This is a genomic window from Psychrobacter sp. 5A.1, assembly GCF_030407455.1.
Taxonomy (GTDB): Bacteria; Pseudomonadota; Gammaproteobacteria; order Pseudomonadales; family Moraxellaceae; genus Psychrobacter.
In genome coordinates, this window is record NZ_JASDDJ010000016.1 from 1 (window position 1) to 57,671 (window position 57,671).

Below are 57,671 nucleotides of genomic sequence, written 5' to 3' on the forward strand. Positions count from 1 at the left end.
TTGACGATGTTTGGCAAAATTTAGCTGTTTTTAGCCCATTTAGAGGACACTCGTTTGAATTGAGGACATGCCCTAGTTTGGTTATTATTGATATGTCTTATATATGATAAAAAAGCAGCGTACGATCGTTGCTTTTTTGTTGGTAAAGACATATTCACCATTTTTATATTTTATTGACAGTACCGTAGAGATTAACCTTTGTGTTAATTGCTAAGTACTGTTATAATACGGCGCTTTATAAACTAAGCTTATTCCTCATTATTTTTTATAAAATTTGATAGGATTCGGGCTTACCTTATAAATCTCCTTGCTATTAACATAGGGTTAATAGCTACTAATCCGTAAGGAGTCATAATGCGACATTACGAACTGGTGTTACTTGTACACCCAGACCAAAGCGACCAAGTGGTCGGCATGGTTGAGCGCTATATCAAGTTAGTTCAAGACAACAACGGTGTTATCCATCGTTTAGAAGATTGGGGCCGCCGTCAATTGGCATATCCAATCAACAAGATTCACAAAGCTCATTACGTTCTTTTCAACATTGAAACTGACGGTGAAACTTTAGCTGAACTTGAAGAATTATTCCGTTATAACGACGCGATCATTCGTAGTCTAGTTATGCGCCGTGACGACGCTGTCACTGAAGAGTCGCAGTTAGCCAAGAATGCCGATGAAAAACGCGCACGCAAAGCAACTACTCGTCGTCCAGACAGTCGTGAAAACGATAACGACGACAACGACAACAGTGAAGACTAATTAAAGGAGAATACTCATGGCACGTTTCTATCGCCGTCGCAAATTCTGCCGTTTCACTGCTGAAGGCATCACTCACATCGATTATAAAGATGTTGAATTGCTAAAACAGTATATCAGTGATAATGGTAAAATCGTACCAAGCCGCATTACCGGTACATCTACTAAATATCAGCGTCAACTAGCTACTGCTATCAAGCAAGCTCGTTATTTATCGCTACTTCCATACACTGATAACCATCAGGGTTAACCGTTAATTAACTAGGAATGACTCATGCAAATTATTTTGTTACAGCGTATCGTCAACCTTGGTAAACTCGGTGAAACCGTCGATGTGAAACCAGGTTACGGACGTAACTTTCTTATCCCTTTGGGTAAAGCACTACCTGCTACTAAAGCTAACATTGAAAAGTTCGAAGCACGTCGTGCTGAACTTGAAGCTGAAGAAGCAAAAGAAGTAGCTGTTGCTCAAGAACGTGCTGATGCACTAACTGACGTTAATGTCATCATGCGTGCTAAATCAGGCGACGAAGGCAAGCTATTCGGCTCTATCGGTACTCGTGATATTGCTGAAGCATTGACTAACTCAGGTCTAGAAGTAGACCGTGCTGAAATCAAGCTTCCTGAAGGCACTTTACGTCAAGTTGGCGAATATAATGTTGATATTCAGCTACATCATGACGTTACTGCTAGCATCTTAGTTACTATTCTTTCTGAAGAAGGTAACAACGAAGAAGTAGACGAAGCAGCTGACGAAGACTATTCTGAAGAGTAATTTTCTAGGTAGTTAGACGCAGTCTATAAAAATCCAGTAACCTTGTGTTGCTGGATTTTTTTATGCGTGTCATTTTTGGACATAGGGTTTATATATAGTCAAAGACGTCTAAAACAGATACAAGGCCGCCGACTGCACATTGTACAAGTAGTACATTTAAGGAGGGTAACGCAGTAGTAGTTTAGTAGTTCTCTGACTATATCTATGCATGTACACTCAGCACAGCATTGTTTCAATATATCGGAATATTCTACCTACCTAATAAGCGTGGGATGACCAAAAAATCTATTGCTATGATAGCGATATTCATCATGAAATATTATAGCAACTAATTGCAACAACTACATTAAAAAGGCCATACCAAACAACAAGATACTGTCTATATAATCATATTCGTTATCACTAGCATGGGTGATAATCTACTGCTATCTCATGTACTGATAGGGCGCAAGAATATGAAAGACCATAACGATATCCATACTGACGACAAACTGATCTGTATCCAAGGTAATGATTACTACGCAGAAGGTGAAGTATATAAGGTAGGGAGAATTGTCAACGATAAATACTTTCAACTGCTAACCATTGGCAACGATGATCATTGGTATGCCACACTGGACGATCAAGGTATTTACGTCAGCTTTGATACTTCAACAGCGACAAATAATAAAGCTTTTTTTGATAAGATTGCTTAACTGTAAATCTTCGAAACACCTATCCTAAAAATAATTATTACTCAGATCGGTAAATACGGCTTATATAAGAACTGGTCATTACAGATGGCCAGTTCTTTTGGTTAAAAGCGTTAGAAAATGCTGGCTATCAAGATATTTCCACATGCGTTTTTTGCGTACTCCCACAATCAAAAATTTCTCAATTTTTTATCAATAGCGAAAAATATTTAGCAACGGTATTTCCTAATAGTGCCTATTTACTATAGAATACGCCCCTTTAAAAATTCGTATCGTTATTGATGCCTGTTCGCGTGAATAATTCATTAAGATATAAACCATATTGAGACAGTGATGATTGTATTTTGGCTTGTGCTGACCATTCTTTTTATTATTTTCGCGACCGCAAAATTAAAGTGGCATCCTTTTTTAGTGTTGATTTTGTCCGCTTTCTTGGTCGCGCTATTTTATCAAGTACCGCTTAACACGATCGCTAAGACAATCTCTGATGGCTTTGGTGGTATCTTAGGCTACATCGGTCTTGTGATTGTATTTGGTACTATTATTGGCTTGATCCTTGAAAAAACTGGTGCGGCTATCGTGATGGCAGAGTCGGTCATTAAGGTATTGGGACCACGCTTCCCTACTTTGACCATGTCTATCGTCGGTGCAGTCGTTTCGATACCTGTATTTTGTGACTCTGGTTATATTATTTTAAACTCCCTAAAAGAGTCTTTAGCTGAGCGCTTACATGTATCAAGTGTGGCGATGAGTATTGCCTTAGCCACGGGCTTGTACGCAACGCATACTTTCGTGCCACCGACACCAGGTCCGATTGCAGCGGCAGGCAACTTAGGATTAGAGTCTAATCTAGGTTTGGTCATCATGGTCGGTGTGGTCGTGACTGCGGTTGCTGTATTGGCTGGCTGGTGGTGGTCTAATCGCTTTCTCAACGTTGCGCCTGACAATATCAATGCGGCAGATGCACCAGTAGCAATGCCTGAAGGGATGAAAACCCGCGATGATTATAGCCATCTGCCTTCAGCCACAATGGCATTTTTACCTATTATCGTGCCTATCGTATTGATTTGCCTATCTTCTGTTGCCAACTTCCCAAGCGCACCGTTTGGTAATAGCACGTTGACAGATATCTTGGTATTCATTGGTAATCCCCTAACGGCATTGCTCATTGGTCTGTTTTTGTCATTTTTACTTATCAATACCGAGCAAAAAACACAGCAGATCAGTGACAGTATCTCTCAAGGTCTGGTCGTAGCCGCTCCTATCTTATTGATCACTGGTGCTGGTGGTGCATTTGGCGCCATGCTAAAAGTGACGCCAATCGGAGACTATTTAGGTACGACATTGTCTGCGTTGGGCCTTGGTATCTTTATGCCATTCATCGTCTCTGCTGCACTAAAGACTGCGCAAGGCTCGACCACCGTAGCTCTAGTCACTACCTCTGCGATGGTTGCACCGTTATTGGATCAAATTGGTCTAGACAGCGAGCTGGGTCGCGTATTTTGTGTGATGGCCATTGGTGCAGGTGCTATGACTATCTCACATGCCAATGACAGCTTCTTTTGGATTGTCAGTCAGTTTAGCCGTATGAGTGTGTCACAGGCATACAAAGCCCATTCAATGGCGACTGGTATTCAAGGCGTGACCAGCATTGTGTTTATCTGGCTATTAACCTTAGTATTCATTTAACAGTGTTCATTTAACACATTCGTTGAAATATCAAAAAAGACATTCAAAAATACCCAGAGAGACCTTCATGAAGATTTTAATCGCCCCCGACTCGTTCAAAGAAAGCTTAGAAGCACTGGATGTTTGCCACGCCATTCAGTCTGGTTTTAGTCAGGTGTTTCCAAATGCTGACTATACGTTATTGCCGATGGCAGATGGCGGTGAAGGCACCTCAGCGGTATTGTCTTATGTATTAGGCGGGCGCTGGAAAGAAGTCAGCGTCCATGACCCATTGATGAGACCTATTACTGCAAAGTATCTATTATTACCTGATGCGACAGCGGTTATCGAAATCGCTCAAGCTTGTGGGTTACATCTACTGACCGTCGCAGAGCGTAATCCTGTCATCGCTAGCAGTTACGGTGTCGGTGAGCTGATTGCCAATGCTTTAGATGAAGGCGCCAAGCGTATTATTATCGGTCTGGGTGGTAGTGCCACCAATGATGCAGGTCTTGGTATGTTAACGGCATTGGGTATGACATTTCATGATATTAATGACAGTCCATTAGCACAAGGCGGTGGTGAGCTTGCCAAGTTACACAAGCTCAATGACACAAGCTTCCATGCAAAAGTGGTAGATACCGTGTTTGAAGTGGCGTGTGATGTGACCAATCCACTATGTGGGCAATTAGGGGCCAGTGCTATATTTGGACCACAAAAAGGTGCCTGCCCGCAACAAGTTAACGATTTGGATAAAGCCTTAAGCCATTTTGCAGCTGTTCGCGGCAGCAGCCATCAGGACTGTCAAGAAGTCGCAGGTGCTGGAGCAGCCGGTGGTCTTGGCTATGCATTAATGAGCTTTTGTGGCGCGCAGCTGAAATCGGGTTTTGATACGGTCGCTGAAGTGACCAAGTTGTCACAGCATATTGCCGATGCGGATTTGGTTATCACTGGCGAAGGCAAGCTCGATGCGCAAACAGCCATGGGTAAAGTCGCTGGTGGTATCAGTCATATCGCTAAAGCCAATAATACGCCTGTCATCGCCATCTGCGGCAGTGTTGACGGATTAAAACCTGCTCAGAGCAGCCAATTCGAGGTCGTCATGCCCAGTATCCAAAAAGTAGATACCATCGAAAACGTACTCAGTCAGGCTTATGGCAATATTGAAACCACGGCAGTAAATATTGCTGCGGCTATGCACTTGGGCATTAGTATGAGATAAATGTTTTTATAATTTCAAAACAGAATAGAGCCAAGCCATTTAGTCTATTTTTTGGCTCCACTCTGTATACATATCACAATATTTCTGGACACCAGTGTCACAGATACGCTTTAACCCTGCTAGCCCGCCTTCTCTATCACCATAGACACCACCACTTAGAATATAAATTTTTGCTAATTCGTTTTGTGCGTCTTGATATCCTAACTGGCTATAGCTTTCAAACCAATACGCGGCTTTGCTATAGTCTAGTTTTACATCCTCACCTTTATAATACATATAACCAAGGTTAAACTGAGCCTCTGCCATGCCCTGCTTAGCCGATTCTTCAAACCATTCAACCGCTTTTATATTATTTTTAGGGACCCCTTGCCCCTGTTGATACAGCACACCTAAATTAAATTGAGCACCAACAACTCCTTGTTCAGCAGATTTTTGATACCATTTAAACGCTGTTGTATTATTTTTAGGGACACCTTTGGCATTGGCATAAGCAATGCCCAAATTAAACTGTGCTAACTTGTTATTTTGTTCAGCTGCCTGTTGCCAATACTTAAGGGCATTAATATCATTTTGAACGACACCTTCACCTGTAGAATAAAGATTACCAAGATTGTATTGGGCTCTGCTATAGCCTTGTTTAGCAGACTTGCTATAGTAGGCAAAGGCTTTTTCATGGCTTTGTGGTACGGCTATACCTTTATCGTACATAACACCGATATTATATTGTGCTTCAGCTAACCCTTGATTGGCAGATTTATTCAACCACTCAAAAGCCCTAATATTATCTTGCTCAACATCTACGCCTGCTGCATACATGAGACCTAAATTATACTGGGCAATGGCATTCCCTTGCTGTGCAAGTGACTCGATAGTAGTGAAATCTCTTATCAATACTGAATCTTCTGCAATAGCAGGTATTGTGAGTCCAGCTATCATATAAATTATTATCATATTAAAGCAGGTCTTTTTTAATAGCTGTATATTCATCATTAGTCCATAGATATAGAGTAAATTGAAAACATGTATAAATACTGCTTCTAACTTAGCTAAACTGTATTATAAATAGAATGTAAGGCTAATACGTATGTGTCAACTTTATAACCATTTTTGCACTTCATGAATAACGGTTTGCATTCTGTTAGGCAGTACAGACTGACTGCGGACAGCAAGGTATAAAGTTTCACTAACAGGTACTGGTAGGTAGTGACTTTTGATAGCTTGAGGATTTGGGTATGCCGCAACCGCATGCGCTGGTAAAACGGTAAACCCAAGTCCCCTGCTCACTGGCTCCAAAATCAAGCTAATCTGGTTTGAAAATCCTTTTTTATCAAAATCATTAATGTGCTGGAACTCAGTATAATTGGCGCTTAGCAGCATACTTGCATGATGTGATCCATCCGGATGATCTATAAACCCAAGCGCCTTAAGCTGCTCCCAGCTCGGCTCTACTGTAGCCGCAGGTGTTATTAGTATCAACGCTTCTTGAGCCACTGGCTTACAACTGACTGTCTCATCACCTGAGATATCCGTCATAAAACCAATATCAATCTCAAGCTTGGCAAGCGCCCGCTCTATATCAGCATTAGGTGCAAAGCGATAATCAATCACTAGATTCGGATGCTGCTGCTGTAGTGTCAACAGCTGCGGATACAGCTTAAGCCCCACACTACCCGGTGACATCAGTCGCACCAATCCTTCATAAGCAGGGTCTTCCCCAATGCGCTGCTCTAAGCGTGCCAATCGCTGTAAGATATCTTCTGCTTCCTGATAGAGCTGTTGACCAGCATCAGTCAATGAAAACTGCTTACCTTGACGAATAAGCAAATCAATATCTAACTGATTCTCTAGCTTACTGATGTGTTGACTGACACCTGACTGGGTCATGTGTAAGCGCTCGGCTGTGTGCGTAAAGTGACCGACGTCAACAAGCGTACAAAAGGTGCGTAACCATGTGATATTTATCATTACGTTTCATAATTATTTATATAATATTTGATAATTTTACATAATGACGGTGCATTTGTATACTGGCTCCACGTTAAAGAAAACGCACATCAAACAGGAGCACAAGCTATGAACAATGTTTATCCAAGAAGCTTTTCGCACATCGGTCTTTCAGTCCCTGACCTAGATGCAGCCGTGAAATTCTATACTGAAGTAATGGGTTGGTATACCATCATGGAGCCTACTGAGATTGTCGAAGATGACAGCCCTATTGGTGAAATGTGTACTGAAGTATTCGGTTCAGGTTGGGGCAGCTTCCGTATCGCTCACCTATCGACTGGTGACCGTATCGGTGTTGAGATTTTTGAATTTAAGAATCAAGAGAACCCTGAAAACAATTTTGAATACTGGAAAACAGGTATCTTCCACTTCTGCGTTCAAGATCCAAATGTTGAAGAACTGGCTGAGCGTATGGTAGCAGCAGGCGGTAAAAAACGTATGGCAAAACCACGCTACTACTACCCTGGCGAAAAGCCATATCGCATGATTTATATGGAAGACCCGTTCGGCAACATCGTTGAGATTTATAGCCACAGCTACGAGCTTATTTATAGCGAAGGCGCATACTAAACTCAGTGTAAATACAGCTTAATACAGCCTTGGCTTGTATCTGACTGATAAACAAATAGCGACCTCAGAATATGAGATCGCTATTTTTATTTGTCTGCTTTCTACATGAGCAACCTATTATATAAGATATGAGCCATGCTACTATTTAGGTAGCTATACATAGCATCTACCAAACGAAACAACCCATTATCAAGGATGATAAATGACAAACTCTGACGTTGCCTTAGACATGGACGACTTTCTCGTTATTAGAAAAGACGATAGAAAAAGTGGTGTGGTCACTCTCACCTTAAACCGACCAAAGCAATTCAATGCCTTATCCGTTGAGCTACTCTCTGCGCTACAAGCGGAACTGGACAGTATCGCTCAAGATGACAATATCCGTGTAGTCATCATTGCAGCAAATGGTAAAGCGTTTTGTGCCGGTCACAATCTAAAAGAGATGCGCGCAAATTCAGCTGAAGCCTTTCAGCGCGCCCTATTCCAACAATGCAGTCACATGATGCTCACTATTAATCGTATGCCGCAAGTCGTCATTGCAAAGGTGCAGGGCATTGCGACAGCAGCAGGATGTCAGCTAGTCGCAGCTTGTGATTTAGCCGTTGCCGCTGATGAAGCAAAATTTGCCACTTCAGGGATAAACGTTGGGCTTTTTTGCTCCACGCCTGCCGTTGCAGTCAGTCGTAATCTACCTCGTAAGCAAGCATTTGAGATGCTAATCACTGGTGAGTTTATCGATGCGCACACTGCCTTACAATATGGGTTAATCAATCGAGTTGCGCCAGCAGATCAATTAGATCAGACACTACAGTCTTTGATAACAGCGATCACTGCCAAGTCTCCGGTAGCGGTAAGAACTGGTAAAGACATGTTTTATAAGCAGCTAGATATGAGCGTCGAAGATGCTTATGACTATGCCAGTGAAGTTATGACGGGCAATATGATGGCAGACGATGTGGGTGAAGGGATTGATGCATTTATTGAGAAGCGCCAAGCAGTATGGAAAGGGTGCTAATCCCTATAATACTAATCATTGTATTACTTAGCTAACGTCATACAGAATATGCTTGGTTTATAAAGCGAGCATACTCCTTTTCGATAATTAAACTTGTTTATTGCCAAGCATAAAAAAGGCCATGATATCGCTATCATAGCCTTTTTGATTTCTATTTAATACCGGTACTACAGATACTACGAGCAGTCTTTATTCAGCAGCGATGGCAATCATCTCAACCAATAGCTCAGGACGTGCCAATGCTGATTCGCCACAAGCACGTGCTGGTGGCTGAATGCCTTCAAAAAATTTGTCATAGACTTCATTCATAGCAGCAAAGTCTGCCATGTCTTTGATCCAAACCGTTACTGATAGTAGCTTGGATTTATCACTACCAACTTCTTCTAGCAAGGTCTGGATTTTTTCCAAGCAAGTCAAGGTTTGTGCTTTGATATCGTCTTCTGCATTACCTACCTGACCACATAAATAGATAGTCTGGTTATGAATTACAGTTTTGCTCATACGTTGAGTGCTGTGTAGCTTCTTTATCATATTATATACCTTCAATTTATTAATTTAAGTCTGTGCTAAATCTAACAGATATGCGCTTATTTTGAAAAACGCTGAGCACTAAATGGTGCAAGATTTACTAATGATGGCTTTTCGTGAATCATTTCTTCAACCAGACGCCCTGTCATAGGCCCTAATGTAAAACCCTGATGGCTATGACCAAATGCGAACCATAATTTTTCATGCTTGTCTGCAGGACCAATAACTGGCTTCATATCAGGCATACAAGGACGTGATCCTGCCCAAGCTTCAGATTCTACTGCATCTTCTAATGGTAAGATTTTGCGAGCCAGCTTCAGAACCGTTTTTAATTGACCAAAGTTCTTTGGCGCATCCATGGTGGTCATTTCAGCACCAGTCGTAATACGGATGCCTTGCTGCATTGGACCCATCACAAAGCCTTTGTCCATATCAAACATGCTGTGATTAATGGTGTTTTTTTCCGTTACCTTGAAATGCTGATGATAGCCACGCATTGGGAATAACGGCAAGTTATAGCCCAGTGGTTTGATCAAGTCATTCGACCATGGACCCGCTGCAATGACCAACTTATCACTATAGTAAGTATCATTATCAGTGATGATTTTCCAGCCTTCGCCATCTTTTACGATTTCTTTTACATCGCTCTCTTTGATCGTACCACCCATCTCTTGGAAGTTTTTCGCATAGGCTTTGACTAGCGAGCTTGGGTTCGATACTTGCCAAGAGTTTTTCCAATGAATCGCACCAACGAAACCTTCAAAATTGGCACTAGGTTCCATGGCTTTTAGTTCTGCAACGTTCAACACATTATGCTCAACGCCTTGGTTGCGAGCATCAATGGCTGCTGCTTGCGCTTCTTTAAACGTCTCTTCAGAACGATGCAGCTGTAACCAGCCGTCACGCGTGATTAGCTCGTCAGCACCCGATGCTTCAATCATTGTTTGATGTTCACTGGTGCAATGCTCAATCAGTGTCTGCCACTCTGCTTCGATTTGCTTAACAGTCGCAGGTACAGAGTATTTCCAGTACTGTAACAGCGCTTGATGGTAACGCAGAATCGCTGGGATACGATAGCGAATATCCGTACCTTGGTTGGGCAATACTCTGATCATCTCCGTCAGCTGACGAGGAAAAGGATGGGTATGAATGGCTTCGCGCTGAATCAATCCTGCATTGCCATATGAGGTCTCTGACCCTGGCAGCTTCTTGTCTAGCATCAATACTTGTGAATTGTTTTTTTGTAAATGCCACGCAACTGACGTGCCAACCATACCTGCACCGATAACGATAACTTCGTAGCGCATAACCTATCCTTTTCTTAGGGTGTTAATACAGAGTATCAAATATAAGGGTCTAACAGAATTAGGTGGTAATAGTAACGCATTAGGACAAATTTTAAACCCTTATCTGATAAATATTTTTGCGTCACATACTTTTGGTTATAGGGTTTTTGAAAAGGTATTTTTGATAGGAATAATTTAATAAATTAACAAAGGCTTTGCCTTTAAATTATGCTTTCTAAACTGAATATAGGTAATTCTAGTTGTTTATTTAAAAATGCTATTGAAGTAATAAACATATCTTACAAGAAGGTGATATGTTGAGTAGCTTCCAAAATTTTATTTGTAGTCAACTTCTCTTTCAAATAATAACTGTAACCATTCATTGAGACCATCAATATCAAAGGCCTTTGCACCATAGCCAAGATTTAATAAATCCTCAGGCAAATATTCATCGAACTTCTCAATTATCTTGTTGGGTACATTTTCGGCAAGTTCAGTAGCACTAGGCATAGCATTTGATGCTAAAAAGCTCAAAAATCTAATAGTTTGAACTGAATCAACTTTGTTAATACATATCACGCCAGCATACCTCTCAATAGAGAAATTATGTTGTGTCAGCAGGGCTGCCAAGGTGTTGACAATTTTATCACCACGCCACATAAAGATATAAGTATTACCGTCTTGGTCTATAAGAGGTCGATGACGTAATTGACACCTGTCAAAAGTCTCAATGCTTTCTTTGAATAGTTCACGCGCTGTTTTATCAGCGAAATCTACTTTTTTATCGCCAACTGAAATACGATAATCGCCATGACTTAATATGTCATACATCTCTTGGCGCACTCGGTCATGTATCGACAAACCGCCGCTGTCAAAAGCTGGAGGCACACCGCCACCTTTAGCAGCAATGACATAGACGACTTTTTTATCCATATCTATGTCTGCTACTTGCCAGCGTCTACCCCCAAAAATAATATACTGTTTAGGTATTAGCATAGTTGTAACAGGTAGCGTGCCCAGTGTTTTACTACCTGCCACGAGACGATATTCCTCTGGCGTTTTAAACACCGCATAAAAGGTATAGTGATCAACGATACGCTCGCCTACTATTCCTAACACCAATTGTTGATTGCCAAGCTGGGTAATAAGTTGCATCGCGCCCATTTGTGATAATAATAATTTAAAATGAGCTGGTGTTATCTTTTGAAAAGGCCCTTGTCGACATAGCAAGGTATAAATCTGGTCAGCGCGAATACCGCCCCATTGACCGATGGTTGCTAGCACTTGATGCAATAGCGTTGAGAAATGATAGAGGGAAGTATCAGCAGGCTCAAACCATCTACTAGCGATAAGCAATCGTATCATGGCCATTGACTGCACCAGCTCTAAGCGTAGCCTATCCACCAAGCTGGTATCTACATCGATTTGTTGCTCGGTAATAAGCATGCGCAGTACCGACGAACCTCCACGCCTACCCGAGCGCCCAAGTCGTTGTCGCAAGCTTGAAACCGAATGCGGTGCGGTCACTTGTACGACAGAATCGACTTTACCAATATCAATACCTAGCTCCAAAGTCATAGTACAGACGGCGGTAGTTGGTAAATCGTCCTTTTGCAAACGTTGCTCTAAACCTTCTCTCCATTCTTTAGCTAATGAGCCGTGATGAGGAAAAAACTCATTAGGGACAACATTGTGCTCACACTTCTCACTTAGCATCGTGGCTATGAGTTCGGTACGTGCACGGCTATTGGCAAAGATGAGATGATTACCACCACGACAGAAGCGATATAAATCCGCGCATATTTGCATTAGGGCATCATAGGGAACATCTAGGCTAGTATCTTCAGTATCAACACTCTCAATATTAATACCTGCAAAACCTTTTTGTTCAGCATCATGACTATCAGAATCGGCCTCAATGTCATCGCTTTGGCGTGTCGACATCATCTGATTAGGCTGTATATACCCTTTTAGCTGTACTTTGACACTTGCGGTCGATTCAACGTCCTCAATAATGACGCAAGGTAAAGCGTTATTGGGACGTAGCGATAAAGGGACGGTTTCTAAATTGCCCAAAGTGGCGCTAAGCGCGACTCGCGGAATAGGCGCATCTAGCCGTCCAGCCACATGCTCAAGACGGGCAAGAGTGACAATAGATGCTGCCCACGCTCGCTGCCCAAGAAGGCATGAAATTCATCAATGACAATATATTTTAGCTCACCAAAAGCTTGTTTTACCCAGCCTGCATCTCGTACTAGTAAAGATTCAAGCGACTCAGGAGTGATTAGAATAATTCCTGATGGCGACTTTTTCTGTTGCTTCTTTTTACTCTGTAAACTATCACCATGCCAAGGAGTCACTTGCATATCGAGTAGCTCCGCTAGACTTTGCAAGCGTCGATACTGGTCATTAATTAATGCTTTTAGCGGGCTGATATAAAGAATACCAACGCCCTTGTCTTGATAAGCGATAGCGCTACAAGCAGGCAAAAAGAAAGCTTCTGTTTTACCCGCAGCAGTTGCCGCACTGATAAGCACATCTGTTTGTCCTGATAAAATAGGTGCGATAGCTTTGGCTTGTACTTCGCGTAATCCGTGCCAGCCTTGGTTAAAAATCCAGCGTTGCACACGTTTATCAAGCTCGGTATGGGCATCTCTCAAAGTAATTTTCCGTCCTAAAGTGATATATCAAACTTATAAGCTAAAGTCTGCAAGTCCATCATCTTCATCCATGTCACTAAGGTCGCTCATATCGATGTCCATATCGGACGGCGTCTCAGGGTCGATAGCTACCGAATGAATGAGATGATCCCATGAGATCGTAGGGTTTTGGTCGATGACAGCTAGCATATCTAAAAATGCCTTGATGGTATTACGTGGCGTTCTAAAATAAGCATCACCAATCGTTTGGCTACAGTGTTGCAAAAAAGCTTGTAGTGACTCATCAGGCACTAAATATGCAGACTCATCACCGCCCGCATAAACGTGACGTAGGTTTTTCAGCAAGATATAAAGCTCCTCTGGCGTTAGACTAGCTAAATGTAATGCGGGAGATGAGTAATCAATAACCCCTGCCTTCTTGGCAAAGCTGTTGTCCGCTAAACGAGTTTGCAAGGCATCATAGCTATATAAACCCTTGCGCGGGTCGAGTAAGAACTCAGGAGTACCCCCTAATAAGAACCCTAAGTTCTCAGCCGTACCTTGCAAACAGTCATTTAATATACGCAGAATTTGCTCATAGTTACCTTGACGCGCTTGCGTACTATTGAGCTTATATAGATTGACCATCTCGTCCAAATTAACGAGTAATCCTTGATAACCAGCTTGGCGAACGAATAAACTCATGATTTTTAGGGAATCATAAAAGGAAGCATCAGAGATAATCGTGCGCACGCCTAAGTCTCTTTTGGCATCAGTTTTAGTAGAGTATTCTGCACGTAGCCAGCGAATAGCGTTGACTTTTAACTCGTCATTACCTTCTTCGTGTCCTTGCCAATAAGCTTCAATGACTTTTGCAAAATCATAACCGCCTACCAAATCAGTCAATTCAGCTAAATTTTTCTGTATAACGTCACTGATAGCTTCTCCGCTACTGTCCGCTTGTTTGCGTGCTTCGGTAATAAAACGCTCAACTACACTGGCAAGCCCATTGCCATCAGGCTTATTGCGCGTTGATAAGTTACGCATCAGCTCAGAATATAAATTCCTCGCTTGGCCTGACGATGCTTGAATACGTCTGTCAGGCGATAAATCCGCATTCACCGTGACCAATTTACGCTCAAGTGCGATGGCGCGAACCACGCTCAAAAAGAAAGTCTTCCCCGACCCATATTCCCCAATAATCAGCCGAAATGCAGAACCGCCAGCAGCCACACGTTCAATATCATCTATCAAAGCTTTGAGCTCATTAATACGTCCCACTTGGATATGCTGAATACCAACTTTGGGGGTAACGCCAGCCTTGAGCGACTGGATAATCGCGTCGCGTTCTTTGGCTCTAATTTTTTTACCACTCATCTTTATTCCTTTTTAATCTATTATTTTTAGTGTGCTAGCTTTTATGTGCTATGAATTCAACGCTTTTAACTCGTCAACAATCTCAAAATCAACGACCATTTCATCATCATCTTCTAATACAGGTGCATCAACTTTATCGTATGCCCAGTCGTTAATAGTTTCAATAGCGCCATTTATCATTAGATTTAACGATTCGCATAATTCGTTGACGGCTTCACGTTGCCATACCTCGGCACTAATAAGCTCTTGATACAGCTGGCTGTGACTACTATCTAATCCGTTTATGATCACCTCATTACCTGAACTATGATTGTTAACAGGCACGTTACTCTGATGCTCAGTCACCGTCTTACTGCTTATCTTTAATAGTACACTCTCTTTTATATCATCTTCGCTTTCTTCATCTTCTACAGCAAAGATCTTACTTAGCATCGCTTTAGCCACTGCGGTCTCACGTTCATGTAGCGCCAATAGTTCGGCATCAAAACTAAATGAACGGCTATTTTTGTCGCTATTGTCTTTGGTTTCAGGCGCATTATTTATGCCCATGTTTACTTTTTTATTCGTCGTCAGCTGATGAATATCACTAGTCACCATCGTTCTATCCAGACCTAAAGCTTGATATAACTTTTCGATTTGTTTGATTTGACTGGGTTCAATATTGCCATTCGCTAAAGCAACGGTAATGATAAAGCGGCTGATAAAGCCAATATATTGGTCGTCAAGATCAGCCAATGTCGCTTTTAGACCTGCCATATTTGCTGGGGTATTTAACTGCCATAGCAAATAAGCGGTCAGAGAGCCTTTTTCAATAGTGGTCAGTTGACTGTCTTGATTGAGCAGCGTCAATAGTGTATCCACTTCCCTTTTATCAACATAGCCATTAATAGTCGCTACCATTGCCCCTAATCTCATAGCTAGGCTGACTTGATAGAACGATGAGCTCGGTTCAAAATCTTCACAATGCGCACCATGACCGCCAGCAAATAACACAGCATAACCGTCCGATTGTAAGCGCGTCTGATGATAACGTTGGTCTGGAGCAATACCAAAACCAGCAAGCTCTACCAAATGGATAATCAGCTCGTTTTGTTTTTTGCTCAGCGTTTTGCTAGATGTTTGTGGCAAGGGCTCATCCAAATATGCCCATAACTCTTTAGTCGTTGTTAGCCCTTCATTGTGTTTTATAATGGACTGGGCCCATGTTTTAAATTTTCTAATAGTAGGGTTGTCATTTAAATAATCTTGCTGATAAATAAGCGTCTTAGGTAATAACATGATAGCGGCAATGTCATCAGCCGAGCTATCCTCCTTGCCCAAATAACGACTGTAAGCATCTAAAGCATCATTGCATTGTTCAGCGATAGTTATAATTTTTTTGACAGGCGCTCGCAGGATGCTTGGGTCTGGCAAGTCATCAAGCGTAAGCTCTACGCTAACGATAGAACGACTGGCAGCGTTATAGCTGAGCTTAAGCCTAGTTTTATTGGCAGAAACTACGAAACCGTTTTGGTAAATATCTTGGTAAAGGATTGCGAATAACGATTTAAACACCGCTTCACAGCGCTTGGCGGGAGTTTTAAAATTGTATTCATTAGAATATACCAACCACTCCCATGCTAATGATGCAGGAATAGGCAATTGCAACGCTACCGTCTTTGCCAAATGCATCTTAAATTTTAGGTTTTGGCTAGTGAAAGGCGGTGGCAGTAAATCCCCTGTTTGCGCTTTATCTTCAAATAACAAGGACCGAATAAGGGTCATAAACGCTAAAAAATGTGCTGAATAACTGTCGAACGAAGCAGACTGGCTGCCATAGATGCGATTGAGTCGTGTCACTTCTTCATAGATAGCCATAAACTCAGCATCGGAGACAACATCATCGTTAATATGTTCAATAATACGGCGCTCAAAACCGCCAAAATAAATGAACACATAGCCAATAGGCGTACTTGGATGCGCGCGATTTGAAGCTAGCCAATCAAGATAAGTACCTCGGCATTTAACGGACAAACGCTCGTAACTTGGCCAATAACCAAGCGATTCATCATGATAAATTGGCGATATACTGTGGATGACGTTTGGAGAGCTGGCAGGTAAACTATCATCGACTAGCGAAGGTTCAATACCAAACCCCGTTAGCATTGTAAGCTGACCGCCAACATAATGAAAACCGCGCTCAATAGAACGTCCTTTAATATTAAAGGCTTCGTTTTCTTTGAACCAGCGTCCTAACTGCTTATTGGCTGAAACACCAGAAGCATTGTTAGATTTACCAGATGAGATGATAAATGACGCGAAATCATCTGTATCGTCATTTTGACTAGACTGACTTACTCTATGTCGGTTATCGGGCTTTATATCAGGTGGTAAGTCTATAAAGGCGGGCTTTGTTGTTTTATTACCTTGAGCATCGGCATCATATTTTTGTCTAAAGAGTGCCTTTACATCGGCGATGAAATTCTTCATTAATTATAAAGTCCATGCTAAGTAGTACGAAGGTTGGTATAAAGAATCAGTCGCCAATACTATTCTAACAACAAACGTGCATTAATTATGCCTGTATTTTTATATTATTTATCGAATTACAATACCCTTCACCACCACACTGGGTCATCATTTTCTGCTCTAGGCTTTTTAGCTGTCTCTACCGTCACTTCATTTACAGACAGCTCGGCGATAAACCGCGACGGCTTGTCAAAATACCCTGAATAGCTAGCAAAATAATCAGGTGCCGTTAGATACAGTCTGGTCTTGGCTCGACTACAAGCAACATAGAATAATTTACGCTCTTCTTCCAACTCCTCAAAGTCATCCAACGAGCGATGGTGCGGCGTGATACCATCGACCAATGAATTGACAAACACCACTGGCCACTCTAGTCCTTTCGCACTGTGGATAGTCGAGATGGTGACTTTATCACTGTCATTATCATCTGGTTTACTGGTCGTTGCGACCGAATCATTGGGTGGATCGAGTGCCAAATTTTCTAAGAAATTATCAAGGCTGCTGTGTTCTGTTGCCAAGTTTTTGAGCACACGAAAGTCCTCGTTACGCTCCCGCCAATTCTCTTCAATCGTTTTTAAGACAGGAATATAGAACTCTAAAATATGCTCAATAATCATCTCTACTGATTCAGCCTGATTTGCCTTGGTCAGCGTATTGTATAAAGGCGCAAGCTGTTCGCTTTTTTTAGCAAACTTCGCTGTGAGTAGTGGTTCAAAGGAGTTGTTGTCGGCATTAATCGCTTGGGTCAAACGCGTCGCGGTGACTGTCCCAACGCCTTGGAACAAGGTCAAAATACGATGCCAAGCAATCGTATCATTGGGGTTGTAAAGAATTTTAATAAAGGCTAAAACGTCTTTGATATGTCGCCTTTCAACGAATTTAATACCACCCACCACGATAAATGGAATATGACGCTCCATAAACTCTAGCTGGACATAGTTGGACTGAAACGACGTACGGCACAGTACCGCAAAATCATTGTAATCATGATCTGACTTTAGCTCTATGATTTTATCAGCGATATATTTGGCTTCTTTTGTCTCATTGGTTAGGCGGCTAAATACTGGCTTGTACCCACTTATCGATGCGCCAGAGTACAGTTGCTTTTGATAGCCTAGCGTGATTTGCGCTGACAAGGCGTTGATATAATCCAAAACAGCAGGCGTACTACGATAGTTTTGCTCAAGCTTAATCAGCTTGGCATCAGGATAGGTCTCACCGAATAATAAAATATTTTCGTAATTGGCACCGCGAAAAGCATAAATACTTTGATTGTCATCACCGACCACCATCAGTGATACCGACTCAGGCTCACAAATCAAATCTATCAGCTGCTTTTGCGGAATATTGGTGTCTTGATATTCATCAACCATGATATAGCGATATTGGTTTTGTAGCATTTGGCGAAAGGCATCATTGGTCTTTAAGTGGCGCACGACTTGGCTAATAATATCGTCAAAGTCGTAGAGATGGTTGGCACGCTTATACTCATGAAAATCGACTGCCAATTGCTCGATAATCGGAATATGTACGGCGATATCAGGATAACTGCTTTCGATTAAGTCGCGGATATGAATGCGTCTATTCCGAGAGCTAGAAATGATATTTTGTAGCGTCTTTTTACGTGGAAAGGCTTGGCTTTTGGTTTGCGCAGGATACTTTTTTTCTTTATGAATTAAATCGATGGCATCTTCACTATCGCCTGTATCTAAAATGGTAAACCTTGGATTGATACCGAGCAGCCCTGAATATTGACGTAGTAACATATTACAAAACGAGTGAAAAGTACCACTAGTGATGCTATTTAATGCTTTATCAGTTGGTAGCCTATCCTCAGCCAGCTCTTCGTCTGACAAGCTGCTTGCTAGCAAAGACTTAGCTCGATCTTTTATTTCATTTGCGGCTTTACGCGTAAAGGTCAGTAGCAAGATACTTTTGGGCGTGACCCCGTTCTCTAACAAATAACTGGTGCGATACGTGAGCGTTTTAGTCTTGCCTGAGCCTGCACCAGCAATCACTAGCACCTTGCCTTCGATAGTTGTGGCTGCTAATAACTGGTCAGGATTTAACTCACGGGCATAATCTATTTTTAATCCTAATTCATCATTCAGCCTTTCTTTTAACAGCTCAATATTGGCATCGTCATTAGCATCGATTAAATTTGCCTCTAGCTTTTTAATCGCTTTTTCTAGACGTGCTAGCTTGGGCTTAATCTCCATGAAATTCTGCGGATAGTTATAGTGGCGCGTGTCAAAAATCGTGGTAGTCATTATAGGATTTTGCCTTACATTTTATTTTGGCGATATTATCAGCTTATGCCTGACTGTTTATAGCTTTAGAATAAGTATGATTTGCTAAACCTAGCAGAATATATGTGCTGAATTTTCGTGAAATTTAAGCCGTTATCTATACGTGACAGTTTACCATATTAAAAAATAGGGTTTATCAGCTCACATAAACTATGTGTCACTCGTATTAATTAACCTTGTTCATTTTCAAGCCTCAAATATAGCCTGCTTTTATCATCAACCTGCTTACCATAATCGTTAAAATAGCAAAATTGCCAGTAATGAGAAGAAGCAAAATCTCAGTATACAATACAACAACCTCACCCCTATTCCGGTAAATTTGCTACAATGTGCCCAATTTTGATTTATCATTTAACCAAACTTTATACCAACTGATTTTATTAATACATTGAGAGAATGTTATGGGTTTTAATTGCGGCATCGTCGGCCTACCAAATGTGGGTAAATCCACCTTGTTTAATGCATTGACCAAAGCGGGTATCGCCGCTGAAAACTTTCCATTTTGTACCAAAGATCCCAATACGGGTATCGTACCAGTACCAGACCCACGCCTAAAGAAACTGGCTGATATCGTCAATCCTGAACGCGTGCTACCAACGACGATGGAGTTTGTTGATATCGCAGGTCTAGTCGCAGGCGCGTCAAAAGGCGAAGGCATGGGCAACCAGTTCCTAGCCAACATCCGAGAGACTGATGCAATTGCTCATGTTGTACGCTGTTTTGATGATGACAATGTCGTCCACGTTGATGGCCGCGTTAGCCCAATTGATGACATCGAAACTATCAATACCGAGCTTGCATTGGCAGATTTAGAAGCCGTTGAGCGCGCTATATTCAACTTAACTAAAAAAGCCAAAGGCGGTGACAAAGACGCTGGTGCTATGCTTGATATCTTCAAAAAAATTGAACCATTATTAGCAGATGGTCAGGCAGCACGCGCCGCCAATCTTGATGCAGATGAGAAAAAACTCATCAGAAGCTATGGTTTAATCACGCTAAAGCCAACCATGTATATTGCTAACGTCTCTGAGGATGGTTTTGAAAACAATCCTTACCTTGATGCCGTTCGCAACTATGCCACTGGTGAAGACTCTATCGTCATCGCGCTATGCAATCAAATCGAATCTGAAATCGCTCAGCTTGATGAAGACGACAAAAAAGACTTCCTAGCTGAGATGGATATGGAAGAAGCCGGTCTTGATCAAGTAATCCGTGGTGGTTATGACTTACTTGATATGCAAACTTACTTTACCGCTGGTGTAAAAGAAGTACGTGCTTGGACTGTCGCTATTGGCGCAACTGCCCCACAAGCTGCTGGCGTTATTCATACTGATTTTGAGCGCGGTTTCATTCGTGCCGAAGTCATTGCTTATGATGATTTCATCGAATACAACGGTGAAAAAGGCGCAGGCGCTGCTGGTAAATCGCGTCTGGAAGGCAAAACATACATCGTGCAAGATGGCGACGTGATGCATTTCCGTTTTAACGTATAACTTCAAGCGGTAAATAGCATTTAAAGTTAATAAGCCGATGTTGGAGATTCTCCATCATCGGCTTTATTTTACATACTAATTGTTATATTATAACATATCTTTATTTTTACTTATTTGAGGGTTTATATTATGGCTGCTTATTTCTCTTTTTCTAAACTCGCAGGTGCTGCGCTCATAGGCAGTGTGGTGACAGGTTCACTATTGGGCTGTCAACCTAGTACAGAAACGACAAAATCTGAAGACGTGGTACAAATGGATGAACATGCCGACCATGATCATGAAACACATGAGCACGAAGAACATGAGGGAGGTGAGCACGAAGGTCATGATCATGAAGAACATGAAGGGCACAATCACGAAGATCATGAAGGACATGAAGGACACGATCATGAAGGACATGAGGGTCATGACCATGCCAGTGCAGGCACGCCATTCTCTTGTGAGCCTACTGCTACTATTGGGGTTTCTTACGGTAACGACAGTACGCCACAGACAGCGACTCTACTCATCGATGGTCTCGAGTACGATTTAGCAGCTGCTGCTAATAGTGACACTGATAAGGCCATCTATACGAGTGATATTGGCTTAGATGATACTCATGGCATCATATGGCAAGTAAGTGGTGACAAGGCAACTTTGCTCAATAAAACATTGGACAGCAATGTGGCTATCGACGAGGAAGACATCCTTTTTAACTGCCAGAAATCTTAATGTAGTTCTCTGACTATATATCTGTATCAAGGGCGCTATTTTGCTATGCTATAGGCTCCCTTGGTTTCGGATGTTTAATATGCTAAGTACACCAACCTCTTTGCCGTCTCCTACCACACAATGGTCTCACCTTCTCAACTCACAGCGTCTTGGCGCTGCCAAAAAATTCAATGCCAATACAAGTACTCGCTCTCAGTTTCATAAAGACTATGACAGATTGGTGTTTTCGCATTCCTTTCGTCAGCTCAATCAAAAAACCCAAGTCCATCCGTTGACCAATCAGCTCGGCATTCATACTCGCTTAACCCATTCACTTGAGGTCTCCTGTATTGGACGCTCTTTAGCAATGATGGCAGCAGAGAAGCTCCATGATAAATTAGGCAATGGCCTACCAGCAGGTATCTCGCCAGCGGATGTTGGTGTCATTGTACAAGCCGCCTGCCTCGCTCATGATATTGGCAACCCGCCTTTTGGTCATGCAGGAGAATACGCCATTCGGGACTGGTTCAGGTTGCCTGAGCCGCAGACAATTTTGCAAACCTTGAGCCACCACGAGCAGCTAGACCTACTGGCATACGAAGGTAATGCGCAAGGGTTTAGATTACTCGTCAATAATGAGCACCATCCGGATAAAGGCGGCATGCGCCTTACTTGTGCGACCTTAGGTGCCTTTATGAAGTACCCTTGGTTGGCAACTCACAGTAACGATGTCAATGACAACCATTATAACGTGCAAAAATTTGGCTGCTTTTATAGCGAGGCGTCTCAACTAGAAGAGTTAGCTGCGTGTTTGCATTTACCGCGCTCAGAGCAACATGATGGCTTTGCGCGCCATCCATTGGCTTACCTGCTAGAAGCGGCAGATGATATCTGTTATGCGCTAATCGATTTAGAAGATGGCATCAATCTGAATATGCTAACCTATGGCGAAGTTGCCACGATATTTTATGAGCTGATTGGTGAGCGTCCAAGCAGCGTAAACTTGCCAGCGCATATGTCTGTCAGACAAAGTCTCGCCTCCCTGCGGGCACGAGCCATGATGCGTTTGGTCAATACCGTCACCGATGCTTTTGTAGCCAACAGTGATGCATTACTAGCTGGCACGTTGCAAGGCAGCCTATTTACCCATTGCGATACCAGTGTACAGAATGGTATCAATCAAGCTAAGCAGCTGGCACGCGAAAAAATATTTAATCATCCGAGCAAAGTAAGAATGGAGCTGATGGCCAATCAATGCTTGCATAGCCTATTGAATGCCTTTATGCCGCTCGCTTGGACTGGCTCTGAATCTGCTACTACGCAACTGCCGATGTCTTTTGAGCAGCAACGTCTGTTAAGATTGCTACAGCCACATCTTGACGAACATCGCCGCGTATTGTCAGACAATGTCTATCTCAATATTTTAAATATTTTAGATTTTATTACTGGCATGAATGACCATGAAGCATATCGATTGGCGCAAGAATTGCAGGGTCATTGGGGCACAATGGTTTAAAAAACCCGTGCAGGTTTGGTAAATTCACACGAATGACGTATTTCAGTCGTATTTATGCGTTGAAATGAGTATGATAAACACCTACTGGACAATTTTGAAATATTATGAGCAGTCGCGAACAAAAGAAACTTCAAACTCGGCACGCCTTTTTTAACGCCGTGCTCGATTTATGTATGACAGGGCAATCTTTTAGCTCTATCAGTCTCCGACAAGTAACGCGCGAGGTTGGCGTTGTGCCAACGGCATTTTATCGCCATTTTGATGACATGGAGTCGCTCGGGCGCGCTTTGGTCATTGAGGAATTGGGCGGTACACTAGCCACGTTAAGTGATAGCCTCCAGATTGGTCGCAAGCGTAGCTTTGATCGTCAGATAGCCAAAAGTATTCAGCTGTTTTTGTATATGGTCAGCGATCAGCCTTATTACTGGCAGTTTTTGGTCAGTGAGCGTTATGGTGGATCAGAAGCCGTACGAAAAGCCATTAATGAGTTGATTAAAAAACACGCTCAAAGCTTGGCAGACGACCTCGCATTACAGCCCGCTTTTACGCATATCAATGCTTATGACCGCCGTCTATTGGCTGAAGCTGGCGTAAATATGTTCTTTTCTTGGATTATTGATTGGTTGGAGCTGACCTATACGGAAGATCATGATGACGAAATTGATCTAGACGAAATCGAAGAAAATAAACAGCTGATGCTACATAACTGCACCCGCCAAGCACAGATGTTGTTTTATGGGGCTTATAACTGGAAATCTACGGAAGAAACGTGCTTAAAAGATTAGGCTGTGTCGAACAGTTATCTAGGGCGTGTCCTCATTTTAAAAATGGTGATAAAAATGAGATAAATTGCCGTCAAACGAGGAAAATAGTGCAGATAATATCGAGATATTGACCAACTATTTGACGATGTTTGGCAAAATTTAGCTGTTTTTAGCCCATTTAGAGGACACTCGTTTGAATTGAGGACACGCCCTAGGGTACTGACAAAGATTACTTTAGGTGATTCAACGTTAAAAACTGGGTCTAAATGCCCATAAACGCTGGGTCACCACTTTAATTTCTTTGGTCTTTTTACCGTCAGTACCATCTTTAGCAATGCTGTTATTGGGATTACTGCCTTGCCCCTCGCTAGCATCAGTCGCTATTTTGCTAATGAGCACGGTGGAAAATCGTTGTCTTTGTTGACCAATACTGCCATTATCAGTCGCTGTAATAAGCGCCATAAATGCTTGGCTATCAAATGCGAGCAGTGGTGTTAGCGCTTTTTTTTGCTCATCATTTAAGCTACCAAATATCGGCAATTGCCACACATCATCAATAGAGGCCAACGCCTGCTTTTCCCGCACATCAACCAGTGCTTGCATCTGTTGACTGGTTGCGTCATCTATCAATGCCGCCAATAAGACTGGACTGGCAGTATTGATATTGATAGGCACATCATAAGGAACCGCAGTAATATAAGGGCGCAATGTCGCTAGCACTTCCTCACTTATCCCCCGAACATCTTGCAACTGATCGACACTGACTAGTGCTTGATTGGGTAAGGTTTTATCCGCTGAGCCACTCGATTTCTGAGAATAAACCACACTCTCATCACCACCATCTTGATAAACTTCGCTGTCCGCATCTTGATAGTCAAGGATAGCAGTGGCAATATCAGGCTCTAGATTTAACTGTGTCAAAAGCCTTTGGAATGTGGCAACAGAGGCACTATTAACCGCACCATTTTGATATAAGTTATTAATATTAAAACGACTGGCTTCATCACGTAATTCGATGCTGATACTATGATTGGCTAAAAGATAAGGCGGTATTGGCTGGGCCCAAATATCCTGCTGGCTATCTGTGTCATTCAGCTTGTTGTCAGCACGAATCATTGTGATGGCTAACTGCTGACCAGCATTCATATCTTGCATCAGCTGATTTTGATCAAATAGCAGGCCACTACGTCGAATTGCTATCTTTTGACTAGCAAGCATCGCGCCCGCCACCACCGTAATGCTGACCACCAATAGTAGAATAGTGAGCAGCGCAACACCGCGCTGAGAGTTTGCGGTCATAGACATAAGCCGCCTTTATTATTGACCAAATGGTGCATGTTATATCCTACCTTCTCAATTACTATTATCCACACTGCCATTACCTGTATTACTGCTGTTACCGTCTTTATCGCTGTCGCTACTATCACTGGCTTTGTTATCAGCGACAGAGGAGTGACTGTTATGTGGTATCGGTTGCGGGGCCAGCGCCCACTGCCACGTAATAGGCATGTCTTGATAAGTAAAATCGACAGCCATACCTTTGGGCAGTAATAGCACTTCGGGCTTTGTGCTTGCGGTATTGGCCGTTTGTTCAGAGGCTGTATTCGTACTATGGTTATTACCGCTATTTGCACCAGGGAATTTGGTGCTCTGTTCAGGTAGATACGCTTGCCACCGCCCTGCTGTGACGCCTTCGAGCAACACACTGTCCAAGCTGATGCTATCACGCCCACCCTCCACACTGGTATATTGTCGGCGAATCAAACGCTCATCTGCAAAAATATATTCGATACGTTGGATACTATTGCTACTTTGATAACGTGGGTCAGGATCAGCAAAACGGATAAAGCTGACATGTTCAGCGTCTAAGCTCATAAAAGGCTCAGGTGGCACTATCTCACGTACTGGTGCTTGCTCGTTTGATTGAGGGGTCTTATTTGTGCTGTTGTTACTATTGTCGCTGTCGCTTGCACTGTTATTCGCCGTGCTGACATTCTGAGTATTTGGGATTTGATAAGGGATAATTTGACCCATATCTTGCTGCAGTTGCAGATAGGCATATTGCAAGACGGCCAAATTGTCAGCATGAAATTGGGCGCGTTCACGGGCGCGATTGACACCATCAAACACCTGCCAGCCTGCAACCGCAAGCATCGCAAATATTGCCATGGCGACCATTAGCTCAAGCAAAGTAAATCCACGTTGAAGTCTCATGGATTGTCTCCCGCTTGTTTGACATTGCGTGTACCTAAACCACTTAAATCTAAACTGCCCGTATCTTGCTCAGCATTACTCAACATCACACTGATATCCGTCACCGATGTGCGTGTCTGCCCATCTATGATGGGCGCAACGGCGATGTTTACTTCTTTTAATGCAGGCGTCACAGCATCACTGACCGTCATTACTATTTGCCAATTACGCCCTTGAGCATTGACAGTTTGAATGCGATTGGCCGTCAGCCATGTCTCTTGAATGCGTAACTCAGCAGCAGCATTTTGGGCGACAAAATGAGCGAGCGTACGAGTACGTAATATATCAACCGAGCTCAGATACGCGCTACTGGCACGGCTTGCCGCGACTGCCACCACTGCCAAAATAGCCAAGGCAACCATCACTTCAATGAGCGTGAAGCCACTCTCAGGCTTAGACTTGAGGGTGGTATGCTTAGTCTTCGTAGGGTATTGATACCATTTATTCACTATCATCGCTGTCCCATCGTCATACTACCATCTGGCATTATCGTAATCACTTCACCCACCAAACGCGCATCATGAAGCACCTCAATGGTAACAGGCGTCGCTTGTCCTGTGCCAAACCACAATACCTGCGGTACGGTTTGACTGCTAAACCAAGGCTGTAATGCTTGCCCCTGTCCTGTGCCGGATAAATGACTGGCATCCAAGCTTTGAACTCTAATACTGACGCCAGTGGGCAAATCAGGTAGGCTAACTTCTGGCTCAACCTCCCAGCTCGGTGTTGGCTGTTGAGCACCAGTAGCACCTGACATACTGGTCAAATCCGCAGACAGCTCCATTGAGTTTTTGGGGCGACTGTCCATGCTATCTGACGGGGCATCATTCGTTTGATAGGTAATATAAGGATTCGATAAGGTGACGATAACAGGGGCGACTTGACCTTGCTTATCTGCTTGCAAACGCAACCCCATTGGCTGCATACGCTCAGCTGATAGCAGTCGAACGTAACTCAACGAATCGGTAAGATGCTCATAAAAAGCGCGGTTTTTGCGGGATTCACTGCTCCCAACGGACAAGCTCATCATGCCAGCAAAGATGGACAAGATCACCACCACTACCACGATTTCTACCAATGTAAAACCCGTCTGTGCGGCGCTGTTTATTGATGAAGCAGATGATGAGTGACAGGCATTGGTTGAGAGCAAAGGGCTGCTACCACAGTGGCGTGCAGGTAGGCTATTTAAGCTACTTGGCCGCGAGGTTTGACCGATTAAAGCAAAAGGGCAAGTGGCCGCAGCGCTGGACTGAGTCTGGACAGTGACCGGCATATTGCACCTATAAGGCTACGCTTGAGTTTGATTATCATAGGATAAAAGCGGTGTTTGGAGAATATCAGAAGATGTGTGAAGCCATACTACACAACGTGCTGCAATATCAATTATTGCAACACGACGTATTAGAAACCCTAACCATCAATAGATACTTTAGTAGTTGGTGTTACGGTGCTCTTCTGACTCAGTCTCGATTTGCTCTACCAACTCTTGCATATCCTCATCCATGACCCCGTTATCGTCAGCAGGATAATGACTGGGCAACTCCAGCACTTGCTGAACAAAGGCATAACGCAAGGTATCGCGGCGGCCTAAATAGCGTTGATAAAAGCTTGAGTTCAATAGCCCTGCACCGCCTTGACCAATCGCCCAAATCGAAGAGAGATAATCACGAGTACTCAAATTACTGTGCTCGTCTTTTAAATACGTGCTGATGATATTAATCAAACGCTTCATACGCTGACGACGAATATCATACAGCTCGCCAAACAAACGATTAAGACCCGTCACTGATGCTGCCAACCGTTCTTCGATTTGGTTCAATAGCATGGCTTTTTGTGGATTGAATAACTGCTGAAAAATCATGCGGGCCACGCCTGCTGATGGGCAGTCATCAATACGGTTAATCTCAAACAGTTGCTCTTCATAACGAATAATAATACGCAAATAAAGCTCATCTTTACTGGAGAAATGTTTATATAGGGTGCCTTTAGCCAAATCAAGCTGATCTGCCAAACTGTCTAAAGTGATATCACCATCGCCTGACTCAAGCAGTAATTGTTCTGCCATCGCCAAGATGTTCTCTTCTCGTACCTTGAACTGATGCTGACGACTCATAATCTCTCCTAAAACTTGACAAGATTAAGCATATAACCATCATTTATGTTAGTGCATTTGGCAATGAGCGTATAAAACTATACAAGAACTGCTGGAATACCATAAAAGGGACATGCTTATATTTCTAAATAGCCACTAACAATCATACAGTTACATTCAATATTTTAGATATTAAATGGCATAAAACCATAAGACTGTTTCATAAATGACTGACTGGTCATAGCATAACCATTTTAACGATACTGTGCCAGTAAATTTTCAAAGTTTTTTGCAGTTAATGCGCCGATCTCATTGCTATCACACTCATACATGTCTGCGATAAAGCTGGCCACGTAAGGCACATACGCAGGCTCATTGGGGCGGCCACGCTTCGGGACAGGGGCTAGATATGGGCTATCTGTCTCGATTAATATCCTGTCTCTAGGCATTTTTCGCGCAGCATCTTGGATATTTTGGGCGCTTTTAAAGCTGACAATACCAGAGAATGAGATATAAAAACCTAAATCCAGCGCACGCTTTGCGGTCTCCCAGTCTTCGGTAAAACAATGAATAATGCCATGCTCAGCACCTTCGCTTTTTAGGATACCGATTGTATCCTCTTTTGCATCACGCATATGTATGACAAGCGGTTTTTTTAGTTGCTGGCTAGCATGGATATGACGTGCAAGACTGGCTTGCTGCTCTTTTTTATTTTCCGTAGACCAATAATAATCTAGCCCCGTCTCTCCTATTGCCCAGACATGCTCTGCATCAGCAGTCTCTATCAGACGATCTACAGTCGCTGATTTCAGTATATCGATATTTTCACAAGGATGAATACCCACACTCATGCCTAAATTTAGTGTTTCGTCACCATAGGTACTGACAATAGTGGCAATCTCGTCATACTCCGCAAAATCACACATGATTGCCATCGCACGAGACACATTAGCAGCTTTCATGGCATCAATTGCACCGGACAATTTACCATCGTACTTTGTTAAATCTAAACGGTTGAGGTGACAGTGGCTGTCTGTAAACATAAATAATCTCGTTATTAAAACTTTATCAGTAAAAAGTATGGGAATTAAAAAGTTAAATGCTCATTTTGTTGATTGCTTTGAAGAGCGCTGTTTTCAAGTAGCCTAATGTTTTCTACGCTTAAAATACATGATGCTAGGGCATGTCCTCAATTCAAACAATAAGTTATCTAACTGGGCTAAAAATGGCTAAATTTTGCCAAACATCGTCAAATAGCTGGTCAATATCTCGATATTATCGACACTATTTTTCTCGTTTGACGGCAATTTATCTCATTTTTATCACCACTTGTGAAATGAGGACACACCCTAATTAAGCGGCACTACTCGCATCACCTCTTCTATGGTCGTCACGCCTTCGCTAATGCGCTTGGCACCCGATAAGCGCAACGGCTGCACACCTTCGCGGTACGCTTGCTGTTTCAACACATCTAGATTTGCATCGGCGGCGACCAGCTTTTTTAAGTCATTGGACAACGGCATGATTTCATAAAGGCCGACTCGCCCCTGATAACCCGTGTGTCGACAGTGCTCACAACCCTGCGCGGTATAAATTTGGGCAGGCGCTGGTGCACGCCAAGGCTGAACCAATTCCTGCCACTGAACAGCCATTTCGCTATCTGGCGTCACCTCTACCGCTTTTTTACAGTGTGGACATAAGGTACGTAGCAAACGCTGTGCCATCACTCCTAATATAGTCGCTGACGTCAAAAATGGCTGAATACCCAAATCATGCAAACGAGTGATAGAGCTTGGCGCATCGTTCGTATGCAATGTTGAGAGCACCAAATGCCCTGTCAATGAAGCTTGTACCGCCATATTGGCAGTTTCTGCATCACGAATCTCTCCGACCATGATGATGTCAGGGTCTTGCCGCATTAAAGAGCGTATCCCATCAGCAAAATGTAGATCAACCCCAGCATTGACCTGCATTTGATTAAAAGCAGGCTCTATCATCTCAATCGGATCTTCGATGGTACAAACGTTAACTTGCTCCGTAGCAAGCTGTTTAAGCGTACTGTATAAGGTCGTGGTCTTACCCGAACCTGTCGGCCCAGTGACCAAAATAATGCCGTTTGGATGAGCCGTCAATTCATGCCACGTTTCAAGCTGCTTACCCGATAGCCCAAGCTGCGCAAATGAGCGTACCAGCACTTCAGGGTCAAATACACGCATGACCAATTTTTCACCAAAGGCAGTAGGCATGGTAGATAGTCGAAGCTCAGTTTCCAGTCCCTTTGGCGTCCGCGTCTTTAAACGACCATCTTGCGGTTTACGCTTTTCTGCAACATTGAGCCGCCCTAAGATTTTGATACGCGCAGTCACCGCGACGATGATTGCCAATGGCATTTCATACACCGTATGGAGCACACCATCGATACGGAAGCGTACCTTGCCTGTCTCACGACGTGGCTCTAAATGAATATCACTGGCACGTTGCTCAAAGGCATACTGCAATAGCCAATCAACGACTCTGACGATATGCTGATCGTTGGCATCGGGGTTGTTATTGTCACCCAACTGCAATAACGCCTCAACATTGGTCACATCAGCGGCGGCTCGCTTATGGACACTGTTTGCCCCTGCTATCGCTTGCGTCACTTGATAGAACTCTTGGCGATAGCGCTTAATCTGCTCAGGATTGATATAGACCGTACGATAGCTTTTCGACTTGATTAACTTTTCAATATTCAAATGCCAATCGGTATAAAAAGGCTGATCTGTTCCGACAACGACTTCATCTATCGTAATCTCAATCGGCAAAATATGCTGTGAACGGGCATATTCAAATGACATTAATTGTGTCACCGCTGGGACATCCACTTTTAATGGATCAATACGAACAAGAGGCATATCTGCTTTGGCCGCGAGCCACTGATTGAGCCACGCCAATGTTAATTTTTTTTCAGCGCTGCTGTCCGTCGCATGACCATTCGGCAACCCAAACTCACTAATCGTCAGCAGCGGATGCTGTGCTTTGTCACGACGGCTGGTCATCACTAAATTGTAACCACGCTGATCAATCACTTTGTCTGCCAACAGCTCATCTAGACACCAACGCAAATCAATCACTATCGAATATTTTTGAGCAGACATATTTTTCTTCTTTTATTGTTTTGAGGTATTTTACCAAAGAGAACATCCATCAAGGCCAACTATACTGTGACCACAGCGGTTATCTGTAGCTGTTCTGATGCCATCAGTTGAAAGCTCACATCAACAGACTTATAACGCATGACAAATGGCGTGGCTATCTCTTTACGGCGATAAGCGGGGCGCGGATCTTGCGCAATTAACTCTTTGATGATGCTGATATCAGAGGCGATCAATTGACTTTGTATATTATGGACCATAGCAGCAACTGTAGCACTTTTTGCGACTTTTTTTGCATCACCACTACTTGCATCACCAGTATTAAGGTCAACAGGCGCACCTGCGCTCACTAGCATCGCAAATTGCTCGACAGCGGCCTCTGTCATAGTCACCTCTAGCAACGCTGGCGCAGTTGGTGCAAACCCACTCTCTGCCTGTGTGAGCGCATCGCTATAGGCCACATACGGCTTTATGTCGATAATCGGAGTGCCATCTATCATATCAGCCCCTTTAACAATAAGTAATACGCGACCTTGCACTATTTTTATCTGTTCGAGCTTGACGACAGACAGCCCCAATCCTGATGGGCGATACATGCTGCGACTGGCAAACACCCCTATTTTTTGATTGCCGCCCAACCTTGGCGGTCGCACTTGAGCGCGAAAGCGACTACTCGTTTCATTGTTATTTTTATATCGGTAATTATGATGAAACTGCCAACTGACCCATATATAACTAAACTTGTCCAAACCATCAAAGGCAGCTGGCGTATCGTATGGCGCTAGCATCTCAATCACACTGGTCAATGCGACCAAATTTGGCTGGCGCGGCGCACCAAATTTCTGCGACAGGGGTGCTCGATGATAGCCAATAATAGGGGCTCGATGGTCGTTATCTAATAGTGGATTGTCATCAAGCATAGGCCAACTCCGGTAATCAAAACTGCCTTTATCAAACAGCTCTGTCAAATGATACAAAATTACTCACTAACGATATTCCATTTTATCATGCTAGAGAATCACTGCTAGACGGATTTTTATTTTAAAGTTTGGTATTATGAGCAAGAAATTTGATGAGAGTCATTTACATTTGAGCTATCTGATACATAACGCTGTCATCATTGATATAAATTTAGTGCGTGTCATCACTTACTATTTTATGAAAAAACAACCGTTTCGACACCTACTGAAAGACTGCTACGTTTTTATAATGTTTAACCTATCATTGAAAATTCTGATTTAATACTCATTCAAACTTAACGACACAGATTGCAACTTATTAACGAGGACTTTATGTCAAAACTTCGCACCGAAACGGTCACAGAGGTTCATCACTGGAATGACGCTCTATTTAGTATCAAAACCACTCGTGACGATGGCTTACGCTTTCGTAATGGCGAATTTGCGATGATTGGACTTGTTGTCGATGGCAAGCCTCTCTTGCGCGCTTACTCAATTGCTAGCCCTAACTACGAAGACCACTTAGAATTCTTTTCTATCAAAGTTCAAGATGGTCCCCTAACCTCACGTTTGCAGCATATCAAAGTGGGTGACGAGCTATTGGTCAGCAAAAAACCAACGGGCACACTAGTATTGGACGATCTACTACCAGGCAAAAACCTGTATATGCTCTCTACTGGTACTGGCCTTGCGCCTTTCTTGTCACTGGCGCGCGACCCTGAAGTGTATGAGCGCTTTGACAAAATCATTTTGGTACATGGCGTACGTCATGTCGATGATTTGGCCTATCGTGAGATGTTCGAAAACGAGCTGCCTAATGATGAAATATTTGGTGAATGGTATCGTGAAAAATTCATCTATTATCCGACCGTCACTCGTGAAGCGTTCAAAAACCAAGGACGTGTCACAGATTTGATGACATCGGGCAAACTGTTCGAAGATATCGGTCTACCACCGATGAACAAAGACGATGATCGTGTGATGATTTGTGGCAGTATGCCATTCAATGCTGAAATTTCAGCCATTCTAGATGACTTTGGTTTAACCGTTTCACCACGTATGGGTGTGCAAGCAGATTATGCGGTCGAACGTGCCTTTGTCGGATAGGCAATGATAGAAAATATAGGGTTTTTTGATTTAATTGCAAATTATATAAAATAATTCTTGACGATAAAAAATAGCCTGCTATAATACGCAACCTATACAGAGCTAACCCTGTAGCCCAATTCGATAATATCTATATGATAGACATTATTACCTAACATGCCAGTGTGATGGAATTGGTAGACATGACGGATTCAAAATCCGTTGCCTAATAAGCGTGTCGGTTCGAGTCCGACCACTGGTACCAATATATAGTTCTATACTACCTTATAGAATAGCTAAAGCCCCTGATATCAGGGGCTTTGTTGTATCTGGCGTTCTATACTGTCCTGCTATATCTATCCCAATCCATGCATCTGATGTACACTACTATATACACTGGTTTTTAAATGTACATTGGGGTATCAGTCATGGAAGCACGTAAACCTATCAGCTCCGATCGCAGCATCAGTAGTCATAAAGCCGATGACAAAGAATAATACCTAGTCTCTGTCAGAAACCATCCTAAGCTATTCTTAATGGTACGTCCTACTGAAACTAAATCATGGATGTATCGCTACTACCCGCCTTCAGATCCTAAGCAAAGCATTATTTCCATCGGTATATATCCAAGTATCTCGTATGCTCGTGCCTGTGAAGTTTGGCGTGAATATGAAGACCTACTAAGCAAAGGTATTGATCCAAAAGTCCACCGTGAATAATTAAAGAATAGTATTATTAGTAAAACTAAAAACTCTTTTAGTCATTTTGCTTGGGAGTATTTTGGTAGCTTAGAGCAGACTCAAAAAGGTAATACGTTAATTCGTAAGAGAGGCCGTTTAGAGCTTATCTGCTCTTATATTGGTAATGAACCTATTAGTGACATTGGTTCACCTAGAATGCTCGAAGTTTTACTAGACATCCAAGCTAACTCATTAAATAGAGCTGGCAAGCCCACAGATAAGGCTGAACGCTGTGCAGGTATCGCTAGTGACGTATTTGTCTATGCAGGAGCTCGTGGATTCTGTAGTAGCAATCCTGCGGCGCTGATTAAGAGTCAATTAGCTAAGTCTAGCTATGGCCATCGTCCGGCCATTACTAAGCCTAAAGATTTGGCTAAACTATTGCGAGCTGTTGAAACCATAGAAGGTGATCCAAACACAATCAACTCCCTTAGGCTATTGGCGTTACTATTCGTGCGTAATGGGGATTTAAGACATATGCGTTGGGCTGATGTAGATTTGGAGACTGGTAGGTGGCAATTAAAGCCGTTAAAAGGCCAAGGTAAGGTGAATATGGTCAAAGATATGGTAGTCCCCCTACCTCATCAAGCCATATCTATATTGCGTGAACAACAAAAGATCAATGGCCACACTGAGTATGTCTTCTTTAGTCAGACGGCAAAAAAGCACCAGATCATATCTGAAAATACGGCAAACAAACGTCTCAAGGATTTAGGCTATCAAAACGTACATTGTGCTCACGGCTTTAGAGCTACTGCGAAGACTATCCTGCAAGAGCAACTAAAGTACTCTCTTGTTCTTGTTGAAATGGCATTAGGTCATACCACTAAAGATCCTAATGGAAGCGCTTACGGTCGATTTGAGTATATTGATGATCGTAGCGATATGATGCAGAAGTGGGCAGACTATTTAGATGCTTTGCGGGAAGGAAGAGATACAGCAGAGTTTAAAGCAGATGCACAAACTAAAGGCGACTCTACAGCTCAGCTGCAAGCACTCATAGATCAGCTGGGTGAAGACAAGGTACGAGAGCTATTGGGAAACAAAGGTTAAAATACTGCTTTCTAAGTAAATTGAACCATATACTATCTATTAAAAGACGTTTTATATAAAGACGAAATCATATACGCAGTCATGCATAAAAAAGCTGTGATAATGAATTTTAGATAGTAAACCTATGGCGTGTTATCAAGTAGATAATAAGTCCCAAAAATTGTCTAATACTCAAAGCTCTATCTTTAATTTAACGTTCGATAACCATCACATCCATCTTGATCGCCATTATCACAAGATTTACCAAACCATTCTTTGGCAGTTGCATAATCCTGACGCACGCCTTCGCCTTTGGCATACATCGCTCCAAGGTTATGTTGAGCTTGAGCAAGCCCTTGGTTAGCGGCTTTTGTATACCATTCAATGGCTTTGGCATAATTCTGATGAACACCTTCGCCTGCACCATACATCGACCCAAGCTGGTATTGAGCTTGAGCAAACCCTTGGTCAGCAGATCTTTCAAACCACTCAACCGCCTTAGCATAATCCTGACGCACACCTAAGCCCTTTTCGTACATGACTCCAAAAGTATATTGAGATTCAACAAACCCTTGACTCGCCGATTTTTGATACCACTCAAACGCCTTGGCATAATCCTGACGCACGCCTTCGCCTTTGGCATACACCGCTCCAAGGTTATGTTGAGCCTTGGCATATCCTTGACTCGCCGATTTTTCAAACCACTCAACTGTCTTAGCATAATCCTGACACACACCATTACCCTCGTAATACATCAACCCAAGGTTAGATTGCGCAGTTTCATTGCCTTGGTTAGCCGATTTTTCATACCACTCAAACGCCTTAGCATAATCCTGAGGTACGCCTAAGCCTTTTTCATACATTACTCCAAGGTTAGATTGAGCCCTAGCATATCCTTGACTCGCCGATTCTTGATACCACTCAAACGCCTTAGCATAATCCTGAGACACGCCTAAGCCCTTTTCATACATTACTCCAAGGTTAGATTGCGCAGTTTTATTACCTTGGTTAGCTGCTTTTTGATACCACTCAAACGCCTTAGCATAATCCTGACGCACGCCTTCGCCAAAGTAATACATTATTCCAATAAGCACTTGAGCATCAGCATCCCCTTGATCAGCAGATTTTTGGCGCCACTCAAACGCCTTAGCATAGTCCTGACGTACTCCTAAGCCTTTGCTATACATCAACCCAAGACTGTATTGAACATCCGAATTACCTTGATTAGCAGGTTTCTCAAACCACTCGGCCGCCTTAGCATAATCCTGACGTACTCCTTTGCCATTGTAATACATCACGCCAAGGTTATATTGGGCATCAGCATCGCCTTGATTAGCAGATTTTTGGTACCATTCAACCGCCTTAGTATAATCCTGACGTACTCCTAAGCCGTCATAGTACATCGCTCCAAGGTTATATTGAGCATCGGCATCGCCTTGATTAGCAGATTTTTCATACCACTCAGCCGCCTTAGCATAATCCTGACGTACTCCTAAGCCGTCATAGTACATCGCTCCAAGTTTATATTGGGCATCGGCATCGCCTTGATTAGCAGATTTTTCATACCACTCAGCCGCCTTAGCATAATCCTGACGTACTCCTTTGCCTTCGAAATACATCAACCCAAGACTGTATTGAACATCCGAATTACCTTGATTAGCAGATTTTTCAAACCACTCAAATGCCTTGGCATAATCCTGACGCACGCCTTCGCCAAAGTAATACATTATTCCAATAAGCACTTGAGCATCAGCATCCCCTTGATCAGCAGATTTTTGGCGCCACTCAAACGCCTTAGCATAATCCTGACGTACTCCTAAGCCTTTGCTATACATCACTCCAAGGTTATATTGGGCATCAGCATCGCCTTGATTGGCAGATTTTTCATACCATTCAGCTGCCTTGACATAATCCTGACGCACGCCTAAGCCTTTGCTATACATCACTCCAAGGTTGTATTGAGCCTTAGCCTTCCCTTGATTGGCAGACTTTTCAATCCACTGCGCAGCCTTAGCGTAGTCCTGACGCACCCCTTCGCCGTTGTCGTACATCACTCCAAGATTATATTGAGCCTCAGCATCGCCTTGATTAGCAAGCTTTAGAGTTTGGCTAAAATCAGCGGCCATCGCTGAAACAGAAAGCATTGCTGCTGCCAAAAAGAGGGTAGTTTTACGTACTAACGAGGTATTCGTGAGGATCATAGCAAGGCTCTGTTGATTGATTTTCTGGGATATATATTTGTGCGTTATTGCTATGATAGCAGAACAGTTTTCGAGTAACCGACCCGATGACTTTTTCGCGTCAAAATCATTTACCATAAACTCTGTTATGGGAAGAAGGGCTGCGATCTAGTGAGGAATTGAATATCGAGCTCTATGCTAATGATGTCAATAACCGGAGCATGTAGCTGAAGCAAGCGTTTTTGTTATAATCTATCGAGTAAGTAGTTTGTCGATAGATTGCATACACTCCTTTTGCGGTAATACAAACTCCCCTCCCATATCCATTGCTATTAGGCTATGCAAATCACTATGAAGCTCGCAAGGTATTTCACTAGAATGATTTAGCAAAAACTTCATGGCTTGTGTTGATACTTTAAGAAGTTGATAATCAATCAGTATCTGTCTTTTTAGTTCTAATAACTCAATTTCCATTATTTCATTCATATTTTTACTACTACAAATCTAGTTAACTTAATGACATAACTCTTTAACTATGGGTGGGTAACGTTGCCCAGTAGCTTACTGTTCATTAAAAGATGAGCTCTCTAGTGAGGAATTGAATATTCGGCTGTAAGATAATGATATCAATGGTTAGAGTTATCTAAATAATTGTAGTGTACTTCACAGTGTAATTTTTTGGCAGTTACACAGAATCTGGGATGGGCTCTAAGACGTTCAATATGGTGTTCTTTTATATCAATTATGGCTTCATCTAATGGCAGCATACTTTTTGAAACACCACCCAACAACTTAATTACTATATACCGTTCCGACCACTGGTACCAATATTTAGTACAATCGAACCTCCTTTATCGGAGGTTTTTTTGTGCGTATAATATCTGTTTCAAAGATATTGGTTTGTTTTATATAGATACTTCGAGTTGCATGACAGCGCTAACCTTAATCGGTACCGCATAACCCCATGGCATACCAGCACTACAATAAAAACACCCTTCATGAAATGACACAATATAAGCCGTAAAATCATTGCCACCATGATCCATCATCGCTTGTTCATCACTGTCATCACAAACCGCACACCATATTTTCTTATCACCGCGCGCTAGCAGTGCTCGTGTCAAATCACTCCCTTTCAATTGGTTATTCATCATTAGCTCCTTGATTATTCTAAACGCTCTAATAACAGTGCTTTTAGAAAGTTGGTTTACCAGTACTCAGTCTGCAAGTTTGGTATGAGCCATAAATAACGTCTTTTCAAATTAATAAAAGCTTACGAGGCGTTATTTACTACTTTCACAACTACTTTTTATTGTGAATAATATATTGTAAAACGCTAGAGCTAAAACTGTAAGATATATGTGTCATATTCATGACAAACGGTGAAGTTGTCACGATAAATGGCGAAGCAAGACAGATGGATTAAATGTGCTTTATCGTTAAACGATTTAATAACAAAAACTTGTTTACTAAATGGCACGCCACATGGTTCAAAAAATTGCTTGTCATTCTTTAACCTTATGATATATAAGCGTTCTTACATATAAAGTTATTCATATATTGTCACTGACTTTATGACAATTTGCTCAAAGAACCTATCTTAAAGCCCAACCTTTGACATTGAAAAAAAACCGTCAAATCAGGTAAAATAATGGTTATGACAACGTCTATAAATCCTCACTATCGAAAGATTATTCATATAGATATGGATGCTTTTTATGCCAGTGTAGAACAACGTGACTTTCCTGAATTGCAGGGCAAGCCATTAGTGGTTGGTGGCGATCCAAACGGGCGCGGTGTAGTCGCAGCGGCTAGCTATGAAGTACGTCAGTTTGGCGTGCGTTCCGCAATGTCCTGTTATGAGGCACGCAAACGGTGCCCAGAGGTGATATTTGTCAGACCTCGGTTTGAGGTGTATCGAGCGGTTAGCAGCGATATTCGAAATATCATGTACAGCTTAACGCCCCATGTTGAGCCATTGTCATTAGATGAGGCTTATCTTGATGTCACTGGACTCACCGCCCATAAAGGTTCGGCGACATTAATGGCCAACTGGTTAAGGGCACAAATCCTAGCACACACAGGGTTGACGGCTTCTGCTGGTGTGTCCTTTAACAAAATGCTGGCCAAGATTGCGTCTGATATTAATAAACCCAATGGTACGGCGATTATCACGCCAAAAGACGCTGATGCTTTTATCAGTACGTTACCTATTGAACGTTTTCATGGTATCGGCAAAGCAACGGCAAGCCGATTGCATGCGATGGGCGTGAACAATGGTGCTGACCTACGGCACACGCCAGCCGATGTGTTGGTACACGAGTTTGGTAAACGTGGACAGTTTTACCATGATATCGCTCATGGTCGAGATGAACGCGCGGTCAAATCTGAGCGTATACACAAATCCGTTGGCTCAGAAACCACCTTTAGAGAGAATTTAAATGATGATACGGCTTTACGTATGCAAATTTATGAACAAAACGCAGATGCCTTTGAGCAGCTACACAAAAAAAACCTTAGCGCTCATACCATTACTCTCAAGATTAAGTACGCTGATTTTACTCAAATCACCCGCACCCACACGCTAACGACTGCTTTTCATGATGCCGAATCTGCACATTATTGGCTGGACAAGCTATTTTTGGACATTCCGCGTCAGCTTCCTATTCGGCTGGTTGGTGTCACTTTTTCTTCATTGATGCCTGCGACCCAGCTGTTGCCTCAGTTGAGTTTATTTGACTGAGGCAAAAGAGCTTTGACGTCAATATTTGCTTAAATGGGCCTGATTCATATTTTTTACTTAGGCTATTTTTATCTTTCCAGTAATTAATATGCACAAGGGTTATCCAGTAAAGCACCCTTTTATACCAGCATTTCTGCTACAATTATGCCAAAACCCCTATCCATGTAAAGACTGATTATGACCGACTCTCACATTGCATCTTCTGCTTCTGGCGCCCCAATTGATACCGATAAAAATAATGACGTCTTGGATTACCTGAGTGTTGAAGATTATGACTACAACTTACCAGACAGCCTAATTGCTCGTTATCCGTTAGCACAGCGCTCCGCCTCAAAGCTTCTGTACTTGCCTGCGCATACTCAAGCAAATGACACCCTCATAAAAGACTGTTTGTTTTCTGAATTACCTGATTTGTTGGATGCTGGAGATTTGATTGTATTCAATGACACCAAGGTAATGAAAGCACGCCTTTTTGGTCAAAAGGATACTGGCGGTAAGCTTGAGGTGCTCATAGAGCGCTTGGTTAGTCTTTCGGACTTGGATATCGCAACATTGCATGTAAAAGACATGACTAATATGCCAGTCAATCAAGAGCACATCGCTCTTTGCCATGTGAAAGCCAGTAAAGCCCTCAAACTTGGGCAACGTTTGCAACTTGCCGATGGTCATATGAGTGCGGCGATGATTGGTCGTCAAGATAACTTATTTATTTTGGCGTTTGATGCACCTATCTTGCCGCATCTAGAGCTGTATGGTGAGCTGCCTATTCCGCCCTACTTTGAACGCCATGCTGATGAGACTGACAATACTCGTTATCAGACTGTCTTTCATGATCCAGCTAAGCTTGCCAGTGTGGCTGCACCAACAGCCAGTTTACACTTCGATGAGTCGGTACTCAGCCAACTTGCCAAAAAAGGCATTAATACCGCTTTTGTTACATTGCACGTTGGCGCGGGTACTTTTGCACCAGTCAAAACCGATAACTTGCTCAATCACACCATGCACAGCGAATATGCCCATTTGCCGCAATCTACTGCCGAGTTGATTAACCAAACGCATGCCAATGGCAATAAAGTCATCGCTATTGGCACAACCGTGACGCGTGTCCTTGAAACGGCTTATCAAAAAACAGCCATTAATGGGCAGCCACTCTCTAGCTGGTCAGGAGACACGGACATCTTTATTTATCCAGGATTCACATTCGGTGTCATCGATCGACTACTAACAAATTTCCATTTGCCAAAATCGACACTGTTGATGCTCGTGTCAGCTTTTTCGGGCAAGGCATCAATTGAAAACGCCTATCAACATGCTATTGAGAAAGAATATCGGTTCTTTAGCTACGGCGATGCCATGTTGCTGGATAAAAAAATTAGTTAAACATTAAATAAACATTTATACATTGAATGCAACAGTTATGAAATAAACTGGTAAACTAAACAGTATTTTGTTATAACAACACAGATAACTTATTATCCTAAAGGGCTGCTCATGTCTTGTCATTTATCTCGTCGCTTGACTCCTGTACATCGCGCGGTATCGATGGCCTTACTTTGTTCTGTAGGTTGGGCCGCCCTAGTGCCCAGTGTACAAGCTGCTACTGTCGGCAAAACAGTCGTTACGTCCGCCCAGCACGAGCCTTTATCGGCAAGTATCGTCTTTACTGACATACGAGCGGCGGACTTTTCTGCAAGTCTGGCAAATCCAGTGGTTTATCAACAGATGGGATTGACCCCCACTGACTCTATGAGAGTAAGCTTTCAAGCGACCTCAGCGACCAGTGGTCAAGTCTTTATTAGCACATCACAGCCCGTCTCTAAGCCTTTTGCTGATTTAGTCTTGGCGATCAACGATAATGGACAGCAGAATGTTGTGCCAAAAACATTGTTGATGCCGCTCAATGCAAGCCTGCCGATTGATAACACCTCAAAAAACGCCGTAACGGGTACCAAAAAACCTAATCTACCCAGCGTTTCTACCAGTACTGCTAAACCATTGACGGTCAGAAGAGGTGCGCCGCCACCTTTACTATCCGCCTCTGGTATGGCTGAAAATAAGCCATCCACTGCTCAGGCATCTACAACCGAATTGCCAGCGCCTAGCATACAGACGCCAGCAGTGACGGCTACCGCGCAGACCAGCAACCTCACTTACGCGCCAAGCCGTCTTGACAACGGACGCTTAAACAGTAGCGCCGATATAAAAAACAATAGCAATAATTCAGACACTATTAATACTAATCGTGGCTCAGTGAGTAGCTTGGATAGTTCTTCTATCCTTGATAAAGCACTTAATGATAAACAGCTCGACACGCTGAGCATTCAGGTCACAAGGCAAATACAACCGAGCAGTAAAACAGACGCTAAATCTGCACTTGTACCAACACCTAATGACAGCGCAAGTCATGTTAATGACAGTGACGCTGTTACTGCGGCAGCGCCTGTAAGCAATAAACCCGTCGACAATGCAACATCAAAGGCTACTAGTAAGACGTCTGCAAACGATAGTACCGCGAGTCGCTCGACCGCTCAATATCAAGTGCAACGTAACGATAGTCTATGGGTTATTGCCCAACAAATCGCGCAAGAAAATAATCTAGACACGCCAACTGTGATGAAACAGATTCAGTCACAAAACCCTGATGCATTTATCAATAAAAATGCCGATCAACTGAAAGCAGATGCTAAGCTAAGCTTGCCGAGCTATGATGTCATTCCTTCACAGAAAAACCTAGAAGCGGCTATCAGTGCACAACGACAACACCGCCGTAGCGCAAACACACCGGTGGTAAAAAAGGCCACTAAAGCCCCTTCTAAAAAACGTGCTAAGACCACACAAGCGACGAAACAACGCAAAAAACCAATGATTACTAAAACCCAAACACTGCCAAAAGCACAGTTCTCAGTACTTGCTCCAGGGCATAATGGCAATGCAGATGGGACTCAGGCAAAATCGGCTTCAAATACTGGAAACGGTTTGAGCACAGATATATTGGCGACTCTCAAAGCGTCACGGCAACAAGCAGCAGCGCAAGCTAAGCGTTTGTCAAAAACAAGCAATGCTCTTAATAGTTATACTAGAAAGATTCAGTTACAAAATCAAAAACTGGCTGAGCTACAAGCTCGTCTCAAAAAATTACGCAATCAATAATTGCCTAGCTGATTCATACACTAAATTGTGATCACAGGCGTGGGAGTAACTATGGACAATATGCTATATATCATCGCTGGATTGGTGCTTATTTTATCAGTGGCTGGGTTTTTATGGCGCAAAAACAAAGCGCAAAAACCCACAACACAATTGCCTGTACATCCAGAAAAAGATGCGACTGCCCCAACGTCAAAAGTAGATTACGGTACTCCTGCCCAAAATAAAACAGCTGATGACAGTAAATTTGATCACGTGACTATTGCTCAGCGTTTTATGGAGCAGCAACGCTATGACAAAGCGCTTGAAACACTCAAACGCGGTCTGGCGGACAATCCTAATGACGGGCAACTTTCTCTTAAGCTACTAAGCCTATATGCTACGATAAATCAGCCAGAAGACTTTGACAAAGTTTATGACAAAATTCAAACGCTCAATGATCCAAAAGTCAATACGCGTGCTGATGAGCTAAAGCAATTGTATTTTGAAGAGCAAAATCCCGTAATTCCAGAAGCACCAGAAAAAGATACAACCGATTTTGAAAGTATAGACTTCGACTTGCCCACTAATCAAGGTGTCGATGCCACCGTATCTTCTGAGCAGCCAACCATCGAAGACAATAATGATGCTGTCGTAGACGAACCTATCGATAGCCTACAGTTTTCAGATGAAACCAATGATTTCGACCTCTCTACTGAAAGCGCAGAAGATGATTTTGATCTGACACTGAGCGATTTAGAGAGTGATATCAACGAGCCAGATGTCACGAGTGAAACGCCTGTCACCCCATTGGACCATGCAGACGAAGACATCCTTGAAACCGCTACTGCTGATAGTACTAATGCCGTTGAAGAGAACGATCTTAGTGACTTTGAATTCGATTTTGATGCACTTGCAGAAGACACTCCAACAGAAGATTCTGTAACGACCGATCATTCAAGCAATGAAAATGAAGCTGTCATATTAGAAGATGAAGCCGTCATATTAGAAGACGAAGATTTCACTTTAGATTTTGATGATTTAGCAGCTGATGCAGATAAAGATACTGTCGCAACTAGCGATGTAACTAATGATATAGAAGAAAACGCTAACGACACTATCCAAAATAGTGAAGACGATTTTGCTTTATCTGTAGACAGTCTTGATGACTCAAATGACATAGAAACTGCGTCAGACAGCGAAAGTCCTGTTCTTGAAGACAGTAATGATATTGAAGACAGTGGCGATATTGAAGACAGTGGCGATATTGAAGACAGTAATGATATTGATAGTTTGGTGATTGAAGACAGCGGTTTCGAGATTGAAGAAAGTCTTGAAAGCATTGATCTCGAAGAACAGCCGCTTGATCATAATGACTCAGAATACGTTCTTACGGAAGGGTCTAGTATCACGCCGACGGCCCTTTTCCCAATCGATGAATTCAGTGATAATACTTTAACAGATGGTGATGTTGATACTCACGTACCAACAGCACTGACGCCAGTTACTCCGATCGAAGATGAGTCTCTCCTTGCCGCCGAAAGTACGGCTGAAACGGCAGAAGACTTCTCATCACGTTTCGCAGCAGATTTTGATTTTGTAAAGTCATTGGACAGCAACCAAGTCACGCTAGATTTGGCAAGTCAATATTTACAACTGGGCGAATACGACAGTGCAAAACGCTTGTTAAGTGAAGTAATCACTCAAGGAACCAGCGAGCAAAAGAGCCAAGCACAGACCTTACTAGATCGTACTGCCTAAAACCCGATCGACTGCTCTTATCAGCAAGTATTCTATAATCATCAGAATACTTGCTGATTTTTTTTGCATTTAACCTTCATACTATTTATTATTACCGAGCGCTATTACTATTACCGCACGCTATTACTATCCACCCTTAGCGTTTCTTTTATCACATATTTCTTTATTGCGGCTCATACTATGCCTTCTTCTGTTATGACAAAGACTGTTTCCGACCCCGTTCAACTGATTTATGCTGGTGGTACGTTTGGTAGCTATGGTCGACCCTTAGCACCGTTATCCGCAGAAGTATTTTTGCCGACTCTACAGCAATTACTGGCTGAGCAAGACCCTATCCATTATTTGCCTCAAATATCATGGCTTGACAACGCATTAATTAAAGACAGTAGCCAACTCACGCCCAGCGATTTTACGCATTTCTATCAGCTATTACTCAGTGCTTATAGGCAGGGTGATAGACGTTTTGTGTTAATTACTGGCACAGATACTCTAAGCTATTTAGGGGCATTTTTAGCAGAGGCTTTTGCTGGTAGTGATATTTGCGTGATCGTCACTGGCAGTATGCGCCCGTTATTAGACAGCGAACAAGTACACTCCTATACTATAGATACTCATAGCGATGCTTGGGACAACCTTACCGATTCATTAAAATTGGCAGCGGCTGGTGAATCAGGTGTGAAGATTGGTTTTGGCGGCGAATCATGGCCTGCACAAACGGTGCAAAAAATTCATAGTCATGATTTGATGGCCTTTACGGGTCATTCTCGAGCGGCATATCCTGCCAATAGTTATAGTAAAAACTTACCAGATAGCCGACGCCAACATTGGTTGGATGATCAACAGGAAGCACTTGGTTGTATTGATGCTCAGGCCAAGCAAGTGCGTATTCATGCTTTATATTGCTTACCTAATGACGTTCAGGTATTGACTGATCAGCTACAGGCTTTATTATCGCAGCCACCATGCGGCATTATACTACTGGGATTTGGGGCAGGTAACGTTCCTTATTCAGCAGCGCTAGCAGAGTCACTAGAGCAGGCCTATCACAAGGGTCATATGGTAGTCTGCGCTAGCCAATCGCCATTTGGTGGTGTTAGCGACAGCTATGCAGCAGGCAGTTGGCAATATGACCATCATGTCATAGCTGGTGGCCGTTTGACCATTCCTGCTATTTATGCACGGTTATTATGGTTATTACTCCGCTACGATAGCCCAGCAAGGCGTAGACAGCGCTGGTTGAACAATGTCAGTCAAACTGGCACCAGTATCAAAAAACGATAAACCACTCTTAATCCCCTTAATTTTATAAGTTTAAAAACCACAATGTCTGAAACTGAAATCATCGAGTCTGAACGTTCGCCAACTTATACCTTAGCGATTGCTATTGAATTTTTGGGCACGCATTATCATGGCTGGCAGCGGCAACGAGAAGTGCTAGGCGTACAGCAAGCGCTTGAAACTGCTATCAGCAAAGTCGCCAATGAGACAGTAGAAGTCATTGCAGCTGGGCGTACCGATGCCAGCGTGCACGCCAGCAATATGATTGCTCACTTCTCGACTCACGCCTACCGCCCCACTAATAACTGGCTGCGCGGTGTCAACAGTCTATTACCTGACGACATTGCGCTACGCTGGATCCAGCCGATGCCCGCTGATTTTCATGCGCGCTTTGGCGCCATTGCTCGTCGCTATCGCTACATCACGCTCAACCAAGCACAGCGGCCTGCGATACTCAATCATCAAGTCACGCATATCTATGAGCCGCTCGACTTAGCAGCGATGCAGCAGGCAGCAGCCGATATCGTTGGCACTCATGATTTTAGCAGCTACCGTGCGGCGGCCTGCCAATCCAATCAGCCCGTACGTACCATCAGCCATGCCAACCTTTTTGCTCATGGGCAATTTATTGTGTTTGATATTCAAGCAGATGGATTCTTACACCACATGGTGCGTAACTTGATGGGCACTCTATACGCCATCGGTCGACATGAACTAGAACCAGCCGATTTTTTGAATATTTTGCATAAAAAGGATCGGACGATTGCCCCACCCACTGCCTCAGGAGATGGCTTATATTTCATCAATGCCTACTATCCTGAACGCTTTCAACGCTTATTGCCAAATGCACCATTAACGCCAGTTTGGTTAAATTTGCCCGACTAAATCAATATAATTTGACATACATATCACTTACATGCTGTCAAGTCAAAAGCAGGTTCGTATTGCTTTAATCTGCTAACTTACGTATAATATGGGCTTATTTTTTAATTGATTGATACAAATTATGGCAAAAGACGATATTATTGAATTTGAAGGCGAAGTCATTGATACCCTTCCTAATACTTTGTTCAAAGTTCGTTTAGAAAACGGACACGAAATCATTGCGCACATCTCTGGTAAGATGCGTAAGCATTACATTCGTATCTTGACAGGTGACAAAGTTAAAGTTGAAATGACCCCTTATGACCTATCTAAAGGTCGTATCACATACCGTGGTAAAAACTAAATACCTGCTAACTAAAGTGGTTATGAAAGTATTGATAAAAATACAGTTAATAGCCGAATAGCTGCGTTATCGCTGATAGCTGATATAGTCGCTTGGGTAGTGTAACTGATAATAATAATGAAAATGCTAACCTGCTCATTATTGCCTATCAATGTTTTAGTTGTTTAGTATTGGCTGTCTGTTTTTACCATAAAAAATACCGCTAAATGTCAGCGGTATTTTTTTGTCTGCTTTTTATGATTCAATTAATCTCAACCGTTGCACCGTTTTTGATGACACCTAAAAGACTTAGTGCATCCCAGTTGGTTAGACGTATGCAGCCCGCCGAGGCCTGACGACTAATATGGGCAGGGTCTGGTGAGCCATGGATACCATAAGAAGGCTTGCTGAGCCCAATCCATACCGAGCCAACTGGATTATTGGGACCTGGCGGCAAAATAGACTTGCGACCGTCAGGAGCAGTATAAGTATAGTTAGGCTCATGCACCTTCACCTCTACCGTATGTGTACCTGTTGGTGACGGTGTCGCTGTACTGCCCACTGTGGTTGGATAACTGGCGACTAAATTGCCTTTGTCATCATAAGCATATAGCGTTTTAGTGGTTTTGTCAGTGACGACACGATGGACAGGCTTGGTATTCGGGTTGCCAGGATTATAGACAGTGATGATCTCACCCGCAGTGAAATTAGCATTAGGGTTCAGTGCCTTGAGGTATTTCTCACTGATGTGGAATTTTTCTGCCAGCGCTTCTGTGATGCTTTCGTAATATAAACCCTCAATGCTGGCTTTGGCTTCTGCACCAGCAGGTATGTCTGTGGTCTTGATATTGACGTCAGCCTCACTTAGCTGATAACTGACCAGCACTGGCTGTGCCATGAGCGCTTCGTCTTTTGTTAATGCTTGCCACGTCTCAACGTTTAGCGCCTCAGTGACGGCCATACCATTGGCTTGTTGAAATGTTTGCATGGCTTTGCGAGTGTTTTTACCCCAATAACCATCTACAGAGCCCACACTATTATGATGCCAGTTTAGTAATGCCTGCAATTTGGTAGCGATATTGTGATCTATATCATCGCCTTCTTTCCAACTGGCATTATTTACTTTTTCTGCCGTTTTCGATAGGTTTTCGGTCGTATACTTAATAGTAGGTAAAAGCTTATTTAATGATATTTCTGCTTTACTATCACCGGTTAACTTTTGGCTCACCCCATTGGTTACTGGACTGACATCCATAACAGCACTGGTTTTATCAGCGCTGACTTGATCAGCTGTGTTTTGTGCAATACTGGTCATCACTTGATTATTTACATTCGTACTGTCTGATGGCGCTGCCACGCTTTGTCCCACAAAACCTGCGGTCGACAGCCCAATCATGGCGACTGCGATGCTTATTTTTTTTAGCTGATACACATCATGCTCCTTATTTTTATCAATATAGGGTGTTATCAAGGCTTTTTTTTGATTTTTTGACACCTTGACTAGGGCGTGTACTCATTTTAAAAAAAGATATAAAAATGAGATGAATTAAGATATGCCCTAAAACATTTTTTATCGTTTATTGCCTAAACAGTATTATAGTCAGTTCAATATAATTTCGATACAAGGAAACCGAGTGCAAGTTATACATTAGTATGCTTAGCGAGGATGACGATGTAGCGGATTTATATAGACTTGACTATACGGGTTTAGCCACTTATACGCAGTTAATGGTGTCATATTCTCCTGTGAGCATATAACAGCTTTATGTTAATAAAACCCTGCTCTTTTGGTGTCTGTGTTAAAAGAGGTGCTTTTTTACAACTATCTGGTCTCATGTGTTACCGCTAAAGAGCCATTCAAACAAAAACCCATAAGCTGCTGAATAGCTTATGGGCATATAGTTGATAAAATAAGACGGTCAAAAAATGTTATACCAAAATAATCTGTAGGGTCTGTTGAACATTCAAATGTGGTGCTGGCAGTCACTATTTTTTAGACAATATGCAGTGAAATTTTTGACGCCTAGTTATTCTAGGTTAGACAATTTCGCCATATATTGGCAAAAAAGAGTACTGCCCTGAAAGGCTGATGCTAAAATCACCCCAAACGTTGTTGCAATCCTAGTTAAGGTCTCGACATTATCGTCGGCTTGCGCCTAATTTGGTGCAATTTTAGCAATCAGCAGCCCTAATATTTGAATGTTCAACAGACCCTAATGAATTGGCTGGCTTATATCAATTTGGCCAAAACTGCTTGACCCATTTCTTTACAACCGACTTGCTTGAGTCCAGCTTCACTGCTGTCTAAGATATCCAGTGTACGTAGACCATCGTCAAGCACATCGCTCACCGCTTGCTCAATCGCTTGGGCGGCGGCTTCTTGTTTAAAAGTATAGCGCAGCATCATGGCAACAGATAAGATAGTCGCTAATGGGTTGGCTTTATCTTGCCCCGCAATATCAGGCGCTGAACCATGACAAGGCTCATACATGCCTTTGCCGTCTTCATCTAGACTTGCTGATGGCAACATGCCGATAGACCCTGTCAACATCGCCGCTTCATCAGATAAGATATCACCGAACATATTGCCCGTTACCATGACATCGAACTGCTTAGGGTTTTTGATCAATTGCATACAGGCATTGTCCGCATACATGTGCGATAACGCCACATCAGTATAATCTGCCTGCTGCATCTCTATCATCGTCTGCTTCCACAGTTCGGTGACTTCTAAGACATTGGCTTTATCTACTGAACAAACCTTGGCGGCTGTGCCTGCTGCCTGAGCACGCGTTTTTGCCAACTCAAATGCAACCTTGCCTATACGTTGAATCTCGCTGGTGCTATACACCATCGTGTTATAGCCTTGCTGCTCACCATTTTCTAGTGTGCGAATACCACGCGGCTCACCAAAATAGATACCGCCTGTCAGCTCACGAACGATGAGCAAATCTAAACCCGATATAATCTCAGGCTTGATACTTGACGCATTGACTAGCTGAGGATAGAGCTTTGCCACACGTAGATTGGCAAACAGACCAAGCTCGCCGCGAATCTTGAGTAGACCGCGCTCAGGACGCTTACTACGCTCGATGGCATCCCATTTAGGACCACCGACAGCGCCTAGCAAGACCGCATCTGCTGCTCGGGCGCGTGCTAACGTCTCGTCAGGCAAAGGCTCACCCGTTGCATCAATAGCTACGCCGCCAATCAAGCCAGACTCAAGTGTCAAATCCAATGCAAATTTGTTATTGACCGCATTTAGTACATCAATGGCTTGAGTCATGATCTCAGGGCCAATACCATCGCCCGCTAATGTTAAAATCGTTGCCATATTAATCCTTTTGGATATGTTTTTATTGGTTGGTTAGGGCGTGTTTGAGCGCTTAACACTCATATTTTATGCTGCAATTTTTTTAGCTTTGGGTGCTGATGATACCGCTTGCACCATACTGATCTCTACAAACTCACCTTGATGATCTGTGTCTAACTGCTTACAGAACCGACGCTGTACTTTACTGCCTTGCAATAACTCAACACATAAAGGCTCAGGTGACGCCGTCTCTAACAAACTACCCGATTTGTCGTGCGATTTTTTTTGATAGGCGCGCAGCTGATAAGTATCAGCGTCAACAAAGTCATGAATCATCGCAAAACGCTCAACGTAACCCATGTTATTTTGTGGATAAAAATTAACTTGTATTTCACGTTTTGCAGGCTTTACTCGCGCATAATAATTGGTAAGCCCTGGCATGCCTGACGCAGATAAAGGAACAATTTTTATCTCATTTCTATGAGCAAGTGGGGACATAGTCATGTTTGTGTGCATTGAGGTTTGCACATGCTTATTACCGAGACGATCTTTCCCATTTGCACCTTTCAGTGCGACCAGCATGGCAGGATTGATCGGTTCATGAGTATCAGCCCCTATAATGAGTGTCTTATCTATCCGTGCAATTTCGCAGTGATAAGTCCCTATGCAGGCAATATTGACTTCATCAGCAATTGGTTGAATCTTGCCTGCCCACGCTTTGGCATTCTCTGCCTCATCTATTTTCTGATACCCAGTCAGTAGCTGACAGCCTGACAACAATAAGCTTGCGGCGACAACCGTACTTGTCCATAAAGCATAACGTTTTTTATTCATAATGGCGGCTACTATCTATGAGAGAAATAATAAAATATTTTAAGAAAACTACCCTTCATTTTAGCCAGTTCACCACTATAACTCAACGCTGCATTACTACTGTTCAGCAGTTTTATGAGCCACAGCCGACCGATTCATTGTTCATGCTCGTACATCATTAAATATCCAAGGCGTTTTTTGCATCATGTTTTGCTCGTAGTTCTTGATAGCATCGCTTTGTTGCAAAGTTAAGCCAATATCATCAAGACCGTTCAATAGGCAATGTTTGCGGAAGTCATCCACTTCAAAAGCATACTCTTCACCTGTTGGCGTAATAACGACCTGACGCTCAAGATCTGCGGTCAGCTCATAGCCTTCATTGGCAACGGTAGCTTTCATCAACGTATCGACGATGTCTTCCGCCAATACAATTGGGAGCATGCCATTTTTAAAACAGTTGTTATAAAAGATATCGGCAAAACTCGGGGCGATAACGGTACGAAAGCCGTATTCTGATAAGGCCCAAGGTGCATGCTCACGACTAGAGCCACAGCCAAAGTTTCGGCGTGCCAGCAATATAGTCGCGCCTTGATAACGTGGTTTGTTCAATACAAAATCTGGATTTAGCGGACGATTACTATTGTTTTGACCGTCATCTAGAGAAGGCACGCCTTCGTCAAGATAACGCCAATCATCAAATAAATTGACGCCAAAACCTGTGCGTTTAATAGATTTCAAAAACTGTTTTGCAATAATTTGGTCGGTATCAACGTTTGCGCGATCAAGCGGGCAAACGATACCAGTTTGGGTGTTATAAGCTTGCATAAGGTTACCTTTTCTATTCAGTTTATATTTTTAAAAATTTAAAGGTGAGGTGAATAATAGATAGAGTAAGGTCAGTAATATCTATTTTTAGTATGACGCATCTTCCTAAATCCTATATAGTTCAATTGAAATTAACCAAGAGTACTTGAAACGAACGCTGTTAAATGAATATAAAGGAACCGTACAGCCTTCTTCAAATTTAATACTTTCAAACGAGTCTTCAGTGACTGTAATAGTAGCAACATGAATACCATTCATTTCGCATATCCAGTAGACCTTAGGAATTGCGACACTAGCTAATTGATAATTCTTTAAAATTGTATTTACTAACTCTTTTAAAGGTAGATTAGACTCAAGACTTAATTTAGCATAATGAGGCGCGTCAACATCATCACCCATACAGACAGAATCTCTAGTTACTTCAAAATCAATCATTAATAATAGAAGCCTTAAAACGTGCGTACATCTACAAAGTGACCCGCCAGTGCGGCTGCCGCTGCCATCGCAGGACTAACCAAATGCGTACGACCACCATTACCCTGACGACCTTCAAAATTACGGTTGGAGGTTGAGGCACAGTGCTCTTGCGGCTCAAGTTTATCGGCATTCATGGCAAGACACATCGAACAACCCGGCTCACGCCATTCAAAACCAGCTTCGGTAAATAACGTATCTAAGCCTTCTGCCTCTGCTTGCAGCTTCACTTGTCCAGAACCTGCAACGACGATCGCTTCTTTGACGTTATCAGCCACTTTTCGGCCTTTGATTACCGCTGCCGCATCACGCAAATCTTCGATACGCGAGTTGGTACACGACCCAATAAAGATACGATCAAGCTGAATATCAGTGATTTTCTGACCTGCTTCTAACCCCATGTAGGTATAAGCGCGTAACCAACCCTCTTCTTGAGCGTCATCAATGGCTTGATCTGGTGTCGGTACAGATTGCGTGATATCCACAACCATCTCAGGTGACGTGCCCCAAGAGACTTGCGGTGCTATTTGGCTACCATCAATCTCAACCACAGTATCAAATACTGCATCATCATCTGAATACAATGTGCGCCAGTATTCTTCAGCCTGTGCCCATTGTGACTCTGTTGGGGCATAAGGACGACCTTTCACATAATCAATGGTAATGTCATCGACCGCAACCATGCCTACTCGCGCACCCGCTTCAATCGCCATGTTACAGACAGTCATACGACCTTCCATGCTCATGTCTTCAAATACTTGCCCAGCAAATTCAATCGCGTGTCCTGTTCCACCAGCGGTGCCAATTTTTGCAATGATGGCCAATACCACGTCTTTGGATGTCACGCCAGCACCAAGCTGACCAGTGACACGAATTTGCATATTTTTTGATTTCTTTTGAATCAAGCACTGAGTGGCCAATACATGCTCGACCTCAGACGTTCCGATACCATGTGCCAAACAACCAAGCGCCCCATGTGTCGCGGTATGTGAGTCACCACAAACGACGGTCATGCCTGGCAATACCAAGCCCTGCTCAGGGCCGACGACATGCAAAATGCCTTGACGCGCATCGTTGATGGTAAACTCAGCGATATCAAATTTGGCACAGTTATCGTCCAAAGTGACAACCTGCAAGCGTGACACTTTGTCTTTAATCCCAGCAACCCCTTCTAAGCGCTCTTTGGTGACAGTTGGCACGTTATGATCTGGACTGGCAATATTGGCGGATAGACGCCATGGCGCTCTATTGGCCAGCTCCAACCCTTCAAATGCTTGCGGACTCGTCACTTCATGCAACAGATGGCGGTCGATATAAATCAGGCTCGAACCATCATCTCGCTTAGTGACTTCGTGAGCGTTCCAAAGTTTGTCATATAACGTTTGACCGGCCATGTTGCTATCCTTTATTGGTTGCTAATTACTCGATTTTCGCTTACTTGTAAGTATCGTTTTCTTACAAGAGGCTAAGCTAGGGTTGTACTAAAGATTGACTAACGTCTATATCGTCGATGCTTATTATCAGTATTTATCACTGTCATTGGCTAAAAACCAAGCTTTATACCGCCAATTAACAAGTTAATGGAATAAATATGTCATAATACGTCTCGATGTCTTGTGATTATAGCAGGCAAATCCTATAATAATAATTGATGATTTTTAACCAGACGCAAACTTTTATTTCTAATACGTTGTGATTGGGTTAGCCAACTTTTATTTATAGCTCACAAAGTAGCTAAGGACATTCGTTTGAACACCACAAACTTGACGACATTCGTTACCGTTATGCACACTGGCAGTATTTCAGGTGCTGCAGAGAAACTCTTTATCACTCAGCCTGCCGTCAGTAAACGCATCAAAAACTTAGAAGACGAGTTTAATATTACTTTGTTTGATACAGTAGGACGCGGGATTGTACCCACCCAAGCGGCCAGCGAAATGCTACCTCATGCCAAGCGTTGGCTAGAAGATTATGAGAATTTTAAGATTAACTTGCAACATTCTCAGCATATCGTGTCTGGCAAATTAGTCATTGGTACGAGCCATCACATTGGCCTGCACCATCTAGCGCCAGTGCTGAAACACTTTATTCAAGCTTATCCTGCAGTACAGCTAGAAGTTCACTTCGTTGATTCCGAAAAAGCACATAAAGCGGTCTTGGATGGTGATCTGTCATTGGCTTTTGTCACCCTACCGCCTGTATACGACAAACGCTTGACCTATCACACGCTATGGTCAGATCCTCTCTACTTTATGACGGGCACTCTATCACCGTTAGCGACCAAGTCTAATGTCACCTTAGAGCAATTGGCACGATACCCTGCTATTTTGCCATCTGCGAACACTTTTACCAGTCAGATTACGTTGGCTGAATTTGCTAAGCACAATCTAAAACCTTATGCCACGATGAGCACCAATCCACTAGAGTCTATTCGTATGCTGGTGTCTGTTGGGCTGGGATGGTCCGTATTACCGCAAACCATGATCAGTCAGGATTTAGAACGTATCGATATGGCCGATAATATTGAATTACAGCGCTACTTAGGTGTCGTCATCAATCCAAAATTGACCCAATCTAGTAGTGTGACCGCTTTGTTAGACTTACTTGCGCCTATTGAATAAAAATAGCGCGCGATACTATGACCAGCGCGTATTGGTAGACCCAAAAGATACGTTATTCGCATTTGTGTCTATCATGCGTTATAATACGCCTGACGTTGTTTTTTATAACAAAAATTTACCACAAGGACACTGATAGTCATATATTGAACACTTCTAGTAAGATATGATGGTAGTCAGTAGGTTTAATGGTTTCAAATGATTGGTTATATAAGTTGCTAATACTCATATATAAATAGCAGATGCGAGCAATCACAACAGATAAACGGAATGCGAAATTCCCATTGTTCTCTATCTCTATATGAGTGCTAGCCATCGAACGACATCAATCATATAAAACTAACAGTAATACTGAAAAAAGCCATTATGTCCTAATTAATGGCTTTTTTTGTCTTTAAATATTGTTTTAAACATCGCCTTATAAGATAGAACTTTTATAGTTAAAAATAATTACAGCCAACTATGTTGGTTAAGGACAATTTATATGAACGGAGTTTCTAGTGGCGTGCTGATATCACTTGGCGCCTATTTTTTAGTGATGCTTGGGATTGGAGTTTACGCTTATTTTAAGCAATCCAATGATACCGAAGGCTATATGTTAGGCGGTCGTAACTTGGGCCCAGCAGTCACCGCACTTTCTGCAGGTGCATCAGATATGTCAGGTTGGTTATTACTTGGCTTGCCTGGTTATATGTTTGCCGATGGTGTGGTCAGTATTTGGATTGCGCTTGGTTTGACGCTAGGTGCGTTATTGAACTATCTCATTGTGGCACCGCGTCTTCGTGTTTATACCGAAGTGGCTGACAATGCCATCACCCTACCTGATTATTTTGCCAACCGCTTCGAAGACAAGTCGCACATGCTACGCGTCATCTCAGCCGTGGTCATCATTCTATTCTTTACCGTTTACACCGCTGCAAGTCTGGTTGGTGGTGGTAAGCTCTTTGAAAGCTCGCTAAACCTATCGTATAGCACTGGCCTTTGGGTGACTGCTGGTGTGGTTGTCGCATACACCTTGTTTGGTGGTTTCTTAGCTGTATCAATGACCGATTTTGTGCAGGGCGTTATCATGCTTTTTGCCATGGTAATCGTACCTGTTGTTGCCTTTACTGATCTTGGTGGTATTTCAGCCACTACAGAAGCGGTTAGAAATATCGACCCTACCCTTTTAGACGTTACTAGCGGTATGAGTGTCATCGGTATTATTTCGTTAATGGCATGGGGTTTAGGTTACTTTGGCCAACCGCATATTATCGTACGTTTTATGGCGATTCGTTCAGTCAAAGATGTTCCGACAGCACGTAATATCGGTATGAGCTGGATGGTTGTTAGTCTTATTGGTTCATTAATGACTGGTTTTGCTGGTCGTGCCTATGTACAAAAAACCTCTATGACTCTAGACGATCCTGAGACGATCTTTTTAGTGTTCACTCAGTTCTTATTCCATCCATTGGTTTCAGGTTTCTTATTAGCAGCTATTTTAGCAGCCATTATGAGTACCATTTCATCACAGCTATTGGTGGTATCAAGCTCTCTAACCAAAGATGTTTATAAACTATTCTTTGATCAAGACGCACCAGAAGCTCGCCAAGTATTAGTTGGTCGTATTTCTGTTGTAGCGGTTGCTCTGGTATCTATCATGCTTGCCTCTAATCCAGACAGTTCAGTATTGAAATTGGTTTCTAACGCATGGGCAGGATTTGGGGCTGCATTTGGTCCATTGGTTATCTTCAGTCTGACATGGCGTGGTATGAACCGTAATGGTGCAGTTGCCGGTATGGTTATTGGTGCATTGACTGTTATCTTATGGATTTATGGGCCTTTTGAGATGAATGGTATGGCATTAAATAGCTGGTTATATGCTATCGTTCCAGGCTTTATCTTAAGTACTATTGCTATCTTTGCAGTTAGTATCATGACTGGTGGTCCACGACCTTCAGTTTCTGCTAAGTACAAAGAAATGGAGCTAAACTTAAATAAATAAGTTTATGCTGCAACTTTACCTTATCGCTATAAAAAAACCTCGTCACTATTTGGCGAGGTTTTTTTATGAGTGGTTATTTGGTGTTAATCGATTGTAATTTTGACACCAAATAATCGAGGGCAAGCGATACATGAGTATAGAGCGTGTTATCAGATGTTTGATGATAAATGAACGAGCACTAGTCTAATGTCTAAAATATCCTAGGCCGTGTTGAATATTCACAAATAAGCACTGCTGATCA

The 57,671-nt window shown here is 42.8% G+C and carries 49 protein-coding genes, 1 tRNA gene and 1 pseudogene; 25 read left to right on the forward strand and 26 right to left on the reverse strand.

The genetic code is table 11. The annotated features are described in order from the left end of the window. Positions 1–354 precede the first annotated feature (354 nt). The 6 genes from rpsF to QL982_RS05305 all read left to right on the forward strand — a co-directional run bounded on the left by rpsF (position 355) and on the right by QL982_RS05305 (position 5,113). Positions 355–759, forward strand: a complete 405-nt coding sequence (gene rpsF / locus QL982_RS05280; RefSeq protein WP_045446907.1) for a 30S ribosomal protein S6 — start codon at positions 355–357, stop codon at positions 757–759. Positions 760–775: 16 nt separating this feature from the next. Continuing rightward, the gene (gene rpsR, locus QL982_RS05285; RefSeq protein WP_010198808.1) at positions 776–1,006 is read left to right on the forward strand and encodes a 30S ribosomal protein S18; all 231 of its coding nucleotides are present in this window, start codon (positions 776–778) and stop codon (positions 1,004–1,006) included. A 24-nt stretch (positions 1,007–1,030) separates the two neighbouring features. Further along, positions 1,031–1,531, forward strand: coding sequence for a 50S ribosomal protein L9 (rplI, locus tag QL982_RS05290; protein ID WP_290164153.1), 501 nt, complete (start codon positions 1,031–1,033; stop codon positions 1,529–1,531). A gap of 455 nt (positions 1,532–1,986) precedes the next feature. After that, positions 1,987–2,226, forward strand: a complete 240-nt coding sequence (locus QL982_RS05295) for a hypothetical protein (protein WP_290164152.1) — start codon at positions 1,987–1,989, stop codon at positions 2,224–2,226. 330 nt (positions 2,227–2,556) lie between these two features. Next, positions 2,557–3,912 (forward strand): GntP family permease, encoded by a 1,356-nt coding sequence (locus tag QL982_RS05300; RefSeq protein ID WP_290164151.1) that lies wholly within the window; start codon positions 2,557–2,559, stop codon positions 3,910–3,912. Between the two features lie 67 nt (positions 3,913–3,979). After that, a complete protein-coding gene (locus tag QL982_RS05305; protein ID WP_290164150.1) occupies positions 3,980–5,113 on the forward strand; it encodes a glycerate kinase in 1,134 nt (377 codons plus the stop codon). A gap of 39 nt (positions 5,114–5,152) precedes the next feature. On the opposite strand, the gene QL982_RS05310 is transcribed toward QL982_RS05305, so the two are convergent. Both QL982_RS05310 and QL982_RS05315 read right to left on the reverse strand, forming a co-directional pair. Then, the gene (locus QL982_RS05310) at positions 5,153–6,049 is read right to left on the reverse strand and encodes a tetratricopeptide repeat protein (protein ID WP_290164149.1); all 897 of its coding nucleotides are present in this window, start codon (positions 6,047–6,049) and stop codon (positions 5,153–5,155) included. 159 nt (positions 6,050–6,208) lie between these two features. Then, the gene (locus QL982_RS05315; RefSeq protein ID WP_290164148.1) at positions 6,209–7,078 is read right to left on the reverse strand and encodes a LysR family transcriptional regulator; all 870 of its coding nucleotides are present in this window, start codon (positions 7,076–7,078) and stop codon (positions 6,209–6,211) included. 108 nt (positions 7,079–7,186) lie between these two features. Here QL982_RS05315 and QL982_RS05320 point away from each other — a divergent pair, with 108 nt between their 5' ends. Both QL982_RS05320 and QL982_RS05325 read left to right on the forward strand, forming a co-directional pair. Next, positions 7,187–7,687 (forward strand): lactoylglutathione lyase family protein, encoded by a 501-nt coding sequence (locus QL982_RS05320; RefSeq protein ID WP_290164147.1) that lies wholly within the window; start codon positions 7,187–7,189, stop codon positions 7,685–7,687. A gap of 202 nt (positions 7,688–7,889) precedes the next feature. Continuing rightward, positions 7,890–8,702, forward strand: coding sequence for an enoyl-CoA hydratase (locus QL982_RS05325; protein ID WP_290164146.1), 813 nt, complete (start codon positions 7,890–7,892; stop codon positions 8,700–8,702). 189 nt (positions 8,703–8,891) lie between these two features. On the opposite strand, the gene QL982_RS05330 is transcribed toward QL982_RS05325, so the two are convergent. From QL982_RS05330 to QL982_RS05360, 7 genes are all read right to left on the reverse strand, one after another. Continuing rightward, on the reverse strand, positions 8,892–9,230 hold the full coding sequence (locus QL982_RS05330) for a RidA family protein (RefSeq protein WP_194197603.1): 339 nt from the start codon (positions 9,228–9,230) through the stop codon (positions 8,892–8,894). 59 nt (positions 9,231–9,289) lie between these two features. Beyond that, complete coding sequence (locus tag QL982_RS05335) at positions 9,290–10,537, reverse strand: FAD-dependent oxidoreductase (protein WP_290164145.1); 1,248 nt, start codon at positions 10,535–10,537, stop codon at positions 9,290–9,292. A gap of 315 nt (positions 10,538–10,852) precedes the next feature. Beyond that, complete coding sequence (locus QL982_RS05340) at positions 10,853–12,643, reverse strand: helicase-related protein (protein WP_290190203.1); 1,791 nt, start codon at positions 12,641–12,643, stop codon at positions 10,853–10,855. Next, a complete protein-coding gene (locus QL982_RS05345) occupies positions 12,628–13,176 on the reverse strand; it encodes a DEAD/DEAH box helicase (RefSeq protein ID WP_290190204.1) in 549 nt (182 codons plus the stop codon). The genes QL982_RS05340 and QL982_RS05345 overlap by 16 nt, the downstream gene beginning before the upstream one ends. Before the next feature lie 33 nt (positions 13,177–13,209). Next, positions 13,210–14,532, reverse strand: a complete 1,323-nt coding sequence (locus QL982_RS05350; protein WP_290190205.1) for an ATP-binding protein — start codon at positions 14,530–14,532, stop codon at positions 13,210–13,212. Between the two features lie 48 nt (positions 14,533–14,580). Then, positions 14,581–17,001, reverse strand: a complete 2,421-nt coding sequence (locus QL982_RS05355) for a TerB N-terminal domain-containing protein (RefSeq protein WP_290190206.1) — start codon at positions 16,999–17,001, stop codon at positions 14,581–14,583. Between the two features lie 128 nt (positions 17,002–17,129). Further along, positions 17,130–19,310 carry an ATP-dependent helicase gene (locus QL982_RS05360; RefSeq protein WP_290190207.1) on the reverse strand — a complete coding sequence of 727 codons (2,181 nt, stop codon included), beginning with the start codon at positions 19,308–19,310 and terminating at the stop codon, positions 17,130–17,132. Positions 19,311–19,750: 440 nt separating this feature from the next. Here QL982_RS05360 and ychF point away from each other — a divergent pair, with 440 nt between their 5' ends. The 4 genes from ychF to QL982_RS05380 all read left to right on the forward strand — a co-directional run bounded on the left by ychF (position 19,751) and on the right by QL982_RS05380 (position 23,833). After that, positions 19,751–20,842, forward strand: a complete 1,092-nt coding sequence (gene ychF / locus QL982_RS05365; protein ID WP_110923079.1) for a redox-regulated ATPase YchF — start codon at positions 19,751–19,753, stop codon at positions 20,840–20,842. A gap of 129 nt (positions 20,843–20,971) precedes the next feature. Beyond that, complete coding sequence (locus QL982_RS05370) at positions 20,972–21,553, forward strand: hypothetical protein (RefSeq protein WP_290164140.1); 582 nt, start codon at positions 20,972–20,974, stop codon at positions 21,551–21,553. A 79-nt stretch (positions 21,554–21,632) separates the two neighbouring features. Beyond that, positions 21,633–23,048: a deoxyguanosinetriphosphate triphosphohydrolase gene (locus QL982_RS05375; RefSeq protein ID WP_290164139.1), complete on the forward strand. Its 1,416-nt coding sequence runs from the start codon at positions 21,633–21,635 to the stop codon at positions 23,046–23,048. Between the two features lie 104 nt (positions 23,049–23,152). After that, positions 23,153–23,833 carry a TetR family transcriptional regulator gene (locus QL982_RS05380; RefSeq protein WP_290164138.1) on the forward strand — a complete coding sequence of 227 codons (681 nt, stop codon included), beginning with the start codon at positions 23,153–23,155 and terminating at the stop codon, positions 23,831–23,833. A 228-nt stretch (positions 23,834–24,061) separates the two neighbouring features. On the opposite strand, the gene gspK is transcribed toward QL982_RS05380, so the two are convergent. The 8 genes from gspK to tsaA form a co-directional block, all read right to left on the reverse strand. Then, positions 24,062–25,111, reverse strand: coding sequence for a type II secretion system minor pseudopilin GspK (gspK, locus tag QL982_RS05385; protein WP_290162254.1), 1,050 nt, complete (start codon positions 25,109–25,111; stop codon positions 24,062–24,064). 54 nt (positions 25,112–25,165) lie between these two features. Beyond that, positions 25,166–26,026 carry a prepilin-type N-terminal cleavage/methylation domain-containing protein gene (locus tag QL982_RS05390; protein ID WP_290162256.1) on the reverse strand — a complete coding sequence of 287 codons (861 nt, stop codon included), beginning with the start codon at positions 26,024–26,026 and terminating at the stop codon, positions 25,166–25,168. Then, complete coding sequence (gspI, locus tag QL982_RS05395; protein WP_290162258.1) at positions 26,023–26,520, reverse strand: type II secretion system minor pseudopilin GspI; 498 nt, start codon at positions 26,518–26,520, stop codon at positions 26,023–26,025. The genes QL982_RS05390 and gspI overlap by 4 nt, the downstream gene beginning before the upstream one ends. Further along, a complete protein-coding gene (locus QL982_RS05400) occupies positions 26,517–27,338 on the reverse strand; it encodes a prepilin-type N-terminal cleavage/methylation domain-containing protein (protein ID WP_290162260.1) in 822 nt (273 codons plus the stop codon). Before QL982_RS05400 ends, gspI begins: the two co-directional genes overlap by 4 nt. Before the next feature lie 156 nt (positions 27,339–27,494). Continuing rightward, positions 27,495–28,178, reverse strand: coding sequence for a TetR/AcrR family transcriptional regulator (locus tag QL982_RS05405; RefSeq protein WP_290162262.1), 684 nt, complete (start codon positions 28,176–28,178; stop codon positions 27,495–27,497). Between the two features lie 233 nt (positions 28,179–28,411). Beyond that, positions 28,412–29,200 carry a TatD family hydrolase gene (locus tag QL982_RS05410; protein ID WP_290162264.1) on the reverse strand — a complete coding sequence of 263 codons (789 nt, stop codon included), beginning with the start codon at positions 29,198–29,200 and terminating at the stop codon, positions 28,412–28,414. A gap of 306 nt (positions 29,201–29,506) precedes the next feature. Continuing rightward, positions 29,507–31,294, reverse strand: coding sequence for a GspE/PulE family protein (locus tag QL982_RS05415; RefSeq protein ID WP_290164314.1), 1,788 nt, complete (start codon positions 31,292–31,294; stop codon positions 29,507–29,509). Positions 31,295–31,353: 59 nt separating this feature from the next. After that, positions 31,354–32,211, reverse strand: coding sequence for a tRNA (N6-threonylcarbamoyladenosine(37)-N6)-methyltransferase TrmO (gene tsaA, locus QL982_RS05420; protein WP_290164335.1), 858 nt, complete (start codon positions 32,209–32,211; stop codon positions 31,354–31,356). Positions 32,212–32,583: 372 nt separating this feature from the next. Between tsaA and QL982_RS05425 the strand changes: the two genes are divergently transcribed. From QL982_RS05425 to QL982_RS05440, 4 genes and pseudogenes are all read left to right on the forward strand, one after another. Beyond that, positions 32,584–33,357 carry a ferredoxin--NADP reductase gene (locus QL982_RS05425; protein ID WP_290164315.1) on the forward strand — a complete coding sequence of 258 codons (774 nt, stop codon included), beginning with the start codon at positions 32,584–32,586 and terminating at the stop codon, positions 33,355–33,357. A 158-nt stretch (positions 33,358–33,515) separates the two neighbouring features. Next, a tRNA-Leu gene (locus QL982_RS05430) sits at positions 33,516–33,601 on the forward strand. A 268-nt stretch (positions 33,602–33,869) separates the two neighbouring features. Further along, a pseudogene (locus tag QL982_RS05435) lies at positions 33,870–34,055 on the forward strand (Arm DNA-binding domain-containing protein); the annotation flags it as partial. A gap of 177 nt (positions 34,056–34,232) precedes the next feature. Continuing rightward, entirely contained in the window at positions 34,233–35,129 is an 897-nt protein-coding gene (locus QL982_RS05440) for a site-specific integrase (protein ID WP_290164317.1), read from the forward strand. 185 nt (positions 35,130–35,314) lie between these two features. Here QL982_RS05440 and QL982_RS05445 read toward each other — a convergent pair whose 3' ends face one another. The 3 genes from QL982_RS05445 to QL982_RS05455 all read right to left on the reverse strand — a co-directional run bounded on the left by QL982_RS05445 (position 35,315) and on the right by QL982_RS05455 (position 38,439). Further along, positions 35,315–37,252: a tetratricopeptide repeat protein gene (locus QL982_RS05445; protein ID WP_290190208.1), complete on the reverse strand. Its 1,938-nt coding sequence runs from the start codon at positions 37,250–37,252 to the stop codon at positions 35,315–35,317. A 288-nt stretch (positions 37,253–37,540) separates the two neighbouring features. Then, the gene (locus tag QL982_RS05450) at positions 37,541–37,774 is read right to left on the reverse strand and encodes a hypothetical protein (RefSeq protein ID WP_290164322.1); all 234 of its coding nucleotides are present in this window, start codon (positions 37,772–37,774) and stop codon (positions 37,541–37,543) included. Positions 37,775–38,193: 419 nt separating this feature from the next. Next, positions 38,194–38,439: a hypothetical protein gene (locus tag QL982_RS05455; RefSeq protein ID WP_290164323.1), complete on the reverse strand. Its 246-nt coding sequence runs from the start codon at positions 38,437–38,439 to the stop codon at positions 38,194–38,196. Between the two features lie 506 nt (positions 38,440–38,945). Between QL982_RS05455 and dinB the strand changes: the two genes are divergently transcribed. The 7 genes from dinB (at position 38,946) to infA (ending at position 47,424) form a co-directional block, all read left to right on the forward strand. Further along, positions 38,946–40,031 carry a DNA polymerase IV gene (gene dinB, locus QL982_RS05460; RefSeq protein WP_290164324.1) on the forward strand — a complete coding sequence of 362 codons (1,086 nt, stop codon included), beginning with the start codon at positions 38,946–38,948 and terminating at the stop codon, positions 40,029–40,031. Between the two features lie 177 nt (positions 40,032–40,208). Further along, the gene (gene queA, locus QL982_RS05465) at positions 40,209–41,411 is read left to right on the forward strand and encodes a tRNA preQ1(34) S-adenosylmethionine ribosyltransferase-isomerase QueA (RefSeq protein WP_290164326.1); all 1,203 of its coding nucleotides are present in this window, start codon (positions 40,209–40,211) and stop codon (positions 41,409–41,411) included. A 111-nt stretch (positions 41,412–41,522) separates the two neighbouring features. After that, complete coding sequence (locus tag QL982_RS05470; protein ID WP_290164327.1) at positions 41,523–43,181, forward strand: peptigoglycan-binding protein LysM; 1,659 nt, start codon at positions 41,523–41,525, stop codon at positions 43,179–43,181. 51 nt (positions 43,182–43,232) lie between these two features. Further along, positions 43,233–44,918, forward strand: a complete 1,686-nt coding sequence (locus QL982_RS05475) for a FimV/HubP family polar landmark protein (RefSeq protein ID WP_290164329.1) — start codon at positions 43,233–43,235, stop codon at positions 44,916–44,918. A gap of 195 nt (positions 44,919–45,113) precedes the next feature. Next, entirely contained in the window at positions 45,114–46,199 is a 1,086-nt protein-coding gene (locus tag QL982_RS05480) for an asparaginase (RefSeq protein WP_356645032.1), read from the forward strand. Between the two features lie 42 nt (positions 46,200–46,241). Then, a complete protein-coding gene (gene truA / locus QL982_RS05485) occupies positions 46,242–47,081 on the forward strand; it encodes a tRNA pseudouridine(38-40) synthase TruA (protein WP_290164333.1) in 840 nt (279 codons plus the stop codon). 121 nt (positions 47,082–47,202) lie between these two features. Beyond that, complete coding sequence (infA, locus tag QL982_RS05490; RefSeq protein WP_021814850.1) at positions 47,203–47,424, forward strand: translation initiation factor IF-1; 222 nt, start codon at positions 47,203–47,205, stop codon at positions 47,422–47,424. Between the two features lie 241 nt (positions 47,425–47,665). Here the strand turns inward: infA and QL982_RS05495 are convergent, their stop codons facing one another. The 6 genes from QL982_RS05495 to leuC all read right to left on the reverse strand — a co-directional run bounded on the left by QL982_RS05495 (position 47,666) and on the right by leuC (position 54,222). Then, positions 47,666–48,835 (reverse strand): L,D-transpeptidase family protein, encoded by a 1,170-nt coding sequence (locus tag QL982_RS05495; RefSeq protein WP_290164334.1) that lies wholly within the window; start codon positions 48,833–48,835, stop codon positions 47,666–47,668. A gap of 798 nt (positions 48,836–49,633) precedes the next feature. Further along, positions 49,634–50,737: a 3-isopropylmalate dehydrogenase gene (gene leuB / locus QL982_RS05500; protein WP_290162542.1), complete on the reverse strand. Its 1,104-nt coding sequence runs from the start codon at positions 50,735–50,737 to the stop codon at positions 49,634–49,636. Positions 50,738–50,803: 66 nt separating this feature from the next. Continuing rightward, the gene (locus QL982_RS05505) at positions 50,804–51,550 is read right to left on the reverse strand and encodes a hypothetical protein (RefSeq protein ID WP_290162541.1); all 747 of its coding nucleotides are present in this window, start codon (positions 51,548–51,550) and stop codon (positions 50,804–50,806) included. Between the two features lie 141 nt (positions 51,551–51,691). After that, positions 51,692–52,354, reverse strand: a complete 663-nt coding sequence (leuD, locus tag QL982_RS05510) for a 3-isopropylmalate dehydratase small subunit (protein WP_290162540.1) — start codon at positions 52,352–52,354, stop codon at positions 51,692–51,694. Positions 52,355–52,459: 105 nt separating this feature from the next. After that, positions 52,460–52,789, reverse strand: coding sequence for a hypothetical protein (locus tag QL982_RS05515; protein WP_290162539.1), 330 nt, complete (start codon positions 52,787–52,789; stop codon positions 52,460–52,462). Positions 52,790–52,803: 14 nt separating this feature from the next. Next, positions 52,804–54,222: a 3-isopropylmalate dehydratase large subunit gene (gene leuC / locus QL982_RS05520; RefSeq protein ID WP_290162538.1), complete on the reverse strand. Its 1,419-nt coding sequence runs from the start codon at positions 54,220–54,222 to the stop codon at positions 52,804–52,806. Between the two features lie 354 nt (positions 54,223–54,576). Between leuC and QL982_RS05525 the strand changes: the two genes are divergently transcribed. Next, the gene (locus tag QL982_RS05525; protein WP_290162536.1) at positions 54,577–55,449 is read left to right on the forward strand and encodes a LysR family transcriptional regulator; all 873 of its coding nucleotides are present in this window, start codon (positions 54,577–54,579) and stop codon (positions 55,447–55,449) included. Positions 55,450–55,930: 481 nt separating this feature from the next. Next, positions 55,931–57,430: a sodium/proline symporter PutP gene (gene putP, locus QL982_RS05530; RefSeq protein WP_290162534.1), complete on the forward strand. Its 1,500-nt coding sequence runs from the start codon at positions 55,931–55,933 to the stop codon at positions 57,428–57,430. Positions 57,431–57,671: the final 241 nt, after the last annotated feature.

Excerpts from the sequence above, each read along its gene's own strand:
- rpsR (WP_010198808.1), top strand. The coding sequence starts at position 776 with ATGGCACGTTTCTATCGCCGTCGCAAATTCTGCCGTTTCACTGCTGAA.
- QL982_RS05480 (WP_356645032.1), top strand. The coding sequence starts at position 45,114 with ATGACAAAGACTGTTTCCGACCCCGTTCAACTGATTTATGCTGGTGGT.
- truA (WP_290164333.1), top strand. The coding sequence starts at position 46,242 with ATGTCTGAAACTGAAATCATCGAGTCTGAACGTTCGCCAACTTATACC.
- QL982_RS05335 (WP_290164145.1), bottom strand. The coding sequence starts at position 10,537 with ATGCGCTACGAAGTTATCGTTATCGGTGCAGGTATGGTTGGCACGTCA.
- QL982_RS05440 (WP_290164317.1), top strand. The coding sequence starts at position 34,233 with ATGCTCGAAGTTTTACTAGACATCCAAGCTAACTCATTAAATAGAGCT.
- QL982_RS05450 (WP_290164322.1), bottom strand. The coding sequence starts at position 37,774 with ATGAATGAAATAATGGAAATTGAGTTATTAGAACTAAAAAGACAGATA.
- QL982_RS05305 (WP_290164150.1), top strand. The coding sequence starts at position 3,980 with ATGAAGATTTTAATCGCCCCCGACTCGTTCAAAGAAAGCTTAGAAGCA.
- queA (WP_290164326.1), top strand. The coding sequence starts at position 40,209 with ATGACCGACTCTCACATTGCATCTTCTGCTTCTGGCGCCCCAATTGAT.
- QL982_RS05515 (WP_290162539.1), bottom strand. The coding sequence starts at position 52,789 with ATGATTGATTTTGAAGTAACTAGAGATTCTGTCTGTATGGGTGATGAT.
- leuB (WP_290162542.1), bottom strand. The coding sequence starts at position 50,737 with ATGGCAACGATTTTAACATTAGCGGGCGATGGTATTGGCCCTGAGATC.
- QL982_RS05355 (WP_290190206.1), bottom strand. The coding sequence starts at position 17,001 with ATGAAGAATTTCATCGCCGATGTAAAGGCACTCTTTAGACAAAAATAT.
- QL982_RS05410 (WP_290162264.1), bottom strand. The coding sequence starts at position 29,200 with ATGTTTACAGACAGCCACTGTCACCTCAACCGTTTAGATTTAACAAAG.
- ychF (WP_110923079.1), top strand. The coding sequence starts at position 19,751 with ATGGGTTTTAATTGCGGCATCGTCGGCCTACCAAATGTGGGTAAATCC.
- QL982_RS05315 (WP_290164148.1), bottom strand. The coding sequence starts at position 7,078 with ATGATAAATATCACATGGTTACGCACCTTTTGTACGCTTGTTGACGTC.
- QL982_RS05390 (WP_290162256.1), bottom strand. The coding sequence starts at position 26,026 with ATGAGACTTCAACGTGGATTTACTTTGCTTGAGCTAATGGTCGCCATG.
- infA (WP_021814850.1), top strand. The coding sequence starts at position 47,203 with ATGGCAAAAGACGATATTATTGAATTTGAAGGCGAAGTCATTGATACC.
- QL982_RS05360 (WP_290190207.1), bottom strand. The coding sequence starts at position 19,310 with ATGACTACCACGATTTTTGACACGCGCCACTATAACTATCCGCAGAAT.
- QL982_RS05370 (WP_290164140.1), top strand. The coding sequence starts at position 20,972 with ATGGCTGCTTATTTCTCTTTTTCTAAACTCGCAGGTGCTGCGCTCATA.
- tsaA (WP_290164335.1), bottom strand. The coding sequence starts at position 32,211 with ATGCTTGATGACAATCCACTATTAGATAACGACCATCGAGCCCCTATT.
- QL982_RS05400 (WP_290162260.1), bottom strand. The coding sequence starts at position 27,338 with ATGCCGGTCACTGTCCAGACTCAGTCCAGCGCTGCGGCCACTTGCCCT.
- gspK (WP_290162254.1), bottom strand. The coding sequence starts at position 25,111 with ATGACCGCAAACTCTCAGCGCGGTGTTGCGCTGCTCACTATTCTACTA.
- QL982_RS05475 (WP_290164329.1), top strand. The coding sequence starts at position 43,233 with ATGGACAATATGCTATATATCATCGCTGGATTGGTGCTTATTTTATCA.
- QL982_RS05470 (WP_290164327.1), top strand. The coding sequence starts at position 41,523 with ATGTCTTGTCATTTATCTCGTCGCTTGACTCCTGTACATCGCGCGGTA.
- QL982_RS05350 (WP_290190205.1), bottom strand. The coding sequence starts at position 14,532 with ATGAGTGGTAAAAAAATTAGAGCCAAAGAACGCGACGCGATTATCCAG.
- QL982_RS05445 (WP_290190208.1), bottom strand. The coding sequence starts at position 37,252 with ATGCTTTCTGTTTCAGCGATGGCCGCTGATTTTAGCCAAACTCTAAAG.
- leuD (WP_290162540.1), bottom strand. The coding sequence starts at position 52,354 with ATGCAAGCTTATAACACCCAAACTGGTATCGTTTGCCCGCTTGATCGC.
- QL982_RS05295 (WP_290164152.1), top strand. The coding sequence starts at position 1,987 with ATGAAAGACCATAACGATATCCATACTGACGACAAACTGATCTGTATC.
- QL982_RS05425 (WP_290164315.1), top strand. The coding sequence starts at position 32,584 with ATGTCAAAACTTCGCACCGAAACGGTCACAGAGGTTCATCACTGGAAT.
- dinB (WP_290164324.1), top strand. The coding sequence starts at position 38,946 with ATGACAACGTCTATAAATCCTCACTATCGAAAGATTATTCATATAGAT.
- gspI (WP_290162258.1), bottom strand. The coding sequence starts at position 26,520 with ATGATAGTGAATAAATGGTATCAATACCCTACGAAGACTAAGCATACC.
- QL982_RS05325 (WP_290164146.1), top strand. The coding sequence starts at position 7,890 with ATGACAAACTCTGACGTTGCCTTAGACATGGACGACTTTCTCGTTATT.
- QL982_RS05415 (WP_290164314.1), bottom strand. The coding sequence starts at position 31,294 with ATGTCTGCTCAAAAATATTCGATAGTGATTGATTTGCGTTGGTGTCTA.
- QL982_RS05320 (WP_290164147.1), top strand. The coding sequence starts at position 7,187 with ATGAACAATGTTTATCCAAGAAGCTTTTCGCACATCGGTCTTTCAGTC.
- putP (WP_290162534.1), top strand. The coding sequence starts at position 55,931 with ATGAACGGAGTTTCTAGTGGCGTGCTGATATCACTTGGCGCCTATTTT.
- QL982_RS05375 (WP_290164139.1), top strand. The coding sequence starts at position 21,633 with ATGCTAAGTACACCAACCTCTTTGCCGTCTCCTACCACACAATGGTCT.
- rpsF (WP_045446907.1), top strand. The coding sequence starts at position 355 with ATGCGACATTACGAACTGGTGTTACTTGTACACCCAGACCAAAGCGAC.
- QL982_RS05505 (WP_290162541.1), bottom strand. The coding sequence starts at position 51,550 with ATGAATAAAAAACGTTATGCTTTATGGACAAGTACGGTTGTCGCCGCA.
- QL982_RS05455 (WP_290164323.1), bottom strand. The coding sequence starts at position 38,439 with ATGAATAACCAATTGAAAGGGAGTGATTTGACACGAGCACTGCTAGCG.
- QL982_RS05380 (WP_290164138.1), top strand. The coding sequence starts at position 23,153 with ATGAGCAGTCGCGAACAAAAGAAACTTCAAACTCGGCACGCCTTTTTT.
- QL982_RS05310 (WP_290164149.1), bottom strand. The coding sequence starts at position 6,049 with ATGATAGCTGGACTCACAATACCTGCTATTGCAGAAGATTCAGTATTG.
- QL982_RS05405 (WP_290162262.1), bottom strand. The coding sequence starts at position 28,178 with ATGAGTCGTCAGCATCAGTTCAAGGTACGAGAAGAGAACATCTTGGCG.
- rplI (WP_290164153.1), top strand. The coding sequence starts at position 1,031 with ATGCAAATTATTTTGTTACAGCGTATCGTCAACCTTGGTAAACTCGGT.
- QL982_RS05300 (WP_290164151.1), top strand. The coding sequence starts at position 2,557 with ATGATTGTATTTTGGCTTGTGCTGACCATTCTTTTTATTATTTTCGCG.
- leuC (WP_290162538.1), bottom strand. The coding sequence starts at position 54,222 with ATGGCCGGTCAAACGTTATATGACAAACTTTGGAACGCTCACGAAGTC.